The 57671-nt window shown below is 55.4% G+C and carries 39 protein-coding genes and 10 pseudogenes; 34 read left to right on the top strand and 15 right to left on the bottom strand.

Features of this window, described 5'->3' with window-relative positions; translation table 11 throughout:
- Positions 1-7 precede the first annotated feature (7 nt).
- From lepA to acpS, 7 genes and pseudogenes are all read left to right on the top strand, one after another.
- A pseudogene (gene lepA, locus O1V66_RS13365) lies at positions 8-1806 on the top strand (translation elongation factor 4).
- A 29-nt stretch (positions 1807-1835) separates the two neighbouring features.
- On the top strand, positions 1836-2813 hold the full coding sequence (gene lepB / locus O1V66_RS13360) for a signal peptidase I (protein ID WP_269127687.1): 978 nt from the start codon (positions 1836-1838) through the stop codon (positions 2811-2813).
- A gap of 213 nt (positions 2814-3026) precedes the next feature.
- Positions 3027-3707 (top strand): ribonuclease III, encoded by a 681-nt coding sequence (gene rnc, locus O1V66_RS13355; RefSeq protein WP_045045983.1) that lies wholly within the window; start codon positions 3027-3029, stop codon positions 3705-3707.
- Positions 3704-4609 (top strand): GTPase Era, encoded by a 906-nt coding sequence (era, locus tag O1V66_RS13350; protein WP_045045984.1) that lies wholly within the window; start codon positions 3704-3706, stop codon positions 4607-4609. The genes rnc and era overlap by 4 nt, the downstream gene beginning before the upstream one ends.
- Positions 4610-4620: 11 nt before the next feature.
- Entirely contained in the window at positions 4621-5358 is a 738-nt protein-coding gene (gene recO, locus O1V66_RS13345) for a DNA repair protein RecO (protein WP_045045985.1), read from the top strand.
- A 99-nt stretch (positions 5359-5457) separates the two neighbouring features.
- On the top strand, positions 5458-6189 hold the full coding sequence (pdxJ, locus tag O1V66_RS13340) for a pyridoxine 5'-phosphate synthase (RefSeq protein ID WP_045045986.1): 732 nt from the start codon (positions 5458-5460) through the stop codon (positions 6187-6189).
- Positions 6189-6569, top strand: a complete 381-nt coding sequence (acpS, locus tag O1V66_RS13335; protein ID WP_045045987.1) for a holo-ACP synthase — start codon at positions 6189-6191, stop codon at positions 6567-6569. The genes pdxJ and acpS overlap by 1 nt, the downstream gene beginning before the upstream one ends.
- Positions 6570-6590: 21 nt before the next feature.
- Here acpS and O1V66_RS13330 read toward each other — a convergent pair whose 3' ends face one another.
- Complete coding sequence (locus O1V66_RS13330; RefSeq protein ID WP_045045988.1) at positions 6591-6851, bottom strand: YfhL family 4Fe-4S dicluster ferredoxin; 261 nt, start codon at positions 6849-6851, stop codon at positions 6591-6593.
- A 91-nt stretch (positions 6852-6942) separates the two neighbouring features.
- Positions 6943-7791 carry a MurR/RpiR family transcriptional regulator gene (locus O1V66_RS13325; RefSeq protein WP_045045989.1) on the bottom strand — a complete coding sequence of 283 codons (849 nt, stop codon included), beginning with the start codon at positions 7789-7791 and terminating at the stop codon, positions 6943-6945.
- A 122-nt stretch (positions 7792-7913) separates the two neighbouring features.
- On the opposite strand from O1V66_RS13325, the gene murQ reads away from it, so the two are divergent.
- The 3 genes from murQ (at position 7914) to tadA (ending at position 10275) form a co-directional block, all read left to right on the top strand.
- Positions 7914-8807 carry an N-acetylmuramic acid 6-phosphate etherase gene (gene murQ, locus O1V66_RS13320; protein ID WP_045045990.1) on the top strand — a complete coding sequence of 298 codons (894 nt, stop codon included), beginning with the start codon at positions 7914-7916 and terminating at the stop codon, positions 8805-8807.
- A 191-nt stretch (positions 8808-8998) separates the two neighbouring features.
- Positions 8999-9637 carry a phosphatidylglycerophosphatase C gene (gene yfhb, locus O1V66_RS13315; protein WP_045045991.1) on the top strand — a complete coding sequence of 213 codons (639 nt, stop codon included), beginning with the start codon at positions 8999-9001 and terminating at the stop codon, positions 9635-9637.
- An 80-nt stretch (positions 9638-9717) separates the two neighbouring features.
- Positions 9718-10275, top strand: a complete 558-nt coding sequence (tadA, locus tag O1V66_RS13310; RefSeq protein WP_072045027.1) for a tRNA adenosine(34) deaminase TadA — start codon at positions 9718-9720, stop codon at positions 10273-10275.
- Positions 10276-10287: 12 nt separating this feature from the next.
- On the opposite strand, the gene mltF is transcribed toward tadA, so the two are convergent.
- Positions 10288-11754: a membrane-bound lytic murein transglycosylase MltF gene (mltF, locus tag O1V66_RS13305; RefSeq protein ID WP_045045993.1), complete on the bottom strand. Its 1467-nt coding sequence runs from the start codon at positions 11752-11754 to the stop codon at positions 10288-10290.
- Between the two features lie 280 nt (positions 11755-12034).
- Between mltF and purL the strand changes: the two genes are divergently transcribed.
- The 3 genes and pseudogenes from purL to agp all read left to right on the top strand — a co-directional run bounded on the left by purL (position 12035) and on the right by agp (position 19262).
- Positions 12035-15925 (top strand): phosphoribosylformylglycinamidine synthase, encoded by a 3891-nt coding sequence (gene purL, locus O1V66_RS13300; protein WP_045045994.1) that lies wholly within the window; start codon positions 12035-12037, stop codon positions 15923-15925.
- Positions 15926-17186: 1261 nt separating this feature from the next.
- The gene (pagP, locus tag O1V66_RS13295; RefSeq protein ID WP_045045996.1) at positions 17187-17795 is read left to right on the top strand and encodes a lipid IV(A) palmitoyltransferase PagP; all 609 of its coding nucleotides are present in this window, start codon (positions 17187-17189) and stop codon (positions 17793-17795) included.
- 206 nt (positions 17796-18001) lie between these two features.
- Positions 18002-19262 (top strand): annotated as a pseudogene (agp, locus tag O1V66_RS21915) (bifunctional glucose-1-phosphatase/inositol phosphatase).
- Positions 19263-19465: 203 nt separating this feature from the next.
- Here agp and sseA read toward each other — a convergent pair.
- From sseA to O1V66_RS13270, 3 genes are all read right to left on the bottom strand, one after another.
- Entirely contained in the window at positions 19466-20305 is an 840-nt protein-coding gene (gene sseA, locus O1V66_RS13280) for a 3-mercaptopyruvate sulfurtransferase (RefSeq protein ID WP_045045997.1), read from the bottom strand.
- A 95-nt stretch (positions 20306-20400) separates the two neighbouring features.
- On the bottom strand, positions 20401-20931 hold the full coding sequence (locus O1V66_RS13275; RefSeq protein WP_269127671.1) for a GNAT family N-acetyltransferase: 531 nt from the start codon (positions 20929-20931) through the stop codon (positions 20401-20403).
- Positions 20932-21030: 99 nt separating this feature from the next.
- On the bottom strand, positions 21031-21825 hold the full coding sequence (locus O1V66_RS13270) for a helix-turn-helix transcriptional regulator (protein WP_045045999.1): 795 nt from the start codon (positions 21823-21825) through the stop codon (positions 21031-21033).
- A gap of 121 nt (positions 21826-21946) precedes the next feature.
- Between O1V66_RS13270 and O1V66_RS13265 the strand changes: the two genes are divergently transcribed.
- Positions 21947-22717, top strand: a complete 771-nt coding sequence (locus O1V66_RS13265) for a class I SAM-dependent methyltransferase (RefSeq protein WP_045046000.1) — start codon at positions 21947-21949, stop codon at positions 22715-22717.
- Between the two features lie 52 nt (positions 22718-22769).
- Here O1V66_RS13265 and O1V66_RS13260 read toward each other — a convergent pair whose 3' ends face one another.
- Positions 22770-23696: a DUF808 domain-containing protein gene (locus tag O1V66_RS13260; RefSeq protein ID WP_045046001.1), complete on the bottom strand. Its 927-nt coding sequence runs from the start codon at positions 23694-23696 to the stop codon at positions 22770-22772.
- 360 nt (positions 23697-24056) lie between these two features.
- Between O1V66_RS13260 and O1V66_RS13255 the strand changes: the two genes are divergently transcribed.
- From O1V66_RS13255 to ppnP, 9 genes and pseudogenes are all read left to right on the top strand, one after another.
- A complete protein-coding gene (locus tag O1V66_RS13255) occupies positions 24057-24332 on the top strand; it encodes a YdgH/BhsA/McbA family protein (RefSeq protein WP_045046002.1) in 276 nt (91 codons plus the stop codon).
- A gap of 451 nt (positions 24333-24783) precedes the next feature.
- A complete protein-coding gene (locus tag O1V66_RS13250) occupies positions 24784-25344 on the top strand; it encodes a class I SAM-dependent methyltransferase (protein WP_045046003.1) in 561 nt (186 codons plus the stop codon).
- A gap of 121 nt (positions 25345-25465) precedes the next feature.
- Entirely contained in the window at positions 25466-25990 is a 525-nt protein-coding gene (gene aroL / locus O1V66_RS13245) for a shikimate kinase AroL (RefSeq protein ID WP_045046004.1), read from the top strand.
- A 105-nt stretch (positions 25991-26095) separates the two neighbouring features.
- Positions 26096-26287: a YaiA family protein gene (locus tag O1V66_RS13240; RefSeq protein ID WP_045046005.1), complete on the top strand. Its 192-nt coding sequence runs from the start codon at positions 26096-26098 to the stop codon at positions 26285-26287.
- A gap of 331 nt (positions 26288-26618) precedes the next feature.
- Positions 26619-27383 (top strand): IclR family transcriptional regulator, encoded by a 765-nt coding sequence (locus tag O1V66_RS13235; protein WP_045046006.1) that lies wholly within the window; start codon positions 26619-26621, stop codon positions 27381-27383.
- A gap of 133 nt (positions 27384-27516) precedes the next feature.
- Positions 27517-29112, top strand: coding sequence for an OPT/YSL family transporter (locus O1V66_RS13230; protein ID WP_045046007.1), 1596 nt, complete (start codon positions 27517-27519; stop codon positions 29110-29112).
- A 178-nt stretch (positions 29113-29290) separates the two neighbouring features.
- A pseudogene (locus O1V66_RS13225) lies at positions 29291-30221 on the top strand (DUF1177 domain-containing protein).
- Between the two features lie 2 nt (positions 30222-30223).
- Positions 30224-30901 (top strand): AroM family protein, encoded by a 678-nt coding sequence (locus O1V66_RS13220; RefSeq protein ID WP_045046009.1) that lies wholly within the window; start codon positions 30224-30226, stop codon positions 30899-30901.
- Positions 30902-31023: 122 nt separating this feature from the next.
- A pseudogene (gene ppnP / locus O1V66_RS13215) lies at positions 31024-31313 on the top strand (pyrimidine/purine nucleoside phosphorylase).
- A gap of 79 nt (positions 31314-31392) precedes the next feature.
- Here ppnP and rdgC read toward each other — a convergent pair.
- Positions 31393-32306, bottom strand: a pseudogene (rdgC, locus tag O1V66_RS13210) (recombination-associated protein RdgC).
- A gap of 197 nt (positions 32307-32503) precedes the next feature.
- Here rdgC and mak point away from each other — a divergent pair.
- Positions 32504-33424, top strand: a complete 921-nt coding sequence (mak, locus tag O1V66_RS13205) for a fructokinase (protein ID WP_045046012.1) — start codon at positions 32504-32506, stop codon at positions 33422-33424.
- An 84-nt stretch (positions 33425-33508) separates the two neighbouring features.
- On the opposite strand, the pseudogene eat reads toward mak, so the two are convergent.
- Together eat and O1V66_RS13195 are read right to left on the bottom strand one after the other, a co-directional pair.
- Positions 33509-34872 (bottom strand): annotated as a pseudogene (gene eat, locus O1V66_RS13200) (ethanolamine permease).
- Positions 34873-34926: 54 nt separating this feature from the next.
- A complete protein-coding gene (locus O1V66_RS13195; protein WP_045046014.1) occupies positions 34927-36240 on the bottom strand; it encodes an aspartate aminotransferase family protein in 1314 nt (437 codons plus the stop codon).
- A gap of 267 nt (positions 36241-36507) precedes the next feature.
- Here O1V66_RS13195 and O1V66_RS13190 point away from each other — a divergent pair.
- The 4 genes and pseudogenes from O1V66_RS13190 (at position 36508) to O1V66_RS13175 (ending at position 41157) form a co-directional block, all read left to right on the top strand.
- Positions 36508-37537, top strand: a pseudogene (locus O1V66_RS13190) (phosphotransferase enzyme family protein).
- Positions 37538-37775: 238 nt separating this feature from the next.
- Positions 37776-38816 carry an AraC-like transcriptional regulator QhpR gene (gene qhpR, locus O1V66_RS13185; protein ID WP_414058484.1) on the top strand — a complete coding sequence of 347 codons (1041 nt, stop codon included), beginning with the start codon at positions 37776-37778 and terminating at the stop codon, positions 38814-38816.
- Positions 38817-38961: 145 nt separating this feature from the next.
- The gene (locus O1V66_RS13180) at positions 38962-39990 is read left to right on the top strand and encodes a glycosyltransferase family 8 protein (protein WP_160292246.1); all 1029 of its coding nucleotides are present in this window, start codon (positions 38962-38964) and stop codon (positions 39988-39990) included.
- 3 nt (positions 39991-39993) lie between these two features.
- The gene (locus tag O1V66_RS13175) at positions 39994-41157 is read left to right on the top strand and encodes a hypothetical protein (RefSeq protein WP_269127660.1); all 1164 of its coding nucleotides are present in this window, start codon (positions 39994-39996) and stop codon (positions 41155-41157) included.
- 121 nt (positions 41158-41278) lie between these two features.
- Here the strand turns inward: O1V66_RS13175 and sbcC are convergent.
- Positions 41279-44531, bottom strand: a pseudogene (sbcC, locus tag O1V66_RS13170) (exonuclease subunit SbcC).
- The gene (gene sbcD / locus O1V66_RS13165) at positions 44528-45766 is read right to left on the bottom strand and encodes an exonuclease subunit SbcD (RefSeq protein WP_045046019.1); all 1239 of its coding nucleotides are present in this window, start codon (positions 45764-45766) and stop codon (positions 44528-44530) included. Before sbcD ends, sbcC begins: the two are co-directional and overlap by 4 nt.
- Positions 45767-45987: 221 nt before the next feature.
- Between sbcD and phoB the strand changes: the two are divergent.
- The 5 genes and pseudogenes from phoB to proY all read left to right on the top strand — a co-directional run bounded on the left by phoB (position 45988) and on the right by proY (position 52900).
- A pseudogene (gene phoB, locus O1V66_RS13160) lies at positions 45988-46678 on the top strand (phosphate response regulator transcription factor PhoB).
- Between the two features lie 90 nt (positions 46679-46768).
- Positions 46769-48079: a phosphate regulon sensor histidine kinase PhoR gene (phoR, locus tag O1V66_RS13155; RefSeq protein WP_045046021.1), complete on the top strand. Its 1311-nt coding sequence runs from the start codon at positions 46769-46771 to the stop codon at positions 48077-48079.
- 236 nt (positions 48080-48315) lie between these two features.
- Positions 48316-49416 carry a cobalamin-independent methionine synthase II family protein gene (locus O1V66_RS13150; RefSeq protein WP_045046022.1) on the top strand — a complete coding sequence of 367 codons (1101 nt, stop codon included), beginning with the start codon at positions 48316-48318 and terminating at the stop codon, positions 49414-49416.
- A gap of 605 nt (positions 49417-50021) precedes the next feature.
- Positions 50022-51341, top strand: a complete 1320-nt coding sequence (gene brnQ / locus O1V66_RS13145; RefSeq protein WP_045046023.1) for a branched-chain amino acid transport system II carrier protein — start codon at positions 50022-50024, stop codon at positions 51339-51341.
- Between the two features lie 164 nt (positions 51342-51505).
- Positions 51506-52900, top strand: coding sequence for a proline-specific permease ProY (proY, locus tag O1V66_RS13140; protein ID WP_045046024.1), 1395 nt, complete (start codon positions 51506-51508; stop codon positions 52898-52900).
- Between the two features lie 90 nt (positions 52901-52990).
- On the opposite strand, the pseudogene ggt reads toward proY, so the two are convergent.
- From ggt to O1V66_RS13125, 3 genes and pseudogenes are all read right to left on the bottom strand, one after another.
- Positions 52991-54765, bottom strand: a pseudogene (gene ggt, locus O1V66_RS13135) (gamma-glutamyltransferase).
- Positions 54766-54981: 216 nt separating this feature from the next.
- Entirely contained in the window at positions 54982-55584 is a 603-nt protein-coding gene (locus O1V66_RS13130; protein ID WP_045046026.1) for a peroxiredoxin C, read from the bottom strand.
- A gap of 128 nt (positions 55585-55712) precedes the next feature.
- On the bottom strand, positions 55713-56294 hold the full coding sequence (locus O1V66_RS13125; RefSeq protein WP_045046027.1) for an ACP phosphodiesterase: 582 nt from the start codon (positions 56292-56294) through the stop codon (positions 55713-55715).
- A 237-nt stretch (positions 56295-56531) separates the two neighbouring features.
- Here O1V66_RS13125 and queA point away from each other — a divergent pair, with 237 nt between their 5' ends.
- Positions 56532-57602 carry a tRNA preQ1(34) S-adenosylmethionine ribosyltransferase-isomerase QueA gene (gene queA, locus O1V66_RS13120; protein WP_045046028.1) on the top strand — a complete coding sequence of 357 codons (1071 nt, stop codon included), beginning with the start codon at positions 56532-56534 and terminating at the stop codon, positions 57600-57602.
- Positions 57603-57671: the final 69 nt, after the last annotated feature.

The raw sequence follows: 57671 nt of genomic DNA, 5'->3' as shown, positions 1-57671 counted from the left end.
TCTATAAATGAAGAACATAAGAAACTTCTCCATTATTGCTCACATTGACCACGGTAAGTCGACTCTCTCTGACCGTATTATCCAGATCTGCGGTGGATTGTCAGACCGTGAAATGGCTGCCCAGGTCCTCGACTCCATGGATCTGGAGCGTGAGCGCGGCATTACCATCAAGGCGCAGAGCGTCACGCTGGACTACAAGGCGCTTGATGGCGAAACCTATCACCTCAACTTTATCGACACCCCCGGACACGTTGACTTCTCCTATGAAGTTTCCCGTTCGCTTGCCGCCTGCGAAGGCGCGCTGCTGGTGGTCGACGCCGGTCAGGGCGTAGAAGCCCAGACGCTGGCCAACTGCTACACCGCGATGGAAATGGATCTCGAGGTAGTGCCGGTTCTGAACAAAATCGACCTGCCTGCGGCCGATCCGGATCGCGTATCTCAGGAAATCGAAGACATCGTCGGTATCGATGCCACCGACGCCGTGCGTTGTTCGGCGAAAACCGGCGTGGGCGTGCCCGATATTCTGGAACGTCTGGTGCGTGATATTCCGGCACCGGAAGGTGACCCTGATGCGCCGCTGCAAGCGCTTATCATCGACTCCTGGTTCGATAACTATCTGGGCGTTGTTTCTTTGGTACGTATTAAAAACGGCACCATGCGCAAGGGCGACAAAATCAAGGTGATGAGCACCGGTCAGGTGTACAACGCCGATCGTCTCGGCATCTTCACGCCAAAACGCGTTGATAAAGACGCGCTGCACTGCGGTGAAGTAGGCTGGCTGGTGTGTGCTATCAAAGACATCCTCGGCGCGCCGGTGGGCGATACGCTGACACTGGCCCGTAATCCGGCCGAAAAAGCGCTGCCGGGCTTCAAGAAAGTGAAGCCTCAGGTTTACGCGGGTCTGTTCCCGATTAGCTCCGACGATTACGAAAACTTCCGTGATGCGCTGGGCAAGCTCAGCCTCAATGATGCCTCGCTGGTTTCTACGAGCCGGAAAGTTCAACCGCGCTGGGCTTCGGCTTCCGCTGTGGCTTCCTGGGTCTGCTGCACATGGAGATCATTCAGGAACGTCTCGAACGCGAATACGATCTTGAGCTTATCACCACGGCCCCGACGGTTGTGTATGAAGTTGTGACTACCGCAGGCGAAACCGTCTACGTTGACAGCCCGTCCAAACTGCCGGCCCTGAACAATATCGAAGAGCTGCGCGAGCCTATCGCCGAGTGTCACATGCTGATGCCTCAGGAATACCTGGGCAGCGTGATCACCCTGTGTATCGAGAAGCGCGGCGTGCAGACCAACATGGTTTACCACGGTAACCAGGTTGCGCTGACCTATGAAATCCCGATGGCGGAAGTCGTGCTCGACTTCTTCGACCGACTGAAGTCGACCTCGCGCGGTTATGCGTCACTTGATTACAATTTCAAACGATTCCAGGCTTCTGACATGGTCCGTGTTGATGTTCTAATCAATAGCGAGCGCGTCGACGCCCTGGCACTGATCACTCACCGCGACAACTCGCAATATCGTGGTCGCGATCTGGTCGAGAAAATGAAAGAGCTGATCCCGCGTCAGCAATTTGATATCGCCATTCAGGCGGCTATCGGCAACCACGTGATTGCCCGTTCGACCGTGAAACAGCTGCGTAAAAACGTCCTGGCAAAATGCTACGGCGGCGACGTGAGCCGCAAGAAGAAACTCTTGCAGAAACAGAAAGACGGCAAGAAGCGCATGAAGCAGGTCGGCAACGTCGAACTGCCTCAGGAAGCGTTCCTGGCCATTCTGCACGTAGGTAAAGACAAGTAGTCTTTGTATAAGTTTGTCGAGGAGTAGGAATGGCTAACATGTTTGCCCTGATTCTGGCGGTAGCAACGCTGGTAACAGGGATAATCTGGTGTTTGGATCGTTTTAAACTGGCTCCTGCGCGTCGCGAGAAAATCGCGCGTCTGAAAGTCGAAACGGCGGGCGCGGTAGACGAAACAACCTTGAGCAAGGCGGCAAAACAGCCGGGCTGGGTTGAAACCTGTGCTTCCGTGTTCCCGGTTCTGCTGGTGGTCTTTGTGGTGCGTTCATTTATTTACGAACCCTTCCAGATCCCGTCAGGATCAATGATGCCGACGCTGCTTATCGGCGACTTTATCGTGGTCGAAAAATACGCCTACGGACTTAAAGACCCGATTACCCAGACCAAGCTCGTCTCTACCGGTGAGCCAAAGCGCGGGGATGTCGTGGTATTTAAATATCCGCTTAATCCGCAGCTGGATTATATCAAGCGTCTGGTTGGCTTGCCGGGTGACCGCGTAAGCTATGACCCAATGAGCAAGGAAGTGACCGTTCAACCGGCGTGTAATAACGGACAGGCGTGTGACAAGGCGCTGGCCATTACCTACACGGCGAATGACGCCAGCCATTTCGTACAGACGTTTGGTCAGGCTTCCGGCAATGAGGCAAGCAGCGGTTTCTTCGAGACCGATCCTTCGGCTGCCGTGCCGCAGGACGGCGTTCGTTTACTCGAGCGCAAAGAAACGCTGGGCGATGTTACCCATAATATTCTTACCGGTTCCGGTGCGCGCGACCAGATGGGGGCATATTATCAGCAACCCGGTCAACCGCTGGGTACCTGGGTTGTTCCTGCCGGTCATTATTTCATGATGGGCGACAACCGTGATAACAGCGCCGACAGCCGTTATTGGGGATTTGTCCCGGAGAAAGATCTGGTGGGCAGAGCTTCAGGTATCTGGATGAGCTTTAAGAAGCAAGAAGGCGAATGGCCAACGGGTATACGTTTAAGCCGTATTGGTGGAATTCATTAATAATGTTATGCCCGTCCTTTCTGGACGGGCATATTATCCCAGCATTATCTTTCCACTCGTTGTAGAATATCCCTTCGAGCGATAAAAAGTGGGTTACCCTATTTAAAATAACGGGAACCACTGCAAACGAAACAGCTTTGGATCGGCTTTTGGCGAAGCAGGCCTGTTCCGTATGCTGAAGTTTTTGACGCATTCTTGATCTATTGGTAACTCATGAATCCCATCGTAATAAACAGGCTTCAGCGAAAGCTGGGCTACACTTTTCAACAGCAGGAGCTTTTATTGCAGGCACTGACTCACCGCAGCGCCAGCAGCAAGCACAATGAGCGATTAGAGTTTCTTGGCGACTCGATTCTCAGTTTTGTTATAGCAAATGCGCTGTATCATCGTTTTCCTCGTGTTGACGAGGGCGATATGAGCCGGATGCGTGCGACATTGGTTCGCGGTAACACCCTGGCTGAAATGGCGCGCGAATTCGACCTCGGCGAATGTTTGCGTTTAGGCCCCGGCGAATTGAAAAGTGGTGGTTTCCGCCGTGAGTCTATTCTCGCGGATACGGTGGAGGCACTCATTGGCGGCGTGTTCCTGGATAGCGATATTCAGACCGTCGAAAGACTGATCCTCGAATGGTACATGAGTCGTCTCGATGAAATCAGTCCCGGTGATAAGCAGAAAGACCCGAAAACCCGTTTACAGGAGTTTTTGCAAGGTCGTCATCTGCCGTTGCCTTCTTATCTGGTTGTGCAGGTTCGCGGTGAAGCGCACGACCAGGAGTTTACCATCCACTGCCAGGTCAGTGGCTTGAGTCAGCCGGTTGTAGGAACCGGATCAAGCCGCCGTAAAGCCGAGCAGGCGGCAGCGGAACAAGCGCTGATACAGCTGGAGCTTGAATGAGCGAAGAAAAGAATTACTGTGGTTTTGTAGCTATCGTCGGCCGTCCGAATGTCGGCAAATCGACGTTGCTTAACGAGTTGCTGGGGCAGAAGATCTCCATTACGTCCCGCAAACCGCAAACCACCCGTCACCGGATCATGGGCATTCACACCGAAGGCCCATACCAGGCTATCTACGTCGATACTCCGGGACTTCATATCGAAGAAAAGCGTGCGATTAACCGCCTGATGAACCGTGCTGCAAGCAGTTCCATCGGCGACGTCGAGCTGGTTATCTTCGTGGTTGAAGGCACCCACTGGACGCCGGATGACGAAATGGTTGTCAACAAGCTGCGCGACCTCAAAAGTCCGGTGCTGCTGGCCATCAACAAGATTGATAACGTGACCGACAAGGGCAAGCTTTTGCCGCATCTGCAATTCCTGAGCGAGCAGATGAACTTCGTCGATATCGTGCCTATCTCTGCCGAAAAAGGCACCAACATCGATACCATCGCCTCGCTGGTGCGCAAGCGCCTGCCGGAAGCGATTCACCATTTCCCGGAAGACTACATCACCGACCGTTCCCAGCGCTTTATGGCGTCCGAGATCATTCGTGAAAAGCTGATGCGCTTCCTGGGTGAAGAACTGCCTTACTCCGTGACCGTTGAAATCGAACGTTTCGTCAGTAACGAGCGCGGCGGTTACGATATCAATGGCCTGATTCTGGTTGAGCGTGAAGGCCAGAAGAAGATGGTTATCGGTAATAAAGGCTCCAAGATCAAGACTATCGGCATCGAGGCGCGACAGGACATGGAAAACATGTTCGAAGCAAAAGTGCACCTCGAGCTGTGGGTCAAGGTCAAATCCGGCTGGGCAGACGACGAACGTGCGCTGCGTAGCCTGGGTTATGTAGACGACTTATAAGGTCCGCGCCTATGGAAGGCTGGCAACGCGCTTTTGTCTTGCATGGGCGACCTTACAGTGAAACCAGCCTCATGCTGGATATGTTCACTGAAGGGCAGGGGCGGGTACGCATACTGGCGAAAGGTGCGCGTGGCCGCCGTTCCAATCTGAAAGGCGCCCTGCAGCCTTTCACGCCTCTCCTCATCCGCTGGAGCGGGCGAGGCGAAGTCAAGACCCTGCGCAACGCCGAGGCGGTTTCTCTGGCGTTGCCGCTCTCCGGCACCATGCTTTACAGCGGCCTCTACGTTAACGAACTGGTGTCCCGCGTGCTCGAGCAGGAAGCCAACTATTCCGCGCTGTTTTTCGATTATCTCCACTGTCTGCAAAGTCTGGCTGCGGCCACCCTTACCCCTGAATATGCCCTGCGTCAGTTCGAACTGGCCCTGCTGAACAACCTGGGTTATGGCGTCGATTTCCTGCATTGCGCGGGCAGCGGCGAAGAGGTCAGTGAAGACATGACCTATCGCTATCGTGAAGAGAAAGGCTTTATCGCCAGTCTGGTTATCGACAATGCGACCTTTACCGGCCGAGACTTGATGGCGCTCGACAGCCGTGAATTTCCCGATGCCGCGACCCTGCGCGCCGCCAAACGGTTTACCCGCATGGCGCTGAAACCCTATCTCGGCGGTAAACCCTTGAAAAGCAGAGAGCTGTTCCGACAGTTTGTGCTGAAGAAACCCGCGCCTCCTGCTGAAAATCCTGCCGACTGATTTTGTCTGCGCGCGCGATAGCGTGGTAAACTGCCGCCTCTATTTGCTAAATTCTGCTGCGTTTGAAACCCGCGTGGGTTCAAAAATGAGGAGTGTTTCATGGCCGAGTTACTGTTGGGCGTCAATATTGACCACATCGCTACACTGAGAAACGCGCGCGGTACGGCGTATCCCGATCCGGTTCAGGCGGCCTTTGTCTCCGAACAGGCCGGTGCAGACGGCATTACCGTTCACCTGCGCGAAGACCGTCGCCACATTACCGATCGCGACGTGCGTATCTTGCGTGAAACCATTCAGACGCGCATGAACCTCGAGATGGCCGTTACCGACGAAATGGTCGGCATTGCCTGTGACATCAAACCGCATTTCTGCTGCCTGGTGCCGGAAAAGCGTGAAGAAGTGACCACGGAAGGCGGCCTTGACGTTGCGGGTCAGAAAGACAAGATGACGGTCGCTGTCGAACGTCTGTCGCAGGCCGGCATTCTGGTGTCGCTGTTTATCGATCCGGATATGCGCCAGATTGATGCCGCCGTTGCCGTCGGCGCGCCCTATATCGAAATTCATACCGGTGCCTACGCCGAAGCGCCGGAAGGCATTCATCGCGAGGCCGAGTTCGAGCGCATCAAACACGCTGCAACCTACGCCGCCTCGAAAGGGTTGAAGGTCAACGCGGGTCATGGACTCACCTACAAAAACGTTCAGCCGATTGCGGCGCTGCCCGAAATGCATGAACTGAACATCGGCCATGCCATTATTGGTCAGGCGGTGTTTGATGGCCTGGCAGGCGCGGTCAGCGAAATGAAAGCCCTGATGCGAGAAGCGCGTCGCTAATGGCTATTCTTGGGCTGGGCACCGATATCGTCGAAATCGTCCGCATCGAAGCGGTGGTTGAGCGCAGCGGCGATAGGCTGGCCAGGCGCATTCTCAGCGCCAACGAATGGCAGCTCTATCTCAAGCATCAGCAGCCGGTGCGGTTCCTCGCCAAACGTTTCGCGGTCAAAGAGGCGGCGGCCAAGGCCCTCGGCACCGGCATTCGTAACGGATTGGCGTTCGAGCAGTTTGAAGTCGTCAATGATGCGCTCGGCAAGCCGAACCTGATTTTCCACGATCGCGCGGCGGAGATGGCCGCAGAATTCGGTGTAAAATCCGTGCACGTCACGCTGGCCGATGAACGCCATTACGCCTGCGCCACGGTGATTATCGAAAACTAGCGGTCTGCGTGCTGCCGCCGCTTACAGCAAAACGGAAGGGTGGAGCAGCACGAATTTATCCCACAGCTGCTCGCTGCTTTCGCGGCGATGCGGGTCGAAGATAACGGTATTGTCGATCGGGCATACTTTCTGACAGGTTGGGGCGTCGTAATGCCCCACACATTCCGTACAGCGCGTGCTGTCTATCTGATACACCTTCTCTCCACGAGCAATCGCCTGATTCGGGCATTCCGGCTCGCACATATCGCAATTAATGCATTTTGATGTAATCAGCAGCGCCATGAGTATCTTGTGGAAGGATCAATAAAAGGTCGGCAAATTATACCTGCTCGATAATCCGGCGCGCAGATAAAGGCGCAAAAGCTGATGCAGATCAAATCAGCTTCTTCACCAGCGCTTCACTTTGTTTGATGCGATCGGGCGCTTTTTCGGTATCTTGCTGAATCAGCGCCATAAACAGGATATCGGTCAGGGAAAATTGCGCCGTGCTTGCCGAAATAGCTGCACCGCGCGTTACCGGCAATTCTGCCAGCGTATAGAGGCAGTGATCGGCCTGCTGTTGCAGCGAATTGGGCGAAAAACTGGTCAGCGCCAGCGTTTTGGCCCCCGCCTTGCGCGCCACTTCGGCGGCCAGATTGATCTCTCGCCGTTCACCGCTAAACGAAATGGCCAGCAGCAGATCCCGTTCATCCAGCGCCTGTACCGTGGCCAGCAGCACGTGAGTATCCGATTCGGCGATCGCCGTAATGCCGATTTTCAGCAGCTTATAGGCAAAATCGCGCGCCACCAACCCGGACGCGCCCATACCGGTCAGCACGATTTTTCGCGCATCGGTCAGCATAAACAGCGCCTGCTGCAAGCGCTGCTCGCTGTTGACGTCGAGCGTGGCGCGCAGGGCGGCCTGTTTTTCCGCCAGTAATTTCTCGCCGACGACCAACAGACTGTCGGTGCTGAGAATGCGGTGGTGAACGGTAATCGCCGCATCATGCTGCGGCGCGGAAAGCGCCTCGCTCAATGCCAGCTTGAGTGCCGGAAAGCCCTTGTAACCCAGTTTCTGCGCGAATTTCACCACGCCCGACTGACTCACGCCCGCCAGTTCCGCCAGCTTTTGCGAGCTTAAATGACGCGCCTGTTCGGGCTGCGCCAGTAAAAAGTCGGCCAGCTTCCTGTCGTTTTCGGCCAGCTGCGGATACATCTGGCGAATGCGTATCATACTGCTCATGATCCGTGTCCTGCGCTGAGTTTCTGGAGCGATGTCTCTAAGCTAGCAAAAAACCTCGCTTTGCTGAATAAACTATTCAAATATGAGAAATGAATTTCGAATTAAATATTCACGAGGACAGCATGAACCTAGGCGCTTTGGTATCTGAAACCCGCAACCCGGCCACGACAACGCTCGACGAGATGTCGACGCTGGAAATGGTAACCTGTTTCAATGAAGAAGACGGCAAGGTGCCGCTCGCCATTAAAGCGGTGCTGCCCGAGATTGCGCAGGCAGTCGATCTGGCGGCGGCGTCTTTTCGTGCGGGAGGACGACTGATTTATCTCGGCGCAGGGACCAGCGGTCGTCTGGGCGTGCTCGATGCTTCCGAATGTCCGCCCACCTTCGGCGTGCCGCAGGGCATGGTGGTCGGATTAATCGCGGGCGGGCCGGGCGCGCTGTTGAAAGCCGTTGAAGGTGCCGAAGACAACGCCGCACTCGGCGAAGAAGATTTGATGAATTTATCGCTTACCGCCGCCGATACGGTGGTGGGGCTGGCCGCTTCAGGGCGCACGCCGTATGTGATTGGCGCGCTGCGTTATGCCCGAAATCTGGGCTGCGCGACCGTCGCGCTCTCCTGCAATCCCGATTCGCCGATTGCAGGCGAAGCGCAGGTGGCTATCTCTCCGGTGGTCGGCCCCGAAGCGCTGACCGGCTCGACCCGTTTGAAATCCGGCACGGCGCAGAAGTTGGTGCTGAACATGATTTCCACTGGCGCGATGGTAAAAATCGGCAAGGTTTATCAGAATCTCATGGTCGATGTGAAAGCTACCAACGTCAAACTGGTGGATCGCGCCTGCCGTATTGTGGTTGAGGCTACAGGTGCGGAGTACGACGAAGCAAAAGCGGCGCTCACGCAGACAGAATTTGAGGTCAAACCGGCGATCCTGATGATTTTGGCGCAGATAACTGCCGATCGGGCCAAAGCAAGATTGCAAACACATCACGGCTTTCTACGCGCCGCACTGAACGACTAGGCTACAATTTGTTATGCTGCGATCGAATGGCTAAAGACGTTCGCGCGAGAAATGGCCGACGCGATAATCAGCCGCACAGAAAAAGGGCGGAAATCGCCGTATCACGTTTCGAGTTCGTTGTGCCCTGATGAACAGGGCATGGCGAATATTTACCTGAATCATGGGGTTAAACGATCCCGGGGAGTAACGCATTGAGCGCGAAGACGGATCGACGAGTCGTTTTTTTCGACCTTGACGGCACGCTGCATCAGCAGGATATGTTCGGCACCTTTATGCGCTTTCTGCTGTGGCGGATGCCGCAAAATTTACTGCTGGTCATCCCGCTGCTGCCGGTTATCGGCATTGGGCTGGTATTGTGCGGCCGTGCCGAGCGCTGGCCGATGAGCCTGCTGCTGTGGTCCATTACCTTTGGTCACAGCGAGGCGCGTTTAAAGGCGCTGGAACTGAGTTTCGTCAACTGGTTCCGCCAGAAAGTGGTGGCGTTTCCAGTGGTGCAAATGCGCCTGCGTGATTATCTCGAGCACGGCGACGCCGACGTCTGGCTGATAACCGGTTCTCCCGAGAATCTGGTGCAGCAGGTTTACAATGCGTCGCCTTTTCTTCCGCACGTCAAACTGGTGGGCAGCCGCATCGCTCGCCGTCGCGGAGGATGGGTGCTGGCCATGCGCTGTCTGGGTGAAGAGAAAGTTTCCCAGCTCGAGCAACGTATCGGTTCGCCGCTGAAACTTTACAGCGGTTACAGCGACAGCAAGCAGGACAATCCGCTGCTGTTCTTTTGCGAACACCGTTTTCGCGTCAGCAAGCAGGGCGAACTGCAACAGCTGGAATAAGGGCTGCGCGCGCGAAATCAGGCTTCGCTCTTTCTTTGTTAACTAAAACCGTCGTCATACTGTGTCTGCCGTGACGGGCAGTGTATGATAGCCGCCGTTTTGGAAAGGGTGAGGTGAAAGTGACAGAGCAATACAGCGATCAATACTGGATGCAACATGCGCTGGCGCTGGCGGTAAAGGCACAGGATGCGGGTGAAGTGCCGGTAGGCGCAGTATTGGTGCTCGACAACAAGGTAATTGGCGAAGGCTGGAACCGCTCAATCGGCCATCATGATCCCACGGCTCACGCCGAAATCATGGCGCTGCGTCAGGGCGGGCTGGTGGTTAAAAATTATCGGCTGCTGGAGGCGGTGCTTTATGTCACGCTGGAACCCTGCGTGATGTGTGCGGGCGCGATGGTCCATAGCCGCATCCGCCGTTTGGTCTACGGCGCGGCAGATATGAAGACCGGCGCGGCCGGATCACTGCTCGACGTGTTGCGCCATCCGGGCATGAATCATCAGATTGACATTACCTCCGGCGTGCTCGCCGAAGCCTGTTCCGCACAGTTGAGCGCCTTCTTCAAAATGCGCCGTCAGCAGCAGAAAGCGCTGCGTCAGGCGCAGCGCGACGCCGCCACAGATTCACAAGCCGAATAAGGGCGCGGCCTGCTAGCCGCCCACACTGCGTAACTCTTCCTGTGAAACCGCCGGATAACCGGCCGCCAACTGCGATTGCAGCAGGGCGGCCGCTGCTTTCTGTTTCTCTTTCTCGAGCAGATAGCCCACGAGGCTAATCTGGTATTTGCGAATATTCTCGACGTAGTTAAATGCCTGCGTGCCGCGCGCATAGCCGTAAGTCGTCTTGCTGTAATAGCGCTTCTGGTTAAGCATCGGCAGGCGCTGTTTCACATCGACCCAACTGTCTGGATTGCCTTTCTGCGCTGCCGTCATCGCGCGGGCATCGAGCATGTGTCCGTAACCCATGTTATAGGCCGCGAGCGCAAACCAGATCTTGTCATCGTCGGCAATCGAGGTCGGCAGCGTATTGATGATGCGATTAAGATAAAGCGCGCCGCCGCGAATGCTCTCTTCGGTATCCAGACGATTCCCCACGCCCAGCCCCTGCGCCGTGGCACGGGTCAGCATCATCATGCCGCGCACGCCGGTCGGCGACGTGGCCGAGGGATCCCAGTGCGATTCCTGATACGAGATGGCCGCCAGCAATCGCCAGTCAATCTTGTCGGCATACTTTTCGAATAGAGGTTGCAGCGTGCCCAGTTTGGCATCGATGCTATTAAGGAAAGCGCGGGTATCCACAAAGTCGAAACCGCCCACGTGGCCCAGATACTTCTCCTCCAGCCGCTCGAGCGTGCCGTCTTCCGAGATTTGACTGTAAAAGTCGAGCATGGCCGCATACAGGCTGTCGTCATCGTCTTTCTTGTTGAAATACCAGGTTACCGGCTCGTCTTCGGTGGCGTCGAATGCCACGGCAAGACGCGGATAAACCCGCTGCAACAGGGCAACGGTGACTGAGTCTCCCAGCGTATATTTGAGTTTTCCCTGCGCCACCTGCTGCATCAGCTCGGCAGGCGAATAACGATGGGTCACGCCCCAGTCGAGGTCGGGAAACGTCTTTTTGGCCTCTTCGAGCGTAGTGATGTGCGCGGCTCCGGCGGACACCACCAGATTGCCTTTAAGATCCTCATAGGATTTCGGGCGCACCGAGCCTTGTCGATAAAGTACCTGCTGGGACACGGTGTAGTATTCCGGTCCGGTACGAAACGACTTTAAACGCTCGGGATTATAGATAAGGCCCGAAGCCAGCATGTCGGCTTTGTTGTTTTTGAGATCGCTGAAAAGGCTCTCGATATCTTTGTGTGGCGATAACACCAGCTTCACGCCGAGGTAGTCGGCGAAGCGGCTGGCTAATTCATAATCAAATCCCCGGTCACCGGTGGTGCCGTTAAAAAAGGTCTGTGAAGAGTCGAGCGTACTGACGCGCAATTCCCCACGGGAAAGTATGTTTTGCAGCTGGTCTCCGGACCCGCGTTCCCACGGAATGCTCGGCCATAGGGCGAGCGCCAGTAACAAGGTAATGAGACCTACAATAAAATAGGTTATTTTTATGCGCTTCAAATAGTTATCTCTCTGCGGCGCTATTCTTTTAATAAGATAAAACAGTGCTGAAAAAGGGGGCGTCGCCCTGGTGCCGACGCATTTTGCTCAACAAAACGGCAATCTGCAACTTTATTCCTGATAACCCCTGTAAACTGTGAGGATAAAGGTATTATTAATATTCCCTGCGCAAACGGTTTCGTCGCGCTCGAGGATTCTCTATAATAGCCCGCGTTTTCCCCCTGTTGCGCCCAATGAAGCACCTACGGTCAGTTGCTTCGAAGACGAGAGATATTTGATTATGGAAATACTGCGTGGTTCGCCCGCTTTGTCGGCTTTTCGCATTAATAAACTGCTTTCCCGTTTTCAGGAAGCCAAGCTTCCGGTTAACGACGTCTACGCCGAATTCGTACATTTCGCCGATGTCAGCGCGCCGCTGACTGCGGAAGAACAAACCAAGTTACAACGCCTGCTCAAATATGGTCCTTCTCTCGCCGAACATGCACCCGTTGGCCGTCTGATTCTGGTTACTCCACGCCCGGGCACGATTTCCCCGTGGTCTTCCAAGGCAACCGACATCGCCCATAACTGCGGCCTGTCTCAGGTTGTGCGTCTCGAGCGCGGTCTGGCGTTTTACGTGCAGGCACCTGAACTGACCGAAGCACAGTGGAAAACACTCGGCGCGCTGCTGCACGACCGCATGATGGAAACCGTCTTCAGCGATCTGTCCGATGCAGAAAAACTGTTCGCTCAACATCAACCGGCACCGGTTCAGCATGTCGATCTGCTGGGCGAAGGCCGCGTTGCGCTGGAGCAGGCCAACGTCAAACTGGGTCTGGCACTGGCGGAAGACGAAATCGACTATCTGGTCAACGCCTTTACGCAACTTGGCCGCAACCCGACCGACATCGAGCTTTATATGTTCGCGCAGGCCAACTCCGAGCACTGCCGCCATAAAATCTTTAACGCCGATTGGGTTATCGACGGCAAGGAACAGCCGAAATCGCTGTTCAAGATGATCAAGAACACCTTTGAGCATACTCCCGACCACGTGCTGTCTGCCTATAAAGACAACGCCGCAGTGATGGAAGGCTCGAAGGTGGGCCGTTTCTATGCCAACGCCGAAACCGGCCTCTACAACTTCAATCAGGAAGATGCGCATATCCTGATGAAAGTCGAAACTCATAACCACCCCACCGCGATTTCTCCGTGGCCGGGTGCCGCGACCGGTTCAGGTGGCGAAATTCGTGACGAAGGCGCAACCGGACGCGGCGCGAAACCTAAAGCGGGCCTGGTCGGCTTCTCGGTTTCCAACCTGCGTATTCCAGGCTTCGAACAGCCTTGGGAAGAAGATTTCGGCAAGCCGGAACGCATCGTGACCGCGCTTGAAATCATGACCGACGGTCCTCTTGGCGGCGCAGCCTTCAACAACGAATTCGGCCGTCCGGCGCTTCTGGGTTACTTCCGTACCTATGAAGAGCAGGTCAACAGCCATAATGGACCAGAACTGCGCGGATATCATAAGCCAATTATGCTGGCGGGCGGTATTGGTAACATTCGTGCCGACCACGTACAGAAGGGTGAAATCACCGTCGGTGCCAAACTGATCGTGCTGGGTGGCCCGGCAATGAACATCGGTCTGGGCGGCGGCGCAGCCTCTTCCATGGCTTCGGGTCAGTCCGATGCCGACCTCGATTTCGCCTCCGTTCAGCGCGATAACCCGGAGATGGAACGTCGCTGTCAGGAAGTGATCGACCGCTGCTGGCAGCTGGGCGAAGACAACCCGATTCTGTTTATCCACGACGTGGGCGCGGGCGGTCTGTCCAACGCCATGCCTGAGCTTGTCAGCGACGGCGAGCGCGGTGGCCGCTTCCAGCTTCGCGATATCCTCAACGACGAACCGGGCATGAGCCCGCTGGAAGTCTGGTGTAACGAATCGCAGGAACGCTACGTGATGGCGGTTGCGCCTGCGCAACTGGCGCAGTTCGATGCTATCTGTAAACGCGAGCGCGCACCTTACGCCGTGATCGGTGAAGCCACCGAAGAGATGCACCTGACGCTGGAAGACAGTCACTTCGACAACCAGCCAATCGACATGCCGCTTGACGTGCTGCTCGGCAAAACGCCGAAGATGACTCGCGACGTGCAAACCCTGAAAGCCGCCGGCGATGCACTCAACGGCGAGAACATTCAGATTGCCGAAGCGGTGAACCGCATTCTGCATCTGCCGGCCGTGGCCGAGAAAACCTTCCTTATCACCATCGGCGACCGTACCGTGACCGGCATGGTGGCGCGCGATCAGATGGTGGGTCCGTGGCAGATTCCTGTCGCCGACTGCGCGGTCACGACTGCCAGCCTCGACAGCTATCACGGCGAAGCGATGTCACTGGGCGAACGTGCGCCGGTGGCGCTGCTGGACTTCGCCGCTTCCGGTCGTCTGGCCGTGGGCGAAGCGCTGACCAACATTGCCGCGACCGAAATCGGTAGCCTCAAGCGGGTGAAACTGTCTGCAAACTGGATGTCGGCAGCCGGTCATCCGGGTGAAGACGCCGGTCTGTATGCCGCGGTTAAAGCGGTAGGCGAAGAGCTTTGCCCGGCGCTCGGCATAACCATTCCGGTTGGTAAAGACTCGATGTCGATGAAAACCCGCTGGCAGGAAGGGACCGAGCAGCGCGAGATGACTTCGCCGCTGTCGCTGGTTATCACTGCTTTTGCGCGTGTCGAAGACGTTCGTCATACCGTGACGCCGGAACTGCGTACCGACAAGGGCGACACCTCGCTGCTGCTGATTGATCTCGGTAACGGTCACAACGCGCTGGGCGCGACCGCGCTGGCACAGGTTTATCGTCAACTGGGCGACAAACCGGCCGATGTGCGCAACGTCGAGCAGCTGGCAGGTTTCTTCAACGCCATGCAGAAGCTGGTTTCCGAACAGAAACTGCTGGCCTATCACGACCGTTCGGACGGCGGCCTGCTGGTCACGCTGGCCGAAATGGCCTTCGCGGGTCACTGTGGCATTACTGCCGATATCGCGGCACTGGGCGATTCCGCGCTTGCTGCGCTGTTCAACGAAGAGCTGGGTGCGGTCATTCAGGTACGTAACGGGCAGCGTGCCGACGTCGAGCAGATCTTTGCTCAACATGGTCTTGCCGAGTGCGTTCACGTGCTGGGCAGCGTCGAACAGGGCGATCGCTTTGTCATCACCTCTGGCGACAAGCCGGTGTTCAGCGAGAGCCGCACCACGCTGCGTACCTGGTGGGCCGAGACGACCTGGCAGATGCAGCGCCTGCGCGACAACCCCGAGTGTGCCGATCAGGAACACGACGCCAAGAAAGACAACAACGATCCGGGTCTGAACGTCGAGCTGACCTTCGCACCGGAAGAAGACGTGGCTGCGCCTTATATCGCCACCGGTGCGCGTCCGAAAGTGGCCGTTCTGCGCGAGCAGGGCGTCAACTCCCACGTCGAGATGGCCGCGGCATTCCACCGCGCCGGTTTCGATGCGGTGGACGTGCACATGAGCGACCTGCTGGCGGGCCGTCGTGACTTGCAGGACTTCCACACGCTGGTGGCGTGCGGCGGTTTCTCCTACGGCGACGTGCTGGGCGCGGGTGAAGGCTGGGCGAAGTCCGTGCTGTTCAACGAACGTGTACGTGACGAGTTCGAAGAGTTCTTCCATCGTCCACAGACGCTGGCGCTGGGCGTGTGTAACGGCTGTCAGATGATGTCCAACCTGAAAGAGCTGATTCCGGGCGCCGAGCACTGGCCGCGTTTCGTGCGCAACCTGTCTGACCGCTTCGAAGCGCGTTTCAGTCTGGTTGAAGTCACCGCCAGCCCGTCGCTGCTGTTGCAGGGCATGGCCGGTTCCCGTATGCCAATCGCCGTATCACACGGTGAAGGCCACGTCGAAGTGCGTGATGCGGTGCACCTGTCTCAACTGGAGCACGCAAATCTGGTGTCGCTGCGTTTCGTGGACAACCACGGCCACGTGACCGAGAACTATCCGGCGAACCCGAACGGTTCTCCGAACGGGATCACGGCAGTCACCAACCTTTCGGGTCGTGTGACCGTGATGATGCCGCACCCTGAGCGCGTATTCCGTTCCGTGAGCAACTCCTGGCATCCAGAGACCTGGGGCGAAGACAGCCCGTGGATGCGTATGTTCCGCAACGCCCGTAAGCAGCTTGGCTAATTAACGCCACTCGGCTGACCCTGAAAATCCACAGCGCCCCGGCCTGTGGATTTTTTTGCCAGATTTCCGCCTTCGCCAGTTCAACGTGCTCGATAAGCATATCCCGACAGGTATCGATAAGGTCTGCCCGATGGCGACTCACGCCGTCATAGGCAATGTCGGGCGTTTCAGGAAAAGTCGGGTAGTGGATGTCGCCGTGAAAATAGGGAAGGCATTGCCGGTCAAAGCGTTTTTTACGGGTGAATGAGCCGACAATATTGTTGGCCTCTTTATCGAGCACGGAATCGCACTCTTCATCGAGAAGGCGCGTGCGAGCATAAATGTCTTCGATGCGCTGTTTTTTGGTGTCTATCACGGTGCGAATAATCGCGGCCTGGATGTGTGTGGGTTGATTGTTGTCGAGCGTGCGGATTTCGTAATCCAGATGGTTATCGGCAAAGGCCAGAATCTCGGCATTCATCTTGAGGCTTTTTTGGGTATCTGCGCAAAATTTCAGGCAATTGGCGGGCGGAATGGGGACGAGCGCCACCGGTAATGCCTGTTGGGCAAGCGCCATCGCCTCGTCCATCTCGCCACATATTTCACTCTCGTGGATCTGGGGTCTTATCACCTCGTTCAGCGCGTTGAGGTCGCTGATGACGTCCTTGATGCATTCCCGCTGAATTCTATACTGCCTGCGGGTCTGCGCCGAGGTGCGTACGGGAGGTTCCTGCTCGTCGTAAATATTCAATGACCTTAGCGCAATGTGATGAAAGTTATCGCTTTTATCATTAATTGTGTTCAATGAATGCAGAGACAGAGGATGCTGCGGGACATTGCCAATCGCCGACACGTGCGATAACGGCTGTATGGCAGGCGATGCAAGAACACGGGTTACGCCATTGAACAGACTAAGCAGGTTAAGAAGGGTGGCATTGGAAATTATCATGGCGACGTTCCAATTCGGGAAGAGATAGCGCGTAAATTAGGCTTCCTGACGACTTTTGGATAGTAATTTCCGCTCAAATTTATATTCATTATTTTAATGTAAAGTTAATGTTGCCAAAATTATAATTTTTTATTAATCGAAACGGCGTGCTTAATAATTAATGTTTGATTTTTTCCTATAATGAAATTATTAGTTTCATGATTATTTCAGTCATATCAGTACGCTATATTTTTCTGCCTGTTCATTTAAGACTTATTTAATATTTTATAACGACCCGTGCGTTATTATTAAGTATTGAAATACCTCAATGAAGCTGTAAAGAAGATATTGTGTATGCGTATTATTAGTCATCTGTTCCTCGCGTTGCTCTTCTGGGGGAGCGCCTTCTCGGCCGCAACGGCCAGCAACACCTATACAGAAACGTTACCCGAATCAGCGGCTGCAACGCCTTCGACAGGATTTCACGGCTGGTGGCAAGCCTGGCAGCAGGACGTGGCTGACACCTGGCATGCCCCGCAGCATCACGACTTTTATCTGCCGGTTATCACCTGGCACAACCGCGCCACTTACGATCGCGAGAAAACGGATCGTTATAATGAACGGCCGTGGGGCGGCGGTTACGGTATGTCGCGCTACGACGAAAACGGAGACTGGCATGGGATTTATGTCATGGCCTTCAAAGACTCATTTAATAAATGGGAGCCTATTGGCGGTTACGGCTATGAGAAAATATGGCGACCCGTTGACGGGCAGGAGCTTAAATTTGGATTGGGTTATACCGCCGCGGTCACGGCACGCGATAACTATAATTATATTCCTATCCCGCTGGTATTGCCTTTGGCCTCTGTGGGTTATCAGCGATTTACTTTTCAGGCGACCTATATTCCGGGCACCCATAATAACGGCAACGTTTTCTTTGGCTGGTTAAGATTTCAGTTTTAACGCCACGCTCCTGAAGCCTCGGCGCTGTGAGCCAGATCTCTCTCTGCCGAAGCCTGATGACTTATGCTTGATTTCCCTTGTCTTTATTTACCATTACCCGTAATAAAACGAGAGGATATCGTCATTCCTCATAATAAGTCGCACAGGAGAGTCACGTGAAACGTTTTTCCCTTAATGCACCTGGAACCTGCCTTTTATCCGTCGCGATCGCCGCGGCGGCCATAACCTCGCTGCCCGTGATGGCCGCAGAGAGCCATCTTGAATTACAGCAGGTACTGATTTTCAGCCGCCACAGCATTCGTGCGCCACTCGCCAACTACAATAACGCGCTGGGTAACGCGACCACGCATTCATGGCCGACATGGAGCACGGAAGGCGGGTTGCTGACGCCAAAGGGCGGCCAGGTTGAAGAGCATGTCGGCCAGTATTATCGCCTGTGGCTTGCGAAGAACAATCTGGTGCCGGCCAAGGGCTGTCCGCAGCCGCAGTCTGTGTTCGCCTACGCCAATAGCCTGCCGCGCACCATCGATACCGCGAAGCATTTCCTGATCGGTGCCTTCCCGGGTTGTGAACTGCCCGTCGTGAATCGGGTGGAAGTAGGCAAGATGGATCCCGTCTTCAACCCGATTGTGACCGCCACCGTTGACGAGAAATTCAATCAGGGCGCTATCGATGCAACCAATACACTGGCAGGCGAGGGCGGGCTGGATGGATTGAACCAACGGCTGAAACCGAACTATGCGCTCATCGAAAAGGTCATGGATTTCAAGAAACGCCAAAACCTGTAAAAAGGACAAGATCTGCGATTTGACCGCCCAGCCGTCAAAACTGGTGCTGGCGCAAGGTAAGGAGCCGGGCATCTCCGGACCTCTGGGACTGGGAACCGGCGTGAGTGACGCCTTTATGCTGCAATATTACGAAGGCCTGCCGATGAAGGACGTGGCGTGGGGGCAGATCTCGACGCCCGAGCAGTGGAAGCAGGTTGAAGAATTTAAAAATGCCGATCAAAAGGCACTGTTCAGCTCGCGTGAGGTCGGCGTCAACACCGCTGCGCCCACACTGAACTTTATCTCGGGTGTGCTGGATCCCTCTCTCGCGAAAACTGCCGATCAGCAGGCCGCGCAAAAGGCCAGGGTCACCTTGATGGTAGGGCATGATTCCAACATTGCCGCGTTTGTATCGGCATTGAAAATCAAGGACTTCACCTTGCCCGGTCAATATGAGCGCACGCCTATCGCCGGGGCCGTGGTGTTCCAGCGCTGGCATGACAAGAAGGCCGACAGGGATCTGATGAAAATCGAATACGTTTACCCCACCGCGGTACAAATACGTAACAACAGCACGTATAGCTTAAAGAATCCGATGAAGCGAACCGTTTTAGAAATGGAAGGCTGTGCCATTGATAATCAAGGATTTTGTTCTGCGGAAACTTTCAATAAGCTGTTGCAGGAACGGCTGAAAGGGTAAAAATGGGGTGATTGAAACATTTTGTATATTATTTGATTACATTTTTATAACAACAGACCGGTGGATTCGTTCTACACTTGTTGTCAGTGTTACCCCAGAATAAAGATAGACTCTCTCTGATAGACCAGTTTGTTCTGCCCGTACTTCGGTACGGGCTTTTTTTGCCGTCTCGAGACGGAATTACGTCGACGGCAACAAGGGAATCAGTGAGTCTCTATCGGGTAATCTTCATTGATATCGCCCCATTCGGCCCAGGAGCCGTCATAGATTTTCACCGCGTCGGATCCAATCAGATGCAGGCCGAACAAGAGAGCGGTTGCCGTCACGCCGGAGCCGCAGCTTGCTATTGTCGGCTGGGTGATATCCACGCCAAGACGCGAGAAAGTCTCTTTCAGCGCCTGCGGCGATTTAATCTTGCCGTTTTCGGTCAGTTCGGTAAACGGCACGCTCAAGCTGCCGGGGATGTGTCCGCCGTGCAGACCCGCACGCGGCTCCGGCTGCTCGCCACGAAAACGTCCGAGCGAGCGCGCATCGATAATCTGCGTCTTGCCAAGCGAGTCTTTGACCTGCTGGGCATTGACCACGATGTCGGGTGCGAGATGCGCATTGAAAGCGGCGGGCGGCAGGGTATTTTCTCCGCTTTCCGTCACTTTGTGCTCTTTCAGCCAGGCATTCAGACCGCCGTCGAGAATGCGCACATCCGTTGCGCCGAAACGGGTAAGCATCCACCAGACGCGCGGAGCGCTGAACAGATCGCCTTCATCGTAAAGAATAATCGTGCTGTCATTGCCGATACCGCGTTCGCTCATGGATTGTGAAAACGCCGCCGCCGTCGGCATCATGTGCGGCAGGCCGGTGCTGCAATCCGAAATATCGTCGACTTCGATATGCAACGCACCCGGAATGTGGGCTTCAAGGTATTTACCTTTGAAATCAATGGGTGGCGTGATGCCCGGTTTGGATTTCCGGCAGTCGATAATGATAAGGCCGGGCGCACCCAGATGCTCAGCCAGCCAGTCGGTCGAAACGATAGATGAACACATTATTTCCAGATCCTGTAAGTCATTGTCGAGAAAGCCATGGGAGGCGAAAGCAGAACACGCCTCGTCGCCCTCGTATTACGCCAGATCCGAGGGTATCAGTGAATAAACCCAGGCGTCGATAGGCTTGCCCTGCAGATAAAGACGATTGCGGTGCAGTCCTTCATCGACCGCGCCGGATTTTTCGGCCACCCGACGGCTGCGAAGGTTTTTTCCATCGCCACGATTTCAAGTCGGGTCATGGCCAGTTCGTCGAAGGCGAAACGCGCCAGCGCCTTGACCGCCGTTACCGCCAGAGAACGCCCGGTGAAATCGCTGCGGATCCAGTATCCGATATTAGCGGTTTTATATTCATGAACAATACGATTCAACGCCACCGAGCCGATAATCTTTCCGCTGGGCAGATCATACAGGCAATAACGGTATTCAAGCCCGCGCTGGCGTTTGATGAAGGAGTCGATGAGATAGGTGCGGCTGTCTTCGAGGCTATAGCCTGCGCTGCACCAGTTTTCCCAGGCGGAAATGTCTTTGAACGAGGCCTGAATCGCCTCGAAATGTAGAGGCGCCTCCAGTTCATTGGGGACGCGGATTTCTAGATTATCATCTCGATATATCATGCGGCTCGCCATAGCGCTCTCCTCTCGGTAAAACTTTTTTCCCAGCGTGAATGGCAGACTCACATATTTTGTAACAGGTTGTCAAATAGGCAATTAATAGTGTTAAGTTGCTTATGAATCAGTAAGTTCGACGAGCATGACCAGTTTCAGTTCACGGCGTCCTGCCGGGATAAATGTCTGCTGTCGATAGCACACCGGCCCCTCTATCGGATGCATAAATCGGCGCTCTCCTGCCTCCCGTGCCAGCACCTCCTGCTGCGCCCACCACTGATTAAAAACACTGCTTTGTTCACGCAGACTTAACACTAGCTGTCGAATCTCTTCCGAGTGCGCGTAGTGGCTGGTTTCGGCCCGAAATTCCGCCACGATCCTTTTGGCTCGCGCCGGCCAATCAATGAGCAGCGTGCGCGCCAGCGGGTCCAAAAACATAAAATGCAGAAGATTAGGTTGAGGGTCGATATCCAGCCATCCTGCAAAAAGTTGGTGCGTTTGCGCGTTCCACGCCAGCATGTTCCAAGTGCTGTCGAGCAGATAGGCGGGGCAATTCAGCTGGTGCACACTTTGCCTGAGATGCTCGTCGGGAAGGGGCGGCTTTGCAGACTCATCAGGATTTTTAATCCCGGCCAGACTAAACAGGTATTCCCGCTCGGCAGGTTGCAGCCTAAGCGCCTGCGCCAGACGGCTCAGGGTGGCCGCCGAGATGGAGACATCGCGACCCTGTTCTATCCAGGTATACCACGTTGTGCTGATGCCGCTGATTTGCGCCAGTTCCTCGCGTCGCAGGCCCTGGGTTCGGCGACGAGAGACGTGCGGAAGCCCTACCATCTCGGGCGTAACCCGCTCACGGTGCGCGCGGAGAAACGCGCCCAGCGCCTTGGGGCCGGAAAGGGGATCGAGGGTCGACATAATGCGCTCGCAGCGTAAACAGGGAGTCATTGATACTAGTATAAATCGTCATATTGTACCCGTATAAAAACGGGGGTAGGGTGAAGTTCTGTTGAGCAAAACATCCAAAACGGAGATTCAGATGGACACCAGACACAGCCACGCCGAGCGCGTCAGTCAGCAATTTAGCCCGAATGCCAAAAACTATTTGACCAGCGCGGTTCATGCGCAGGGCGCCGATCTGGATAGACTGGCATCATTGCTTGCCGCCTACCCGCATGCGCAGGTGGTGGATTTAGGCTGTGGCGCAGGCCATGCCAGCTTTACGGCGGCTAAAAATGTCGCCAGGGTCATTGCCTATGATTTATCGGCAGAGATGCTGGCGGTGGTGGAGCAGACGGCGGCGGACAAAGCGCTAAGCAATATCGAAACGCGACAGGGCTATGCCGAATCGCTGCCGTTTGCCGATGCGAGCATGGATGTGGTCATCAGCCGCTATTCCGCGCACCATTGGCATGATGTCGGGCAGGCGCTGCGGGAAGTGCGCCGCATTCTGAAGCCCGGAGGCAAACTTATCATGATGGATATCGCCTCGCCCGGACATCCTGTGCTGGACGTGCATTTACAGGTGGTCGAAAAGCTGCGCGATACCTCCCACGTAAAAAATTACGCGACCGGTGAATGGCTGCAAATGTTGAACGAAGCCGGAATGCGGACCACGGCGCTCAATAGTGGCAAGCTGGAACTGGAGTTTGGCAGCTGGATAGCGCGACTGAACACCCCGACGCATTTCGTGACCGCGATACGCGAGCTGCAAAAGGTGTCGTCAGAAGAAGTGGTACACTATTTTGCGATACAGCAGGACGGGACGTTCCAGGCGGACACCGTGTTTATCGAAGCCACCCGGTTCTGAGAAACAAAAAACGGGCCACCGTCGGCCCGTTGTCATTCTGCGCGAAACGCGATTATTTCTTCCTGAACAGCTTGCTGCCCACGGTGACGACCAGCAATACCAGCGCGCCCACAATGATGCCCGTGACCAGATCCGTTGCGCCCGTAATCAGCGTGTTGACCCAGCCTTGATGGCCGTGCGTCAGTCCTTCCAGCAGACTGTGCATAAACGGCAGGCCGTGACTGATAATGCTGCCCCCTACCAGGAACATGGCGAAGGTGCCGACGATAGACAGGGTTTTCATCAGCAGCGGCGCGGCATTGACGATACCGCCGCCGAACGCCCGCACGGCACGCATGGAAACGCTGTCGCCTTCGAGTTTGCTGAGATACAGCCCGGCGTCGTCAATTTTCACAATACCGGCCACCAGACCGTAAACGCCAAGTGTCATGACCACGGCAATCGCTACCATGACCATGACCTGATCGATAAACGGGGCGGTGGAAACGGTACCCAGTGAAATCACGATAATTTCTGCCGAAAGAATAAAGTCGGTACGCACGGCACCTTTTACTTTGTCCTTTTCCATTTTTGCGAGGTCATCGGGAGATTGGCTGGCCGCCTTGAGTTTGGCCTTTTTCTCGGCTTCGGCTTCTTTGTCGTGCGGCATGAATTTGTGCGCAACTTTTTCGAAACCTTCATAACAGAGATACGCACCGCCCACCATTAACAGCGGTGTAATGGCCCACGGGGCAAAGGCGCTGATAAGCAGCGCGAGCGGCACCAGAATCGCCTTGTTCAGCAGGGAACCCTTGGCGACCGCCCAGACGATAGGCAATTCGCGATCGGCTTTGACACCGGAAACCTGTTGCGCATTGAGGGCAAGATCATCGCCCAGCACGCTGGCGGTTTTTTTGGCCGCCACTTTACTCATCGCGGCGACGTCATCGAGTATCGAGGCGATATCATCAATCAAAGCCAAAAGGCTACTTCCTGCCATGTAAACTCTCCCTAGAGGTTTTTCGAATTGTTTTTAAATATAGAACGTTAAAAAGAATCATAACAGCGATTGCCATCGGGCGTCGATTTATGCGAATCTAGCAAGAGTTCGCCGAATGACTTATCTCAAATTTATTTTCTCTGCACCAGTAACGTGCCTTTTTATTACATTTTCCCCATCATCGCGCATTAATGAAATAATCAGCCGCATTCTCTCCTCATTTTTCACATATTGCTTAACTTTCTTTACCTTCTCTGACCTCTAGTTTTCATTTAATGAACGATAATTAATTCAAGGAAAACATCCTGACCTATTAATCATCGATTCATCATTCGATATATGACCAAGAAGAGGTTAATCATGAAACTATTACCTTTATTTGCCGCCGCACTCATTACCACCGCGTCATTCTCGACTTTAGCCGCAACGGAAATCACGGAATCTCAGGTGAATAGCAATAATTATCAGTCACTCGGCGTCGTCGACGTCCGTCAGGACAATACGGCTGACATGAACCTGAAAGCGCAGGTCAATCAGAAAGCCAATGAAGAAGGCGCTACGCACTACCGTGTCATTGGTGTGAGCACGCCGGGCGACTCAAGCCTGCCGCGCGCAAGCGTTGAGCTTTACCGATAAGCCGCCGTTGTGCAGTAATGGCCGCCGAGTGTGGGGATACCCTCAATCAGAAGTGACGCCAGCGCTTCTGTCCCCTGTGTCTCACTCGGCGGTTACCCTGAAATATCTCCCGCGTTAAACCTATTATCCCCTTAAATCAAGCAGACTCTATTTGTCTGATTCTTCATTTATTCTGCAAATTACCCGTCATCGATTCCCTTTATGACAACCTTCTTCCAAGTGTGTTAAAAGAGAGCATGGTCGTGAGATGTGAATTTCCCGATATTCTGAAAATGACTGGGCGAAGAATAATTAAGACGTTTCTTATTTTGAAAAGGATTTAAAAAGTTTTTTCAAAATAAGTGGGGTAAATAATTCTGGCTTAAGAATTTTTCAGCATGATGGTGGTCTACTTTTTCAGGGGGTTGTAAATATGCTGAATACCACGAGATTAACGATTAATGCGACGAGAATGACAATTAACGCGACACGTAAGTCCATCAAGAATCAGTTCTCCTATTTGCAGAACTTTATTTCTTCGCCACGCACCTTTGGCACGCTGGCACCTTCCTCGCCGTGGCTGTGCCAGGCGATGGTAAACCAGGTTGATTGGGCGAATACGTTCAAAATTGCCGAATTCGGAGCGGCCGATGGCGTGTTGACTCGCCGCGTGCTTGGAAAGATGCAGGCCGATGCGCAACTTCAGGCGTTTGAAATCCAGCCGAATTTTATTCACAAACTCAATTTGATCGACGATCGCCGTTTGCAGGTGATGGGGTATTCCGCAGAACATCTCGAGGGGGATTTCGATGCCATTTTCTGTTGTCTGCCGCTGCTGTCGATTCCTACCCGCATCAGCATGAAAATCCTGCAACGCGCGCAGCTTCGTTTAAAAGAGAACGATGGCGTGCTGGTGCTGTTTCAGTACAGCCGTCTGTCTGAAAAAATGTTGTCGCGCTACTTCAGCTGGAAGAAAATACGCGTAGTAAAGAACTTTCCACCTGCGCTGGTCTATGTTTGTAAGCCCTTATAAAGTAAGGGTTATTGATGTAACATAAACTTTACATAACGTTTACAGGGATTGCCAATTTATTTTTTGTCGGTATGATGCCCAACAGGTTAAAAGATGTTTCAGGCACATAAGGATAGCGGTAATGACGCAACCCATTTTCATGATCGGCGCTCGCGGCGCAGGTAAAACCACGGTCGGCAGAGCGCTCGCGCAGGCGTTGGGCTATGAGTTTGTCGATACGGACCTTTATCTGCTGCAAACCTCTCAACTTAGCGTTGCGGAGATAGTTGCCCGTGAAGGTTGGTCAGGGTTTCGTCGTCGTGAGACTCAGGCTCTGCAAAATATCAGCGCGCCCAACACGGTGATTGCCACCGGCGGCGGCATTATTCTCGCCGAAGAGAATCGTCGTTTCATGCGTGAACACGGTCAGGTCATCTACCTCAGTTCTCCCGCGAGTACGCTTGCACATCGTCTGGAAGATGCACCACAAGAAGATCAACGCCCCACGCTGACCGGCAAACCAATCAACGAAGAGATCTCGCAGGTGCTGAAGGAACGCGAGGCGCTCTATCAGGAAGCGGCGCATTTTGTACTGAACGGCACCCTTCAGCCTTCCGTCATTGTCGATGACATTCTCGACGCGCTGGCGCTGCAAATCGCGCGTTAGTTAACATTTTGTAAATGTTTTAGGAGGCTTCCGAGCCTCCTGACTCCGGTAAAAGTCTTGGGTTGTCTATACTTAACGAACCCGCGTCATTTACAGGAGTTCTCTATGCCAAGTAAACCACCGTATCCGCGTAAGGCCGAAATCGTTCCCGTCGAGAAAGGACAGCCGGGTCACACCGAAACCTGGTATGAACTGCGTGCCGACCATCCAAAGCCCGATACTCTGATCAGTGAACACAAAACCAAAGAGGAAGCCGAGGATTCGAAACGTCGCTACGAGGACGAAGAGGGCGATTAATCGTTCTTTGCTCAATAAGCACTGCCTTGCAGGAGGCGGTGCTTTTTTTATGTCTGCGCCGGTTTGCCACGGGGCAACGCGGAATTTTTTTACAGCGAAACGTTTCTCCGCAATACAGAGTATCGCCCTGAAAATGAGCGGCTACAGCGTATTAATCACTGCTTTCCCCGCCGTACTTAAACAAAATTTCCTTTAATCGTGACGTCCGGGTGATGTTCACGAGGCTATTTCGGCCACTCAAAAAATAAACAACTTGACGCTGATCCTCATCGGCATTAGTTTTTGATTCATCTTAACTAGGAACTCGGTTCCGAATAGTGGAACTACTGCCGTGACGACACTGGAAAACGCTTCTGCCGTACTCAGGCTTTTCGCGCAAAAGGGAATAAGACAGGGGCATCCCGGTCTCTCTTTCAGCGAGGTGGTCGAGCAACTGAGTCTGCCGAAAAGCACTGTGTCCCGTCTGATGACCACGATGGAGACGCAGGGGTTGCTGGAGCGGGATCCGGATACGCGGCTGTACAAGATAGGGCATCTGCTTCTGGCCGTTTCCAGCCACTATCTGTCCAGCCCGCTGGTCGATGCCTGCTCGCCGTATATGACGCAGCTCAGTCAGCAGACGCAGTGCACCGGCTATATTTCGATGCTGGAGGGGCGGAACATCATGGTCATGCGCATGTTCCCCGGCCGTACTTATCTTCAGGTTGTGACGCCAGCCGGCAGTCTGTTGCCGGCAGCCGAAACGGCCATAGGAAGGGCGATTTTAGCAAGACATACCGACCAGCAGGTAGTAGAAAGGTATCGCGAAGGGTATCGGGTCAACTCGCCGAACTCTCCGCAGACACTGGATGCCCTGTTGCACATTCTGGCCGACATTCGCCGGGTGGGCTGGTCGTTCGCCAACAACGAAACCTTGCAGGGCATCAGCACGCTGGCGACCTGCATCGCCAACAAGCACCGCAACGAAACCGTCGGGTTGTGCTTGTCTTTCCCTTCGCCGCACGAGGGTGATGCATTACCTGCGGGCATTCGCGAGGGGTTGGTGGCTGTCACCAGACAGCTTGCCGAGAAACTCGGTGATGATTACTGGCAATAGACCGGTAACGCACCCAATAACAATAACAATATTAAAAAAATAAGAGCGCAGATACATCAGGTGCATTTCACTCGGCACCTCTGTGCGCCAACACCGGGAAACATTGCATTTTTCGCCAACATCAGGGGATTTTATGACAGGCAACACCGGCAATGACGGCAAGCTCGCCGACGGAAGTTATAATCCGTTAAAAGAAATCGGCACGCTGACCGTCATGATTCTGCTTTCCATTTTAGGCGCCATTATTGGCGTCCAGTTGATTACCACACTCGGCGTTACGCCCAACACCTCTATCATCGGCGCACTGTTTGCCATGCTGCTGGCGCGTGTGCCGATGAAAGCCTTTCAGCGTTATCGTTCCATTCATACCCAGAATCTCGCGCAAACCGTTATCTCTTCCGCTACCTTTGGCGCGGCCAACAGTTTGCTGATGCCTATCGCCATTCCGTATGTCATGGGCCAGCCCCAGCTTATTCTGCCGATGTTTTTCGGCGTGTCGGTCGCCATGCTGCTCGATGCCTATCTGCTGTATCGCATGTTTGACACCAAAGTCTTTCCTGCCAGCAATGCGTGGCCTCCGGGCGTAGCGGCGGCCGAGGCTATCAAGGCCGGCGACCGGGGCGGGCGTCAGGCCTGGCTGCTGGTGGTTGGCGTGGTGGTCGGGCTGGGCGGCGCGATGCTCAAGATCCCGATGGCTGCCTTCGGCACCGCCTTTATCGGCAACATCTGGGCGCTCGGCATGTTCGGCATCGGCCTGTTGATCCGCGCGTATGCGCAACCGATTGCCGGTATAGATATCAATGCGATGTATATTCCGCACGGCATGATGGTCGGCGCAGGGCTGGTATCGCTGTTCCAGGTGATTCAGGTGATCCGCAGCAAGCGTAACGACACCCATGCCGCGTTTACGCAATCCGGTACCGAAGTTCGCAAGGCGCTGGGGCTGGGCGCGTTCGGCTATATCGCCATTGCCGCCGTGCTGGCGCTGGCGGGCGGCCTCTACACGGATATGCCGGTGACGATGCTGATAGCCTTTATTTTCTATGCCGCGTTTGCCGCCTTCTTCCATGAACTGATTGTCGGCATCGCCGCGATGCACTCCGGCTGGTTCCCGGCCTTCGCGGTGGCGCTTATCACTCTTATCATCGGCATTCTGATTGGTTTCCCGCCGGTCGCGCTGTGTATTCTCACCGGTTTCACTGCTGCGACCGGTCCGGCCTTCGCCGACATGGGCTTTGACCTGAAAGCGGGCTTTATCCTGCGCGGCTACGGCAAGAATCTCGAGGTGGAACTGGCCGGACGCCGCATTCAATTGTTTGCCGCGCTCATCGCCTTCCTGATTGCCATTCCCGTAGTCTGGTTCGCCCATATCGGCTACTTCGCCCAGGATTTGGTGCCGCCCGTCGCCCGCGTCTATGCCAAGACGATTCAGGCCGGTGCGCAGCCGGGTATCGCCCATAGCTTGCTGCTGTGGGCCATTCCGGGGGCCATTATCCAGTTAATCGGTGGACCGAAACGCCAGCTCGGCGTCCTGCTCGCCACCGGCTTGCTGATAAACAGCGTGATGGCCGGTTATGCGGTCGTGCTCGGCATTGTGCTGCGTATTCTCATCATTCGCATTTGGGGTGAGAAGGGCCGCACGCCGATGGAGATTCTGGCCGCCGGATTTATTGCCGGTGACGCGCTGTACAGTTTCTTCAACTCCATTTTCAGCAGTAAAGGCAAGTAGGCCCACACGGGACCAGACAACGGCAGTATTGCGTCAACACCAGGGCTCGCAAGAGCGATTTTGATAGCTAATTAATAGCTACATTAATAAACACCCCACCCCTCAAAGAGGGGGGACTCACGCGGTTGCTTTGATTGTGCGCCTTGGGCGTCAGCCGCGTCGTTCAGAGGAAGATGACATGAGTTTGCTTCAGACCCTTACCGTATTTGAATTGATCGACAATGCGCACGTCAGCGGACAGGACATCGTCGATCTCTTTGACGACTACCCGTCCGTAACCGCCTCAACGCACCGTGTAAGCGGCGCAAAAGGCGCGACCGATTTCGTGCATATCATTATTCCGGGCAGCACCGGTAAAACGCGTGGCGGCGAGGCCCCGACGCTCGGCATTATCGGCCGTCTGGGTGGCATTGGCGCGCGTCCGACCCGCATTGGCGTGGTTTCCGATGCCGACGGCGCGATTGCCGCCATCAGCAGCGCGCTCAAGCTGGCCGAAATGCAGCGCAAGGGCGACGTGCTGGCGGGAGACGTGATAATCACGACGCATATCTGTCCGAACCGCGCCGACTCGTCCGCATGATCCGGTGGATTTCATGGATTCACCTATCGATGACGTCACCATGAATGAAAACGAAGTGGTCGACGGCGTTGACGCCATCCTCTCCATCGATACCACCAAAGGCAACCGCATCATCAACCATAAAGGTTATGCGCTGTCGCCGACGGTGAAAGAGGGGTATATCCTGCGCGTCTCCGAAGACTTGCTGCGGATTATGGAGATGACCAGCGGTCGTCCGGCGGTGACCTTCCCGATTACCACGCAGGACATCACGCCTTACGGCAACGGCGTGCATCACCTCAACAGCATCCTGCAACCTTCAACCGCCACAACCGTGCCGGTTGTCGGCGTGGCAATCACGGCGGAATCCGTGGTGCCGGGCTGCGGTACAGGCGCGAGCCATGAAACCGATATTGCGCTGGCGGTGAAATTTGCCGTGGAAGTCGCCAAGGAATTTGGTCGCGGTACCTGCCAGTTCTATGACGCCGACGAATACCAGCTGCTGCTGTCGCTCTACGGCAGTCTGCGCCACCTGCAAAGCCGAGACTAAGCATGATGACCTCTTTTGCTACGCTGACCATCGGACAGGCGCCTCGCAGCGACATTATGCCGCTGCTGGATGAATATCTGCCCCGCGACCGCGTGACCCATACGGGCTTGCTCGACGGGCTGACTCGCGAGCAGATTCGCGCGCGCTTCGAGCCTGCCGCGGGTGAGGACATTCTGGTTTCCCGTCTTCTGGACGGCACGCAGGTTCGCCTGGCATCGGCGCGTGTAGAAGCGGCGTTGCAGCAAAAGATTGACGAGCTGGAACACCAGGGGTGCAGCACGATTTTGCTGCTGTGCACCGGCGTGTTTCATCATCTGAAAACCAGACAGGCGCTGCTGCTTGAGCCGGACCGCATCATTGCGCCGCTGATGAGCGGGCTTGTCGGCGGGCATCAACTCGGGATAGTCGTGCCGGTGGTCGAGCAGATTACCCATCAGAGCAGCAAGTGGGGCGCGCTGGCTACGCCTCCCTGCTATGCCACGGCGAGTCCGTACGAGGCCGATGAACACACCCTGATGATGGCGGCGCAGTCGCTGAAGGCGCAGGGCGCACAGATTGTGTTGCTCGATTGCATCGGCTATCGGCGCAGTCACGTCGACCTCATCCGTCGGCATCTCGATGTGCCGGTGCTGCTCTCAAATTCGCTGGTGGTCAAGCTCGCGGCCGACCTGCTTCTGTGATGCGTTTCTCAGCCTCTGGCAACAGTGAGAAACAGGGCAATAATAATCAGTGACAGCGGCTGTCTTCTGACCCTAAGATGGAGTTTCTGAACACTGAATATTTATCGCGAAGGACCCATTTTATGTTGAAAAATAATGAGTATTTTGAAGGCAAGGTTAAGTCGATCGCTTTTGACAGCGACAGTCTCGGCGCACTGAGTGTTGGTGTGATGGTGAAGGGCGAGTACACTTTTGGTACCGCCAAACCTGAAGAGATGACTGTGGTAAGCGGTTCACTGACCGTACTGCTGCCGGGTTCGAAGGCTGGCAAACCTTCACGGCGGGTGAGACTTTCTATGTGCCCGGAAACAGCGAGTTCAATCTTCAGGTTCCTGAAACCAGCTCATACCTTTGCAAGTACCTGTCCAAGTAATAGCGGATGACGGTCAAGGCGTTGCACGCCGCCCCAGGTGCGCGTGCAACGCCGTGGTATTGTCAGACGCCAGTCTGACCTAGCGCTGGGCTTCGCCGCCCAGTGCTTCAACCAGATTCTTGATTAACGCCGCCAGTTCGCCCGTCATCAGAATGAAATCGGCATCGAAACGTGCGCCGAAATCTTCGCGGTCGATATCATCGTTTTGTTCACGAATCACATCGGCGAACTTCAGACGTTTGATGCTGCCGTCATCGGCCAGCACCACCTGAATGCGCTCCTGCCAGTCAACCGCCAGTTTGGTCACCAGCTTGCCATTTTCAATGTGGTTGGCAATCTCGTCGCTGACCAGCGCCTGCTTCTTGCAGCGGATCACGCCGCCTTCTTCCAGAATGGCTTTCAGCTCGGCTTCATCCTGCAGGGCAAAACCGGCAGGCGTTTCGCCGGAGCGCACCCATTCGGTCAATGTCAGTTCGATAGGGCTTTCCATCGTCAGCGGCACCACCGGCAGCGAGCCCAGGCTCTTGCGCAGCAGGGCCAGCATGTCTTCGGCTTTTTTCGCGCTGCCTGCGTCGACCATAATCAGGCCGTTGACGGTATCTATCCACATGAAGGTCTGACTGAAACGGCTAAAGGCGCGCGGCATCAGCGTGTGCAGCACTTCGTCTTTCAGCGAATCTTTTTCGGTCTTCTTGAGTTTGCGATGCTGCTCGCCTTCAATTTTGTCGATTTTTGCCTGCAACTCTTGCTTGATGACAGGCGAAGGCAGGATTTTTCCTCTTTGCGCGCGCAAATCAGGATCTGGCCGTTACTGACGTGAGTCAGCGCATCGCCGCCCTGCGAACCCATCGGGGAAACCCAACCGGTTTTCGACATATCCTGGCTGCCGCAAGGGGTAAAGGTGAAGGCACTCAGCTGTTTTTCCATCTCGTCGGTAGACAGTGAGATTTCACGGCTTAAGCGATAAACCAGCAAATTTTTAAACCATAACATGATGTTATCCCTGTCTCGTCACGCTCGCGGCGTGCGTGTAAATGGTAAGCAGGGCGGCATGATAACCAATTGAGCGGCTCCAGTCCCTAAGAAAAATGCGCTTGTGCAGAGAGAGCCTTTTCGGAGCGCTGAACCCCGCAAGCGACCATTATTGTTATAGACTTAAGAAATAAAAAAACCGGCAATGGAGAAAGCTTGTGCGTATTGGAATCGATCTCGGTGGCACCAAAATTGAAGTCATCGCCCTGTCAGAAGAAGGCCATGAACTGTTTCGCAAACGTGTAGACACCCCGCGCAATGACTATCAGCGGACCCTGAAAGCCATTGAAGGGCTGATTCACGATGCCGAACAGCATACCGGCCATCGCGGCAGCATCGGTCTTGGCATTCCCGGCACCCTTTCGCCGTTCACCGGCAAAGTGAAAAATGCCAACTCGGTGTGGCTGAATGGGCAGAAACTGGATGAAGATTTGGCGTTGCTGCTCGGGCGCGAGGTGCGCATCGCCAATGACGCCAACTGTCTGGCGGTCTCGGAAGCCACCGACGGCGCGGGCGAAGGCAAGAAAACCGTCTTTGCGGTGATTATCGGCACGGGCTGCGGCTCGGGGATTGCGCTGCACGGCGAAGCCCATGCCGGCGGTAACGGCATCGCGGGCGAGTGGGGCCATAATCCTCTGCCGTGGCAGGATGAAGACGAAATCCGCTTCCAGCAGGAAGTGCCGTGCTACTGCGGTAAAGCAGGCTGCATCGAGTCTTTCGTTTCGGGAACCGGTTTCGCCGAAGACTACTTCCGACTGTCGGGCACGCGGCTTAAAGGCTCTGAGATCATGGCGCTGGTAGAGCAGGACGACCCCGTGGCCGAACTGGCGCTGGGTCGCTACGAACGCCGACTGGCGAAGGCGCTGGCTGGCATCATCAACGTGCTCGACCCCGACACCATCGTGCTGGGCGGCGGCATGAGCAATGTCGATCGCCTTTATAAAACCCTCCCGCTGCTCATCCGTCAGTGGGTATTTGGCGGCGAATGCGAAACGCCTATCCTGAAAGCCAAACACGGCGATTCCAGCGGTGTGCGCGGCGCGGCATGGCTGTGGCCCGCCGAACGAAACGCGCTGTAAGGGCATTGTCGTCCGACTGACAGTGGCGATAAAAAAATGGCCTGCGCATCGGCAGGCCATCATCATTCTCCTTTCTGAATTGCGTTATTCACCCGACAGCATCGCATCGGGTGCTGCCGCATTGCGCTGCGCCTTGGTCGCGCCGAAATAGAGGTAGGCGACCAGCATAAACACCACAAAAATACCGGCGATTTCGAGGTTGAATCCTATCATCGCAATCAGACAGACCACGGCGAGAAAGAGCGCGATACCCGGCACAACCGGATACCCCGGCGCACGGAAACTGCGTACTAGATCCGGCGCGGTTTTGCGCAGCTTGAACAGGCTGAGCATGCTCATGATATACATGACAATCGCGCCGAAAACCGCCATCGTAATCATCGCAGCGGTCAGAGACATGCCTTGCAGGTTGATGACGCCGTCGCTGAATATCGCGGCAATGCCTATCACTCCGCCGAGAAGAATGGCGCGATGCGGAGTCTGGAACCGCGACAGCCTGGCCAGCCCGGCAGGAAGATATCCGGCCCGCGCCAGCGCAAAGAACTGTCTCGAATAGCCCAGAATAATGCCATGGAAGCTGGCGACCAGTCCGAACAGGCCAATCCACACCAGCATGTGCATCCAGCTCGAATGCTCGCCGACCACCATTTTCATCGCCTGCGGCAGCGGATCGTTGATATTCGCGAGCTTGCTCCAGTCACCCGCGCCACCGGCCATGATCATTACGCCGATTGCCAGCACCACGAGTGTCAGGATCCCGCTGACATAGGCTTTGGGAATGGTGCGTTTCGGATCCTTGGCTTCTTCGGCCGCCATCGCCGCGCCTTCAATCGCGAGGAAGAACCAGATAGCAAACGGGATGGCCGCGAAGATACCCGAGACCGCCGTCATGCCGAAATGATTGCCGCCGGACCAGCCGTTGAGCACGAAATTACTGACGCTGAAGCCGGGCGCGACTACGCCCATAAACACCAGCAATTCCAGAACCGCCAGCACCGTGACGACCAGTTCAAACAGCGCGGCAAGTTTCACCCCAGAATATTCAGTCCCATAAACAGCAGATACGCGCCGAGCGCGGCGACTTTGGGATTGAGATGAGGAAACTGCACATTGAGGTAGGCACCTATCGCCAGCGCAATGGCGGGCGGCGCGAAAACGAACTCAATCAGCGTCGCCATGCCCGCAATCAGACCACCTGTTTCTCCAAAGGCTCGTCGGCTGTAGGCAAACGGACCGCCCGCATGCGGAATGGCGGTGGTCAACTCGGTAAAACTGAAGATAAAACAGGTGTACATGGTGGCGACCAGCAGGGTGGTCGCCAGAAAACCGAGCGTGCCGGCCACGCCCCAGCCATAACTCCAGCCAAAATATTCGCCGGAAATAACCAGGCCGACGGCGATGGCCCACAGATGTAGCGTGCCCAGCGTCGGTTTAAGCTGTGTTGTCATGTTGCTCTCCTGAAGATGAATGAACCGCACGCCCGCCAGTACCGGCGGAGAAAATCAGTACATTTTGGCCAGCACTTTTTCCAGACTTTCGACCAGAATCAGGCTGTGCTCGGCGGTAAAGACCAGCGGTGGGCGGATCTTCAGGATATTGGCGTGCGGGCCGGATGCGCCAATCAGCACGCCTTCTTCACGCAGCGCATTGACGACCGCCAGCGCGGTGGCCGAATCCGGTTCGCCTTCCGGCGTGGTGAAATCGACGCTGACAAACAGACCCGCGCCGCGCACGCTGCCGATAGCCGGGAAGCGGGTGGCGAGTTCGGTGATGCCGTCGAGAATCGCCTTGCCGGCACGGCCCACGCTCGGGATCAGGTTTTCCTGTTCAATCACCTCCAGCACCGCCAGACCGACGGCAGAAGACACGGTGTTGCCGCCGAACGTATTGAAATAGCTGGATTCGCTGCCGAAGCGCTCAAGAATGTGCGGCTTGATGGTAATGGCGGCCATCGGGTGACCGTTGCCCATCGGCTTGCCGAGGCTGACGATATCCGGCAGCACGCCGTGACGCTGGAAGCCCCACATGTGTTCGCCCGAACGGCCATAACCCGGCTGGACTTCATCGGCAATATACAGCGCGCCTGCCTTGTGAATTTCATCGATAGCCTCTTTCAGGAAACCTGCCGGATCAAAGAAACCGCCGTCGCTGGTAAAGAAGGTATCAATCATCAGTGCCGCAGGCTTGATGCCGTGGCGGCGCATGTCAGCCAGCGCGGCGCGCACGTCGGCGGCAAATTTCTTGCCGACCTCGGCAGGGTTGGCCGGATTATGAATCGGGGCAGGGATCACGCGGGCGTCGCCGTTCACTTTCACATACGGCCCCATCGAGGCCGACAAACCGGCAATCGCCTTGGTCATGCCGTGATAGCTGAATTCGGTCACGATAACGCCGGTACCGCCGGTAAAGTCTTCGGCGATGCGTAGCGCCAGATCGTTGGCTTCACTGCCGGTGCAGGTAAACATCACCTGACTCAGCTCCGGCGGCATGGTGGAAACCAGTTTTTCGGCGAAATCAAGCACGTTGTCGTGCAGATAGCGAGTATGGGTGTTCAGCGTCGATGCCTGGCGGATCAACGCCTCGAGCACGTGTGGGTGGCAGTGTCCCACGGAGGGCACATTGTTGTAGACATCGAGATAGCGTTTGCCGTCGGCGTCGAAGACCCACACGCCTTCGCCGCGGACCAGATGCACCGGATTCTTGTAAAACAGCTGGTAGGCCGGGCCGAGCAAGCGGCGGCGGCGTTCAATCATCTCAAGTGCGGCAGGTGAAACGTCTGCGCTGGCGGCAGCATCGAAAGCATTGGTTTTCAGCATGTTAATTATCTCCTGACGGGATGCGGCTAAATTTTTCCGGCAGACTTAATCGACCGGCAAGTGAAGTTGTCTCGATAATGCACCGCGCCTGCCCACAAAACTTGACCGCAGAGCCCTCACTCCCGCACGCCAGAGTCAACTTCACGCCGCCGCGCCGGTTTCAGACCGTTGAAGTCAACAATTGGTCTTCCCGAGTCAAGCGCAGAAGCGCCGTCGCTTTCATTCTGGTAGCACGACCTCACATTGACTTGCCCGGAGTAAATCCTGATGAATGCAAAACAGTCTGATACGCTGGACAACGCCAGCCTGCAACAGCTCGCCGAACCAGGCGCTGCTCGCCTATCCCGAATCTCTGCACGGAGAAATTACCCTGATCTGCCGTTCCGAAAATGCGACCTTCAAGGTGCGCCTTGCCGACGGCAACCTTTTGGCGCTGCGCATCCACCGCGACGACTATCATCAGCGCAACGAGATTGAAAGCGAACTGGCGTGGCTCGACAGCCTGCGAGACAGCGGCATTCAGGTGCCGGAAGCGCTGCATACCCGCCACGGCGAGCGGGTGCAAACCGTTTCCCTAAAGCCCATGCAGCCCAAGGGTGAACCTATCAACCGCCATGTGGTGCTGTTCAAATGGATAGAAGGGGAGATGCCCACCACCGACGTTGACCCGCGCGCCTTCGCTCAACTGGGCGAGGTGACGGCGCGTCTGCATCTTCATAGCCAGCGCTGGCAGAAACCGGCCGGATTCAAGCGCATTGTGTGGGATCATCACACCATGGTCAGCGCGCAAGGGCATTGGGGGCGCTGGCAGGACGCGCCCGGACTGGCGACGGAAGATCATCCTCTCATTGAACAGACATTGGCGCGGGTCAGCCGCGTGCTGGAACATTACGGCAAGCCAGCCAGCCGCTACGGGCTGATTCACGCGGATCTGCGTCTGACCAATCTGCTGCTGCACAAGGGCGAAACCCGCGTTATCGATTTCGACGACTGCGGCATGGGCTGGTATATGCACGACGCGGCGGCGGCAATCAGCTTTGTCGAGCATCATCCGCGTGCTCACGAATGGGTCGAGCACTGGCTGGCGGGTTATCAGCGTGTCTGTCCATTGGGCGAAGAAGAGTTGGCGGTGATCCCGACCATGATCATTCAGCGGCGCATCCAGTTGCTGGCCTGGGTAGGATCCCATGCGACGACCGAAATGGCGATAAGCCTGGGCGAACGCTGGGTAGCTGACAGTCTTGCGCTTTGCAAAGCGTATCTGGCTACGCAGGAATGTGCGCTGGCGGTGAGCTGAATCCCATTTTTCCACTTTGGCTGCACGGTTTGCGTGCAGCCAGGCTTCACCCGCCATTCCTGTTCTACACCTTATAAAGCGCGCTAAACCCTTGACTGGTCTAGACCAGATTCCCGATTGTGTCTGATAAAACCCTGATATTTTCCTGATAATCTTGTTGCTGGTATGGAATTTGCAATGCTTCACAACGCATAACGTGGAGGATAACACCATGCAGACAGAAATCTTGCGCCAGACCATGATGAGCACGCCGGGCGAAGCTGAAATCAGCAGTAACCGGGGCGTATTGGCAGCAGCGGCGAGTGGATTGAGCGATTTTATCATCACCAAGGGCGCGGATGTCGATCGCGTATTGGGGATCTGCCATATCGATCCCGAGCAGTTGCAACGGCCAACGCTGAGCCTTGGCCTCACCAACTATTGTCAGGTACTGGAAGAAGCGGCCAGACAATCGGGTTGTGATAACTTCGGTTTGCATTACGGCAGGCAGTTCAAACCACAGTCATTAGGCCTGATTGGATACATTGGTCTGTGTTCGCAGACGGCGGAAACGGCACTGCAAAATGTCGTGAATGCCTTTCCTTATCATCAACATAACACGCTAACTCGGCTGGTAGACAAGGGCGATCATTATCGATTCGACTATCAGGTACGTCACGGGAATATTCTCTGCAAACGTCAGGATGCCGAGCTGACGCTGGGCATGGTTTTAAATTTGCTGCGCCACGGCCTCGGCAAAAACTGGGCGCCGCGCGAGGTGCATTTCGAACATCCGCGTCCCGAACAGTGGCACGAGCACTGCAAGATCTTCGATGCGCCGGTGTATTTCGATCAACCGTTCAACTCGTTGATCATCGCCAAGCGAGATCTGCAACGATCGATGCCCGATCAGGATCAGACATTGCTGCTGGTGATGCAGGATGCGATCCGCCGGTTGAATGCCGACAACCTTTCGCCGCAGTCCGTGGTCGATCGCGCGCGATCGCAGGTTAGACAGAGCCTGACGCTCGGTGAGCCGGTGCTGGAAGAGGTCGCCGACAAAATGAGCATGTCGACCAGTTCCCTGCAACGCCGCCTGCGCGAACAGAACCTGACCTTTACCGTGCTGGTCGACAAAGTGCGCTGCGAACTGGCGACCCATTATCTGCAGCAGCAGCAACTGCCGATTTCCGAAATGGCGCTGCTGCTCGGCTACTCCGAAGTCAGCGCCTTCTCGCGGGCGTTTCGCCGCTGGTTTGGCGTGAGCCCGCGTCAATGGCGTCAGGCGCGTCAGCACTAGTCAAAAAGAGGGGGTTTTGTAGCATCAGGGATCGGAATTTACTGACTTTTTAATGAAGCCTATACGGGGCGACAAGCCCGCTCGTATTGTTATCGCGCTCGTGATACTGTGCAAAAAACGGCAATGTAAGCGCGCTCCGAACACCATGATTAACAAAACTATTGACCAGCTTTTAAGCTTATCAACCCATGAAGCGCCCGGTTTCGTAGAAAGTATTTATCAGCAGTGCGACAACAGTGAAGCAAAACCCGAATATCATCTGGTTTTTGGCGTGGATGGGCGTTTTATTCGCCATGCTTTCCTGACGATTCAGTCTGTCATTAATCACAGTCAGGATTGCTGCCTGCATTTTCATATTATTACCGCCGAGAAAATGCACCCCTATAGCGATGACATGCGCACGTTGCTGGCCGGGACGTGCCACGTGATTCATACGCTGACCCTGAACGACTCGCTATTTGGCGCATTGCCTGTCACCGACGTATTTTCCCACGCTATCTATTACCGTTTGCTGGCTCCTTATCTGCTGAGCAAACATGCCCATATTCTTTATCTCGATGCCGATATCATCTGTCTCAATCCCTTTACCGAGCTTTTTAACTTCGCACGTCACGAGAATCGCATTGCCTGCGTGGTGGGTGACAGTCCGGCGCTCGCGGCCTCGCTTGCGGCGGAGATTGGTCTCAAAAACAGCCAGTATTTCAATTCCGGAGTGCTGCTGATGGAGACGCGCCAGTGGCGGGAGAACCAGATAAGCGAACAGGTCATTGCGTTGTTGCTGGCGCGCGGTCAGGAATTTCGCTATATGGATCAAGACGCGCTTAACATCGTGCTCGAGGGCAGGGTGGCGTTCGCACAAACCCGCTTCAATCGACAGCTGATGCTGGCGCATAAACCGGCCGACCACCTGATATTGCCCGAAAAAGAGACCGTTTTTCTGCATTATGCAGGAGCGGATAAACCGTGGCAGCAGTGGAATACGCAGGCGGCGACCCGCTTTTATCGGGAGTTGTACGCACAGTCTGCCTGGTCATCACAGCCTTACGAATTACCCAAAACCGATCAGCAAGCCAAGAAAATGTATAAATTATGCTTTCGGCAGCATGCTTTTTTTAAAGGTATCAAATGGTACCTAAGCTACTATGTGTTGCGTTACTGTAGAAAAGGAAGCTAGAAATTGATTCGTGAATCCGGGAAGAATGTTTTCGCCTATAACCTGAGTTTTCTGGCGCTGCTTTGCGCCTTTTCCATCGACCTGTTTACTTACGGCTATCCGGGTAAGCTGTTTTATCTGGTGAGTTATGTCGCCATCTTTTACACCTTCGTCTATTTCTACCAGAATCGCCGGGCGCTGAATCTCGATAAACCTGCACTGTATTTCTTCATTACGCTATTGCTGGTCGGGTTAAGTCGATTGGTATGGAGCTGGCATTTCAAGCAGACGCATTACGAGGATATTCGCGATAACTACGCGCTGGGAGGCAAACGTTTTGTTATTGCCGCCTTTTTGCTGTTCTATTTTTATCAGTATCGCGCACTGCTGTTGCGCAGCGTATTGAAACTCGGCATCGGCGTAATGTTTATCGGCATGGCTATCTCTCTATGGTACGGACATGTTACCCCCGAGCCGCTAACTCATCGCGCGCAATGGACTTCGGATGCCGCGACAACCGGTGCCTATCTGGTGGTTATCTATGCGATGGCAACCATTGTCGCCGTGCGCGCCTGCTATAAAGACAGCGGTTTTTCCATTCTACTGTTTTCTCTGGTGTTTCTACTCACGATGGGCATGATATTGATGACGGAAACCCGCTCGGCCATCTTGCTGACGCCGCTTATCTTCGCCGCGTTCTTTATCTATTATTACCGCAGCGTGAGCCTGAAAATTCAGCTGGCCCTGGCGCTTGTCATCGTGCTGGCGGCATCATCCGTGGTCTATTTCTCGTGGAACCGTATTTCGCAGATTGGCAGCGATATTGCCGAATACAATACCAACAACGCCACGTCGATTGGTGCCCGCTTCTCGATGTGGGGGCCGGAATACACAGCATCTCGCCTGACATGCTGGGTCAAACCGTGGATAGCCGTTATGCCAAGGCACTGGATTATATCGATAATTCGGAACGTGCGAACCCGGCGGCCAAGAGCAACGTTGCCTATCATCTGCACAATGATTTGCTCGATACGTTCTCCTTGCAGGGTATTTTCGGCTTTATTTCGCTGGCGTTGTTCTTTATTGCGGGCTTCTATTTTTCTTTGCGCAGAAATGCGCTGCAGAATTATGGGACCTTCTTTATTCTGCTGCCGATATTTATTCTCGGTTTGGCTGACACGGTATTAATACAGAGTAATACCGTGCTGATGGTCATTATGGCGCTGGCGCTGTCATTCCCTGTGATGAATAAACCGCGCGTCTAAAAAATAACGGCCACACCCTGCAAAAGGGGTGGCCGAGTCATCCGTCAGGTATTCACCTTAAAGATATTATCCAGCCGACTTATTCCCAATCCGTTAACTTTTCTCACCTTGATCTGCACCGGAATCCGGTCTTTCATCGCCTCGACGTGGCTGATTACGCCAATGGTCTTGCCGCTGGCATTGAGACTGTCGAGCGCATCCAGCGCCGTGTCCAGCGTGTCGGCGTCGAGCGTACCAAAGCCTTCGTCGAGGAACAGCGAATCGATACGCGTCTTGTCGCTGACCAGATCCGACAAGGCCAGCGCCAGCGCAAGACTGACCAGAAAACTTTCGCCACCGGAGAGCGTGCGGGTGTCGCGCACCGCATCGGCCTGCCAGGTATCGACCACCTCAAGCTCAAGCGCGTCGCTGGTCTTGCGTTGCAGGAAGTAGCGGCCATGCAGCTTGTCCATCTGCTTGTTGGCGAGATAAACCAGATGCTCCAGCGTCAATCCCTGCGCAAAACGGCGGAACTTCGCGCCGTCGCTCGAGCCGACGATATGATTGAGATAGCTCCAGTCGTCGTGCTGCTCCTGCGATTGCGCTATCTGCATAAACAGCGCCTGTTGCCCGCTCTGCCGCTGTTTATCGCTTTCCAGCTGACTGCGCAGCTCGCCCTGACGTAATTGCAGGGCGCGCAGCTGATTGTCCAGTGTGGCAAGGCTTTCCTCCAGCGTCTCCAGGGCGGTGTGCTGCTCGTCGAGACCCGCCGGACGGCTTTCGAGATGCTGCACCAACTGTTCGGCGGCCTGTAGCAGCAACGCCTTGCTGCGGGTCTGCTGCTGCTGGAGATTTTCTTTAAGCTGTTGCAGTTCGAGGCGCTGCGCCTCATCGAGAAGCGCCTCGATGACGGCCTGTTCACTGTCGAACTCGCTGGCCTCGAGCGCCTGTAGCCACTCTTTTTGGCCTGTTCATGCCGGGCTTCATTCTGCTTCCGGGTCTGATGGAAGGTCACCAGCTGACCGGCGAGGTTATCCAGCTGTTTTCGGACTTGCTGTAAGGCATCAAACGCCCGCTCGCGTGTCTGTTCGGCGGCCTGCTGCTGCTGACGTAAGTGCTCACGCACCTGAGCAACCTGCCTGTCGCCAAACAGGTCGCTGCGCTGCGCGCGAAGCTGAGTTAATCCCTGTTCTTTTTCGGCGAGTTGCTGCGTGCGGGTAGCGAGTGCGAGCTGGCTATCGGCGAGGGTTTTTCCAGCAGCTGGCGGCGAGCCGTGAGCGTCGCTTCCTGCTGTTGCGCCTGATGCTGTTCGTTTAGCGCAGTTTGCAGCGCATCTCGGGCCTGTTGCATGGCCAGTGCCGCCGCGTCGTGTCGAGCCAGCCACTGCTGATACTGCGTTTCCTGCTCTTCGCATTCGCGCAGCCAGTTTTCCAGCTGTTCATGGTCGTGCAACGAAGCACTGGGTGACTGCGCGGGGCTGTTCGCCTGCCACTGTTCGAGGTAGTCCGCCTGCTGTCTTTCGTCTTGGTCGAGAGCCTGTTGCAGCCGCTGCTGCTGTTCTTTCAGGCTTTCCGTTCGGGTGCGCAGTTCGGTTCCGGTGGTTTGCAATGTGTCCGTTTCACGGCGCAAAACCTCCGCCCGCCGCTGCGTTTCAGACACACTGACCGCCTGATACTGCGCGATGGCCGGATGCGACGTGGAGCCGCACAGCGGACAGGGGGCGTCCGTCTGCAAACGGGCGCGCTCGGCTTCAAGGCTGACAATCAACTGCTCCTGCTTCAGCAGGGTTTCGACGTCGGTAAGGTGCTGTTTCTTCTGTTTAAACTGTTCACGCGTGGCGTTGAGACGCGTTTGAAGCCCAGTCAGTTCAGTCTGGCGCGCGGCAAATTCCTGCTGCTGTTGCGCTATTCGCTGACTCAATTGCCGAGAGAGCGGCAACAGCCGGGAGAGTTGAAGGCGACGCGGGCGAAGCGCAATCAGTTCTGCCTGTTGCTGACGCAAGGTGGCTGCGGGCGACTGTTGTTCCAGTTCGCTCTGCTGGCGGGTCCGGGTTTCCAGCGCGGTGAGCAGCTCGTGCTCTTTGACCTTGAACTGACGGCTTTTTTGCTCGAGAGCCGTTTGCTCGACCATGAGTTGGCGGAGATGTTGCGCCTGTTCCTGAACCTGCCGCTGATGTTTGCCATGATCCTGACGATCGTTGTCAAGGTGATCCGCCAGAGACATTATCTTGTTGTCCAGCGGCAGGATCTGGTCGTCAATCAGTTGATCCTGCTGCCGTTTTTCCTCTTCCTGCTTTTTCTGCGCCGCGACGGCGTTTTCCAGCGCCTGCGCCAGTGGCGTCAGGGTGGTGTCGAGCTGCTGCTGCTCGGCATCGAGGCGGGCGAGAGTGCGCAGGGACTCATCCAGCGCGTGCTGATGCTGCTGCCGCTCTTTCAATAAAGGCCGCAGTTTTTCCGCCGGTTCGCTGCGCGCAAGACGTTGCAACTGCGGTAAAGCCTGTTGCGCCTGCTGTTCGGTATCGTTGAGTTGCTGCTGATAATGCTGGTGTTTTTGCTGCTCGCTGTGCCACTGCCGTAGCCAGTCCAGCCCTCGCTGCTGTTGCGCGGAGGACTGAACCAGAGCATTTTCCTGCTCGGCCAGTTGCAGCCGTTCCTGCTCAAGCAACTGGCGCTGTTCTTCGCTCAGCAGTTCGATGCCCGCCGCGCGCTGATGCAGTTGATCGAGGTCGATTTTCGCCTGTTTGTGGCGCTCGAACACTTGCGCAGACAGGCGGCCATAGATTTCGGTGCCGGTCAGTTCTTCGAGCAGATCGGCGCGTTCATTGGGTTTGGCGTTGAGGAAGGCGGCAAACTGCCCCTGCGACAGCATCATCGACTTGGTGAAACGGCCAAAATCCAGACCTGTCAGCTCGGCTATCGCGGGCAGTTTGTCGCGCACCTTGTCGGCCAGTATCTTGCCGTCGGCCATTTGCGCCAACTCAACCTTGGGTGCCTGCAAATTGCCGGTCGGGGAATTACCGGCGCGGCGCTGGCTCCAGAAGGCGCGATAGCCGATGCCCTTGACCTCGAACTCGACCTCGGCCAGAGATTCGGCCGTATGACGAGTCATCAATTCATTCTGGGTCGGCGAGACCTCGAGACGCGGCGTCTTGTGATACAACGCCAGACAGATGGCGTCGAGCAGGGTGGTTTTTCCCGCACCGGTCGCGCCCGTAATGGCAAACAGCCCGTTGCTGGCGAAAGGCTCGGCGGTGAAATCAATCTTCCATTCACCTTCCAGCGAATTGATATTTTTTAAACGTAAGGAGAGAATTTTCACTGGGCGGCGTCCTCTGCCGAATGGCCGTGCTCGACCTCTTCAACCAACTGGGTAAACAGTGTGCGGATCCGCTGCTGTCGGCCCGCTTCAGCGCCAGTATCCTGCGCCAGCCGACGTTCGAACACGTCATTCACACTCAGCTCTTTGAGCGTCTCTTTTTCCTGTTGCAACAGTCCCTGCATCCTTTGTTCCTTGCTGCGGCGCAGTAACACGACTTCGACCGGTAACGGGTCGGTGAGTTGCTGGATGCGGCGTTGAATATCGCTGAGATAATCCTGGGTCGCGACCTCGATATCCAGCCAGACGGTGCCCTGTTCCGCGTGCGATTCATAGGCCAGCAATTGCTGCTCTATTTCGGCGAGCGTGCCGCGTACGATTTCCATAGGTTGCGTGCGCGGCACGGGCAGCGTTTCTACGGCGTTGAGCGTTGCGCCTGTGAAATCCAGCAGGTACACGCTTTTCTCGTTGCTCGCCTCGTCGAAACTCAGGGGAATAGGGGAGCCGCTGTAGCGAATATGCTCTGTTTTGGCAATCTTCTGCGCGCGGTGAATATGGCCGAGCGCGACATAGTCGACGGGCGGGAAAGCCTGCGCGGGAAAGGCGTCGAGCGTGCCGATGTAGATATCGCGCACCGAATCCGAAGTGGTGACACCGACGGTGGTGAGATGGCCGGTGGCGATGATGGGCAACGCGAGGCCGAGCGCATCGCGCCGTTCGCAGGCCGCCTGATACAGCGACGAATAATGCTGGGTAATCGCCTCCTGAAGGGCCATCTGCTTTTCATTACCGGACTGCCCGGCGCGGCTCGCCAGCAGATCACGGGGGCGCAGAAACGGAATGGCACAGAGAATCGCGCCCGGATTGCCTTGCCTGTCTTGCAGGGTGATGACCTGACGCGCGAGAGTGTCGCCGACGGTCGCGATAACTTGGGTATTCAGGCAGGAGAGCAGCTCGCGCGATTCGTTCAGGGTTGCGACGGAGTCGTGATTACCGGCCAGCACCACCAGCTGACAGCCTGTGCGCTGCAAATTGACGATAAAACGGTTATACAACTCGCGCGCGTAGCTTGGCGGCGAGCCGGTATCGAAGATGTCGCCCGCGACGATGACCGCATCGACCCGATGCTGTTCAACCTGCGTGATGAGCCAGTCGAGAAAGGCCTGATGCTCCGGCGCGCGGCTTTTGGTAAAAAAGTACTGACCGAGGTGCCAGTCAGAGGTGTGAATCAGTCGCATGAGGGTCTCGCGGTTGCGGTAACAGACGGCAAGTATAAACGTCCGGCACGGCCGCTGTCGTTGGAAAATCGTTGCAGGGACAATCCTCTGGGGTGAAGATGACGGCTTGACGACAGTTCGCGGCGCGCCGAATTTTTATTCATAAATCTGTCACAAAACTGACGCATAATGACCGCCGAAATCAAAATTAAGTTCGCTAACTTATTTGGCAGGCTATCAAAATGGCTAGACGCATATTAGTTGTGGAAGATGAAGCACCGATCCGTGAAATGGTTTGTTTTGTGCTTGAGCAGAATGGATATCACCCCATTGAAGCTGAAGATTTCGATTCGGCAATCAATCGTCTGATTGAGCCGTATCCCGAGTTGATTCTCCTCGACTGGATGCTACCGGGCGGTTCCGGGATCCAGTTTATCAAACACCTCAAGCGCGAAGCGCTGACCCGGGAAATTCCGGTGATGATGCTCACCGCCCGCGGTGAAGAAGAAGATCGCGTGCGCGGGCTGGAAGTCGGTGCCGACGACTACATCACCAAACCCTTCTCTCCAAAAGAGCTGGTGGCGCGCATCAAGGCCGTCATGCGCCGAATCTCGCCAATGGCGGTCGAAGAAGTCATCGATATGAAGGGCTTGAGTCTGGATCCCTCCTCACATCGCGTCATGGCCAACGAACTGGCGCTCGACATGGGCCCGACAGAATTCAAACTGCTGCACTTCTTTATGACTCACTCCGAACGCGTTTACAGCCGCGAACCAGTTGCTCAATAACGTCTGGGGCACTAACGTTTACGTGGAAGACCGCACGGTGGACGTGCATATTCGCCGCCTGCGCAAGGCGCTGGAAACCAGCGGACATGACCGTATGATTCAAACGGTGCGTGGAACAGGCTACCGCTTCTCCGTACGCTACTGATATTTTCTCTCTTTCAGGATGCTTTCGAACAGGCATCCTGAAAGAGGCCGCTTACGGTTTTATATCTTTCACTCACAGCGGAGATACTGTGTGTTAGAACGATTGTCGTGGAAACGGCTGGCGGGAGAACTGTTCATGTTCTGCTGTCCGGCGCTTATTCTTGCCATCTTTATCGGCCATCTGCCGTGGCTGCTGCTGCTCTCTCTCGCGGCGGCACTAGGCTGGAACTACTATAACCAGCTTAAACTCTCGCACTGGCTGTGGCTTGACCGCAGCATCACCCCGCCGAGCGGTCTGTGGAGCTGGGAACCGCTTTTTTACGGCCTGAACCAGATGCAGATGCGCAACCGGCGCAGAAGGCGCGAGCTGGCGCTGCTGATTAAACGTTTTCGCAGCGGCGCAGAATCCCTGCCCGATGCCGTGGTGCTGACCACCGAAGAGGGCAATATTTTCTGGTGCAACGGTCTGGCGCAGGAACTGCTCGGCTTTCGCTGGCCCGAAGATAACGGCCAGCATCTTTTCAACCTGCTGCGCTATCCCGAACTGCGCATCTGGATCCAGAGTCGTGATTTTACTCGTCCGCTGACCTTGCAGCTCAACAATGGTCATTACGTGGAATTCCGCGTGATGCCGTATTCCGAAGGCCAGTTGCTGATTGTGGCCCGTGACGTCACCCAGATGCGCCAGCTTGAAGGCGCACGCCGCAACTTCTTTGCCAACGTCAGCCATGAATTGCGTACGCCGCTGACCGTGTTGCAGGGGTATCTCGAAATGATGGACGACGACGCGCTGGAAGAGCCGTTTCGCAGCAAGGCGCTGGACACCATGCAGGCGCAGACGCGCCGCATGGACGGCTTGGTCAAGCAGCTTCTGACGCTTTCTCGCATCGAAGCAGCCACTAACATCGACCTGCACGAAAAGGTCGATATTCCGGCGATGCTGGGCATGCTCGAGCGCGAGGTACAGACTTTGAGCAACGGCCGTCATGACATTACCTTCAAGGTTGACGACCAGCTCAAGGTGTTTGGCAATGACGATCAACTGCGCAGCGCCGTCTCGAATCTGGTCTACAACTCGGTAAACCACACGCCGGAAGGCACGCGGATAGAAGTCAGCTGGCAGAAGTCGACGCAGGGCGCGCACTTTGAAATCACGGACAACGGACCGGGCATCGCGCCGCAGCACATTCCACGACTGACGGAGCGATTCTATCGCGTCGACAAGGCGCGTTCACGGCAGACCGGCGGCAGCGGACTGGGGCTTGCGATTGTGAAACATGCGCTGACGCACCATCATTCGCGGCTGGAAATCAGCAGCGAAATCGGCGTCAGTACACGTTTTATGTTCACGTTGCCGCCGCGTTTGATTGTCGGTCAGGAAATAAAAAGTTCCACGGCATGAAGTTTTGACACCCGATCATGAATTTTTTCAAGTGACGTGAAAATTCCTCGTTTTGCGATGTGCCTCTTTCATGGCAGGATAGCCTTAAAGCCGTTTAGACATCCAGAAGTCTAAATATAACCCCCGGTAATTATTTACATTGTTAACTAATTATCGGGAAAGGCATCCTTATTCATTTGTTGCCATGATGTCTTGCCAGAATGTTGCCGGCATCGTGACCCATCCGGGAGTTTATTATGTCTGTAGCCAACCCTGTTTATCGCGCCGAAGTTGTCGGCAGTTTCCTGCGTCCCGAAGCCCTGAAAGTGGCACGTCAGCAGTTCAAGGCCGGTGAAATCGATGCCGCACAGCTTCGCGCTGTCGAAGACACCGAAATCCGCCGTGTGGTTGAGCTGCAACGCGAAGCCGGTTTGCAAGTGGTTACTGACGGTGAGTTCCGCCGTGCATGGTGGCACTTTGATTTCTTCGAAGGGTTGCAGGGCGTTGAAGGTTACGACGCAGAGCAGGGCATTCAGTTCAACGGCGTGCAGACGAAATCCCGCAGCATCAAGGTCGTCGACAAGATTGCCTTCGGCGAGCACGAGATGCTCGAGCATTTCCGTTTCCTGAAAAGCATCAGCGGCGACGCGGTGCCAAAAATGACCATTCCAAGCCCGAGCGTGATGCACTTCCGCTTTAACCGCGATGCCGTAAAACATGTGTATCCGAATATCGAAGACTACTTTGACGATTTGGCGCAGGTCTACCGTGATGCAATCAACGCCTTCTATGCCGCAGGCTGCCGTTATCTACAACTGGATGACACCGTTTGGGCCTACCTCTGTTCGGAAGATCAGAAGAAACAGATCATTGCCCGTGGCGATACGCCGGAAGCGCTGGCGAAAACCTATGCTCGCGTGCTGAACAAGGCGATTGAAGGCAAGCCGGATGACCTGATAATCGGTCTGCATGTGTGTCGCGGCAACTTCCGCTCAACCTGGATTTCCGAAGGCGGCTATGAGCCGGTGGCAGAGATTCTGTTTGGCACCGTGAACATCGATCGCTTCTTCCTGGAATACGATAACGAGCGTTCGGGCGGTTTCGAGCCACTGCGTTTCATCAAGCCGGGTCGACAGCAGGCGGTGTTGGGCCTGATCACCACCAAAACCGGCGAGCTGGAATTGGCGAAGGACGTGGAAACACGTATTAAAGAAGCGACCGAATATCTGGATATCCAGCAGATTTGCCTAAGCCCGCAGTGTGGATTCGCCTCGACGGAAGAAGGCAACAGCCTGACCGAGAAGCAGCAATGGGACAAGCTGAAGCTGGTTGTGGATATCGCTGCGAAGATTTGGTAGTGCCTGACCTGTCGAGTAACAGGTGCGTTCGCCGCCTTCCTGTCACTCGACATCTCAGCACGTATCATAGAGGGCAGCGTCAAGATTCAAGCCTCTACGCCCGCAAGTTCGTTAAGAGGCAAAATGGGTGATGTCTTTTGAAAAGAATCAAATAGAAGACAAAAAGTCACCGGAGCAATCATAATCTCCCGAATAATTGTGCGTGAAATGGCCCTAATGTGGTTGTTTCGCGCACTTTTCATTTCATTAAAGCTCAAAGTGGGCTTTTATCGCTCAAAAATCATACGTATCATGTGATGATTTATTGTCTATATCCAGTGTATATTACTGTTCAGGGTTTTAAATCCAGCTGAACACTCTGCTTTTGGGATCGAGACTTGCCTTCATACACTATAAAAGCGTACCTTAGCGCCGCTGTGATTGGCACCACCCCTGCATAACTACGTCTTTTTTTACTCTAGCCAGGCGTTTCAGCTCTCTCTGGATGTGTGGAACGGGCGCGTATCGTCTTCCCGAAATCGAGAGACTTCCTCAGAGTTTGAGCCGGGTGTCAGCATCAGCAGCGGACATTTTTATTCATTTGCACAGGCATCACGACATCTATCATGAGTCATCGTTTAACTAGCAAAGATATTCTGGCATTGGGTTTCATGACCTTTGCCTTATTCGTCGGCGCGGGGAACATCATCTTCCCGCCGATGGTCGGATTGCAGGCGGGTCACCACGTCTGGTGGGCTGCACTCGGCTTCATGATAACGGCCGTGGGCCTACCGGTCATTACCGTGGTTGCGCTGGCGCGCGTCGGCGGCGGCATTGATGCTCTTAGTACGCCGATTGGCCGCAAGGCGGGTCTGCTGCTGGCAACAGTCTGCTATCTGGCCGTCGGCCCTCTGTTTGCCACGCCGCGTACCGCAACGGTTTCCTTTGAAGTCGGCATTGCGCCGCTGACCGGTGATGGCGCGATGCCGCTGCTGGTTTACAGCCTTATCTACTTTGTGCTGGTTATCGGTATTTCGCTGTATCCGGGCCGTCTGCTCGATACCGTGGGCCATATTCTGGCGCCGCTGAAAATTTTTGCGCTGGCCGTGCTGGGTATTGCCGCCGTGCTGTGGCCTGCGGGTCAACCGCTGCCGCCAACGCCTGCCTATGAAGCGGTTCCGTTCTCCAACGGCTTTATCAATGGTTATCTAACCATGGATACCCTGGGTGCGCTGGTGTTCGGCATCGTTATCGTCAACGCGGCACGTTCGCGCGGCGTGAAAGAAGCCAAACTGCTGACCCGTTACACCATCTGGGCGGGCCTGATTGCCGGTCTGGGCCTGTTGCTTGTGTACCTCAGCCTGTTCAAGCTGGGTGTGAACACCGCTTCGCTGGCACCGCAGGCGCAAAACGGCGCGGTTATCCTGCACACTTATGTCCAGCAGACGTTCGGCGGTGTCGGAAGCTTCTTCCTGGCGGCATTGATCTTCATCGCCTGTATGGTTACGGCGGTTGGCCTGACCTGTGCCTGTGCGGAGTTCTTCGCGCAATATGTGCCGCTGTCGTACAAGACGCTGGTATTTATTCTGGGTCTGTTCTCGATGCTGGTGTCCAATCTGGGCCTGAGCCATCTGATTCAGATTTCAGTGCCGGTACTGACTGCCATCTATCCGCCATGTATCGTCCTGATTCTGCTGAGCTTTACTCTGCGCTGGTGGAACAGTTCAACGCGTATCATTGCGCCGGTGATGCTGGTCAGCCTGATTTTCGGTATTATCGACGGCATCAAGACCGCCGATTTTGGCAGCCTTCTGCCAGCCTGGACCCTGCAACTGCCGCTGGCGGAACAAGGTCTGGCCTGGTTGCCGCCTTCTGCCATTATCCTGCTGCTGGCCGTGGTGTATGACAAGGTGAGCGGCGCGCGTAACGTCACTGCCCATCAGTAATGTACGCTTGCTGGACGCCCGCAAGACGCGGCGTCGGGATTGATTAAGCTTTCGCCAATTAAGGCCACGGAACTGTTTCCGTGGCTTTTTCGTTGGCAGAGGATAGGGGTCTGTGCGCCGTTATCCCGTTTTTTAGACTGCGCTTTATGATTTGGAATTTTTAAATGCAACAATCTCTAGAAACAAAGTCGGCAGAAACGCCCCCGAACTCGCTTAAACGCGGATTAAGCACCCGACACATCCGCTTTATGGCGCTAGGCTCGGCCATCGGAACCGGCCTGTTTTACGGCTCGGCAGACGCAATCAAGATGGCCGGTCCCAGCGTTTTGCTGGCGTATCTGGTTGGCGGGATTATCGCGTTCATTATCATGCGTGCGCTGGGCGAGATGTCGGTCAACAATCCGCAGACCGGCTCGTTTTCCCGCTACGCGCAAGACTATCTCGGCCCGCTGGCGGGGTATATCACCGGCTGGACCTACTGCTTTGAAATCCTGATTGTGGCGATTGCCGATGTCACGGCGTTCGGCATCTATATGGGTGTCTGGTTCCCTGATGTGCCGCACTGGATGTGGGTACTGAGTGTGGTGCTTATCATTGGCGGCATCAATATGATGAGCGTCAAGGTGTTCGGCGAACTGGAGTTCTGGTTCTCTTTCTTTAAAGTGCTGACCATTATCGTGATGATTGTCGCCGGTTTTGGCATCATCATCTGGGGTATCGGCAACGGCGGCCATCCGACCGGTATCAGCAATCTGTGGAGCCACGGCGGCTTCTTCAGTCAGGGCATCATGGGTACCGTGCTGTCCCTGCAACTGGTGATGTTTGCCTATGGCGGCATCGAAATCATCGGCATCACGGCCGGTGAAGCGGATGACCCGAAAACCTCGATTCCAAAAGCCATCAACTCCGTGCCATGGCGTATTCTGGTGTTCTACGTGGCGACGCTGTTTGTCATCATGTCGATTTTCCCGTGGGATCAGGTCGGAACGCAGGGCAGTCCGTTCGTGCTGACCTTCCAGCATATGGGCATTACCGTGGCGGCCGGCATTCTGAACTTCGTGGTGATTACCGCCTCGCTGTCGGCGATTAACAGCGATGTGTTCGGCGTAGGCCGCATGCTGCACGGCATGGCGCAGCAGGGACAGGCTCCGAAGATGTTCGCCAAGGTTTCCCGTCGTGGTACGCCGGTCGTTACCGTGCTGGTGATGATGGCAGCACTGCTGGTGGCGGTGTATCTCAACTACATCATGCCGGAAAGTGTCTTCCTGGTGATTGCTTCCCTCGCGACCTTCGCGACCGTGTGGGTGTGGATAATGATCCTGTTCTCGCAGATTGCGTTCCGTCGTCAACTGAGCCGTGAGCAGGTTGCCGAGCTGGCGTTTCCGCTGCGTGGCGGCATCGTGACCTCCGTTATTGCGATTATCTTCCTGTTCTTTATCATCGGGTTGATTGGCTACTTCCCGGATACCCGCGTGTCGCTGTATGCGGGTGGCGTCTGGGTGGTGGCACTGCTGCTGGGTTACTGGATTAAATCTCGTCGCGCCCCGCGTATCGCCTGACAATAAAAAAGGAGGTAAGCACTCGCTTACCTCCTTTACCTTTGCGCGTCTTGACTCGCCGACGCCCATTACCTTCTTTTTGCAAAAGGCTTAATAGCCGATGGCAGCCCCTGCCGGACGACGCACGTCGTTGGCACCGTACAGATAACCTTCACGCACTTTCCCGGATACCGCAGCATCGTTGCCCGAGCTTTGTGGCGTTACGCCCGCCGCCCCCGGCAAACCGACCATAATCAGCTCGGCCGCGCCCCACGGGGTCTGCTCGACCATCTTGTAGCCCATTTTCTGCAACAGGTTCAGGCTGTCTGTGGAAACGCCGCGCTGCTCGTAATAGACTTCGTCCGGCAGCCACTGATGGTGGATGCGGGGCGCATTGACCGCCTCTTGCGGAGGCATGCCGAAGTCAATGACGTTGAGCGCGGTTTCCAACGTGATAGTAATGATGCGCGACCCGCCTGGCGACCCCAGAACCATAAAGGTTTTGCCGTCTTTAGTGACTAAACTCGGGCTCATCGATGATAGTGGGCGCTTACCTGGAGCGATGGCGTTACGGCTGCCCTGCACCAGTCCATACAGGTTTTTCTCACCGACCTTACTGGTGAAATCGTCCATTTCGTCGTTGAGGAAGAAGCCGGTGCCCGGCGCAATTTCAATCGAGCCAAACAGACCGTTGATGGTGTAGGTGGTAGAAACCGCGTTGCCCATTTTGTCGACGATGGAATAATGCGTGGTTTCCGGCTTCTCGTGCGGTTCCATGCCCGGCTCGACCTGTGTTGACGGCGTGGCCTTGTCCGCTTCAATCTTCTTGCGAATGTCGGCGGCGTAGCTTTTGCTCAGCAGGCGGTCAATCGGGTTGTTCACAAAGGCCGGGTCGCCGAGGAAGGTGTTGCGGTCCATATAGGCATGGCGCATGGCTTCGGTCAGCGTATGAATGGCGGCCGCCGAGTTAAAGCCCATGCTCTTGAGGTCGTAGCCTTCAAGAATGTTGAGCGTTTCGCACAGCGTCACGCCGCCCGAGCTTGGCGGAGGCGCAGAGACAAATTTGTAGCCGCGATAGCTACAGGTTACCGGTGCGGTTTCGGTCACTTTATAGTTGGCGAAGTCGGCCGCCGTAATGATGCCCCCGCCTTTTTTCGAGGCTGCCTCGACGGCGGCCGGGATTTTGCCTTTATAGAAGGCATCGGGACCGCGTCTTGAAATGGCCTCCAGCGTGTTGGCGAGGTCTTTCTGCACCAGTCTGTCGCCCGGCTGCAACGGCGTGCCGTCTTTGCGCAGGAAGATTTTCGCCACTTCCGGTTCGTCTTTGAACTTGGCGGTTTTGGTATCCAGAATGTCGGTATCGGCGCGGGTCAGCACAAACCCCTGACGAGCCAGTTTAATCGCCGGGGCCATGACCTGCGCGCGGCTCAGCTTGCCGTATTCGCGCTGGGCGTGATCCAGTCCCATGACCGTGCCCGGCACGCCAACGGCGAGATAGCCGTACAGGCTGGCCCCTTTTTGACATTGCCCTGCGCATCGAGATACATGTTGGCGCTGGCCGCCGCAGGCGCCATTTCACGGAAGTTGATGAAGGTGTCTTTGCCGTCGGCCAGATGCACGGTCATGAAGCCGCCGCCGCCAATGTTACCGCAGCACGGGTTGACCACCGCTTCGGCGTAGCCCACCGCAACGGCGGCGTCGATGGCGTTGCCGCCTTTCTTGAGAATATCCACGCCCACCTGCGAGGCCAGGTATTGCGACGTCACTACCATGCCGTTGCGGGCTTCGACCGCGGGGGCCGAAGCGGCAAGTACCGAACCGCTGACCAGCAATGCCGCGAGTGTCAGCGGCACCGTCAACGGCTTTTTCCATGCGTGTAAAAACATAAAATCTCCTGTCGTACCCTGTCTAAAAAAACATGCAGGAAAAATCTGCATCAATAAAATCACATCAATAAGCCTCTATGTTATTTAACATTTTTTGGCTAAAGGCAAGCAGGAGAGTGTGAGGATGGGAGAAAGTGCGGAATAGCAGCCAATAAAAACGGCCAGCATAAGCTGACCGTAAAGATAAACGCATTCAGGTTTTCACCTGAGGGTCGATTACAGACCTTTGGCGTTTTCAGACAGGTAGGAAGCGACACCGTTTGGTGATGCGTCCATACCTTTTTTGCCTTTTTCCCACTGCGCAGGGCAAACTTCGCCGTGTGCTTCGTGGAATTGCAGCGCGTCAACCATGCGCAGCATTTCGTCGATGTTACGGCCCAGCGGCAGGTCGTTGACAACCTGGTGACGCACAATGCCTTTATCGTCGATCAGGAAAGAACCACGCAGCGCAACGCCCGCTTCAGGGTGTTCGATGCCGTAGGCTTTCTGGATTTCGCGCTTGATGTCGGCAACCATCGCGTATTTCACTTTGCCGATGCCGCCGTTCTCGACAGGGGTGTTACGCCATGCGTTGTGAACGAACTCGGAGTCGAAGGAAATACCTACAACTTCAACACCCTTGGACTGGAAGTCTTCGTAACGGTTGTCGAAAGCGATAAGTTCGGATGGGCACACGAAGGTGAAGTCCATCGGCCAGAAGAAGACAACCGTTGCCTTGCCTGCGGTGTGTTTTTTAAAGTTGAAGTTATCAACAACTTCGCCGCTGCCAAGTACAGCTGCAGCAGTAAAATCTGGGGCCGGACGGGTTACCAGAACCATAACAACTCCTTTCTAGTATTTAATTAAATGAAGGGGATAATAATTTCGGGGCCAGTATAAGGGCAATGGGGGGTGATAAAACCCCACCACACCAATCGATCAGATAGCACTCGGCTATCAAATGTGATCTAGATCTGATTATTGCTGGCATGCAGCATCATTGACGGGTAAAACGCCCAGAACTGGCGTTCCAGCAGTTGATAATGGCGTTCAACGTCGGAAAATGACCCGGCCAGCGCCGCCAGTTTGGGACGACGATTGGCCATGCCCTGTAATACATCCTGAATAAAGGGCAGTTCGGCGTAGCGTTCCATCCAGCGTTGCGACCACAGATAACCGTTGAGATTGCGAAAACGCTCGGGCGTATCGGCAAGATGAGGCTCGATGGACGACTGACACTGCTGAATAAAAGTCGCAAGCGGCGTGCTCGGGCAGATGACATTCCAGTGACGTGACAGGAAGTGATCCCATACCACGTCGAGCGTGATAGGCGCAACGCGATGATAATCGGCGCTGAAAAACCCGCGTGCCACTTTGACTTCGGGCAGGGTGTCGGTCATGACATCGACACGGCGATGCATGCGAATTCCGCTGACAACCTCGGCAGAATACAGGCCGTCGGGGTTACCGCGTACGAAGTCCGCCATCAGGTTTCCCAATAGCGAACTGTCGGCCAGCTTGGCCAAATGAAGGTGAGCAAGAAAATTCATCCGCGCAGTATACCTGTTTTATCAGCAAGAACACCCGCTGTTACCTGATTTATTCCGGTGAAAGCTTGCAGGTGACCCCCTCTCGCTCTAGACTAAGCCGCCTGTTTTTTTATCCTTCATACTTCGCGCTGCAAGTGCGTTGGCTACGCCCGCTCACCCCAGTTACTTACTTGTGGGGCGTCTATAAAGGATATGCGTGTTTTATCACTACGTTAAATTTAAGTGGAAATGTTAGCTATGCGCGTTGCCGATTTTACCTTTGAACTTCCCGAGTCCCTGATTGCCCGCTATCCGCAGAGTCAGCGTAGCGGATGTCGCTTATTGTCTCTGGACGGGCCGAGCGGTGAACTGGCGCACGGCATTTTCACCGACGTGCTCGACAAGCTGAACCCGGGCGATCTGCTGGTGTTCAACAACACCCGCGTGATTCCCGCGCGTGTATTCGGTCGCAAGGCCAGCGGCGGCAAAATCGAGGTACTGGTCGAGCGCGTGCTGGACTCGCACCGCGTGCTGGCGCATGTGCGCGCTTCGAAAGCGCCAAAGCCAGGCGCAGAGCTGCTGCTGGGCGATGCCGAAAACATCAAGGCGACGATGGTCGCACGCCATGACACGCTGTTCGAGCTGCAATTCAATGAAGACAAAGATGTGTTCACGCTGCTCGACGAAATCGGCCACATGCCACTGCCGCCCTATATCGACCGTCCTGATGAAGACGCCGACCGCGAACTTTACCAGACCGTTTACAGCGAACGTCCAGGTGCCGTTGCCGCGCCGACCGCCGGTCTGCACTTCGACCAGCCGCTGATGGATGCGTTGAAGGAAAAGGGCGTCGAGTTTGCCTTCGTTACGCTGCACGTGGGCGCGGGCACCTTCCAGCCCGTGCGCGTCGACACCATTGAAGAGCACGTGATGCACGCCGAATACGCCGAAGTTCCGCAGGAAGTCGTCGATGCGGTTCTGGCCTGCAAGGCGCGCGGCAATCGTGTGGTTGCAGTAGGAACCACGTCGGTCCGCTCTCTTGAAAGCGCCGCCAAGGCCAGCGAAGACGCGCTGATCGCGCCTTTCTTCGGCGACACCAGCATCTTTATCTTCCCGGGCTATGAATATCAGGTCATCGACGTACTGATAACCAATTTCCACCTGCCGGAATCCACGCTCATCATGCTGGTTTCAGCCTTTGCGGGTTACAAGAATACCATGCATGCCTATCAGCAGGCCGTGGCCGAGCAATACCGTTTCTTCAGTTACGGCGATGCCATGTTCATCAACCGTAATCAGCTGGCCTCGCGCGAAGTCGTGGGTCAGTAAGTTTTATTGGCCCACCTGTTGGGCTGTCATTTTGGGGTAACCCAAAATATTACCTGGCGTTGGACTGTT

Origin of the sequence: Rouxiella chamberiensis, assembly GCF_026967475.1 — a bacterium.
GTDB lineage: Bacteria > Pseudomonadota > Gammaproteobacteria > Enterobacterales > Enterobacteriaceae > Rouxiella > Rouxiella chamberiensis.
The sequence above is the reverse complement of the archived record's forward strand: the minus strand, read 5'-3'. Positions and strand labels throughout refer to the sequence as shown.

Coding starts and splice junctions, on each gene's coding strand:
- lepB (WP_269127687.1), top strand. CDS start 1,836: ATGGCTAACATGTTTGCCCTGATTCTGGCGGTAGCAACGCTGGTAACA.
- rnc (WP_045045983.1), top strand. CDS start 3,027: ATGAATCCCATCGTAATAAACAGGCTTCAGCGAAAGCTGGGCTACACT.
- era (WP_045045984.1), top strand. CDS start 3,704: ATGAGCGAAGAAAAGAATTACTGTGGTTTTGTAGCTATCGTCGGCCGT.
- recO (WP_045045985.1), top strand. CDS start 4,621: ATGGAAGGCTGGCAACGCGCTTTTGTCTTGCATGGGCGACCTTACAGT.
- pdxJ (WP_045045986.1), top strand. CDS start 5,458: ATGGCCGAGTTACTGTTGGGCGTCAATATTGACCACATCGCTACACTG.
- acpS (WP_045045987.1), top strand. CDS start 6,189: ATGGCTATTCTTGGGCTGGGCACCGATATCGTCGAAATCGTCCGCATC.
- O1V66_RS13330 (WP_045045988.1), bottom strand. CDS start 6,851: ATGGCGCTGCTGATTACATCAAAATGCATTAATTGCGATATGTGCGAG.
- O1V66_RS13325 (WP_045045989.1), bottom strand. CDS start 7,791: ATGAGCAGTATGATACGCATTCGCCAGATGTATCCGCAGCTGGCCGAA.
- murQ (WP_045045990.1), top strand. CDS start 7,914: ATGAACCTAGGCGCTTTGGTATCTGAAACCCGCAACCCGGCCACGACA.
- purL (WP_045045994.1), top strand. CDS start 12,035: ATGGAAATACTGCGTGGTTCGCCCGCTTTGTCGGCTTTTCGCATTAAT.
- pagP (WP_045045996.1), top strand. CDS start 17,187: ATGCGTATTATTAGTCATCTGTTCCTCGCGTTGCTCTTCTGGGGGAGC.
- sseA (WP_045045997.1), bottom strand. CDS start 20,305: ATGTGTTCATCTATCGTTTCGACCGACTGGCTGGCTGAGCATCTGGGT.
- O1V66_RS13275 (WP_269127671.1), bottom strand. CDS start 20,931: ATGGCGAGCCGCATGATATATCGAGATGATAATCTAGAAATCCGCGTC.
- O1V66_RS13270 (WP_045045999.1), bottom strand. CDS start 21,825: ATGTCGACCCTCGATCCCCTTTCCGGCCCCAAGGCGCTGGGCGCGTTT.
- O1V66_RS13265 (WP_045046000.1), top strand. CDS start 21,947: ATGGACACCAGACACAGCCACGCCGAGCGCGTCAGTCAGCAATTTAGC.
- O1V66_RS13260 (WP_045046001.1), bottom strand. CDS start 23,696: ATGGCAGGAAGTAGCCTTTTGGCTTTGATTGATGATATCGCCTCGATA.
- O1V66_RS13255 (WP_045046002.1), top strand. CDS start 24,057: ATGAAACTATTACCTTTATTTGCCGCCGCACTCATTACCACCGCGTCA.
- O1V66_RS13250 (WP_045046003.1), top strand. CDS start 24,784: ATGACAATTAACGCGACACGTAAGTCCATCAAGAATCAGTTCTCCTAT.
- aroL (WP_045046004.1), top strand. CDS start 25,466: ATGACGCAACCCATTTTCATGATCGGCGCTCGCGGCGCAGGTAAAACC.
- O1V66_RS13240 (WP_045046005.1), top strand. CDS start 26,096: ATGCCAAGTAAACCACCGTATCCGCGTAAGGCCGAAATCGTTCCCGTC.
- O1V66_RS13230 (WP_045046007.1), top strand. CDS start 27,517: ATGACAGGCAACACCGGCAATGACGGCAAGCTCGCCGACGGAAGTTAT.
- O1V66_RS13220 (WP_045046009.1), top strand. CDS start 30,224: ATGATGACCTCTTTTGCTACGCTGACCATCGGACAGGCGCCTCGCAGC.
- O1V66_RS13195 (WP_045046014.1), bottom strand. CDS start 36,240: ATGCTGAAAACCAATGCTTTCGATGCTGCCGCCAGCGCAGACGTTTCA.
- qhpR (WP_414058484.1), top strand. CDS start 37,776: ATGATGAGCACGCCGGGCGAAGCTGAAATCAGCAGTAACCGGGGCGTA.
- O1V66_RS13180 (WP_160292246.1), top strand. CDS start 38,962: ATGATTAACAAAACTATTGACCAGCTTTTAAGCTTATCAACCCATGAA.
- sbcD (WP_045046019.1), bottom strand. CDS start 45,766: ATGCGACTGATTCACACCTCTGACTGGCACCTCGGTCAGTACTTTTTT.
- O1V66_RS13150 (WP_045046022.1), top strand. CDS start 48,316: ATGTCTGTAGCCAACCCTGTTTATCGCGCCGAAGTTGTCGGCAGTTTC.
- brnQ (WP_045046023.1), top strand. CDS start 50,022: ATGAGTCATCGTTTAACTAGCAAAGATATTCTGGCATTGGGTTTCATG.
- proY (WP_045046024.1), top strand. CDS start 51,506: ATGCAACAATCTCTAGAAACAAAGTCGGCAGAAACGCCCCCGAACTCG.
- O1V66_RS13130 (WP_045046026.1), bottom strand. CDS start 55,584: ATGGTTCTGGTAACCCGTCCGGCCCCAGATTTTACTGCTGCAGCTGTA.
- O1V66_RS13125 (WP_045046027.1), bottom strand. CDS start 56,294: ATGAATTTTCTTGCTCACCTTCATTTGGCCAAGCTGGCCGACAGTTCG.
- queA (WP_045046028.1), top strand. CDS start 56,532: ATGCGCGTTGCCGATTTTACCTTTGAACTTCCCGAGTCCCTGATTGCC.